Source organism: Corynebacterium sp. HMSC074C05 (genome assembly GCF_001838325.1).
GTDB lineage: Bacteria > Actinomycetota > Actinomycetes > Mycobacteriales > Mycobacteriaceae > Corynebacterium > Corynebacterium amycolatum.
In genome coordinates, this window is sequence record NZ_KV836288.1 from 17,282 (window position 1) to 74,952 (window position 57,671).

48 protein-coding genes, 2 tRNA genes, 1 other RNA gene and 1 pseudogene (1 of these 52 cut by a window edge) are annotated in these 57,671 nt (G+C 58.3%); 25 read left to right on the forward strand and 27 right to left on the reverse strand.

Going from position 1 to position 57,671, the window contains the following annotated elements:
* The first annotated feature begins 630 nt into the window (after positions 1-630).
* From HMPREF3042_RS04740 to HMPREF3042_RS04760, 5 genes are all read left to right on the forward strand, one after another.
* Positions 631-1,803: an ornithine cyclodeaminase family protein gene (locus HMPREF3042_RS04740; protein ID WP_070856261.1), complete on the forward strand. Its 1,173-nt coding sequence runs from the start codon at positions 631-633 to the stop codon at positions 1,801-1,803.
* 162 nt (positions 1,804-1,965) lie between these two features.
* On the forward strand, positions 1,966-3,423 hold the full coding sequence (gene glnA / locus HMPREF3042_RS04745; protein ID WP_070856263.1) for a type I glutamate--ammonia ligase: 1,458 nt from the start codon (positions 1,966-1,968) through the stop codon (positions 3,421-3,423).
* Positions 3,424-3,596: 173 nt separating this feature from the next.
* Positions 3,597-3,791 carry a PspC domain-containing protein gene (locus tag HMPREF3042_RS04750; protein ID WP_038625912.1) on the forward strand — a complete coding sequence of 65 codons (195 nt, stop codon included), beginning with the start codon at positions 3,597-3,599 and terminating at the stop codon, positions 3,789-3,791.
* A 51-nt stretch (positions 3,792-3,842) separates the two neighbouring features.
* Positions 3,843-4,133, forward strand: coding sequence for a PspC domain-containing protein (locus HMPREF3042_RS04755; RefSeq protein ID WP_070856265.1), 291 nt, complete (start codon positions 3,843-3,845; stop codon positions 4,131-4,133).
* A gap of 308 nt (positions 4,134-4,441) precedes the next feature.
* A complete protein-coding gene (locus tag HMPREF3042_RS04760; RefSeq protein WP_070856267.1) occupies positions 4,442-5,068 on the forward strand; it encodes a hypothetical protein in 627 nt (208 codons plus the stop codon).
* A 131-nt stretch (positions 5,069-5,199) separates the two neighbouring features.
* Here the strand turns inward: HMPREF3042_RS04760 and HMPREF3042_RS04765 are convergent, their stop codons facing one another.
* Positions 5,200-5,817 (reverse strand): DNA-3-methyladenine glycosylase I, encoded by a 618-nt coding sequence (locus HMPREF3042_RS04765; RefSeq protein WP_049181595.1) that lies wholly within the window; start codon positions 5,815-5,817, stop codon positions 5,200-5,202.
* A 52-nt stretch (positions 5,818-5,869) separates the two neighbouring features.
* Positions 5,870-6,787 (reverse strand): 2-dehydropantoate 2-reductase, encoded by a 918-nt coding sequence (locus tag HMPREF3042_RS04770; protein ID WP_070856269.1) that lies wholly within the window; start codon positions 6,785-6,787, stop codon positions 5,870-5,872.
* Positions 6,788-7,049: 262 nt separating this feature from the next.
* Between HMPREF3042_RS04770 and HMPREF3042_RS04775 the strand changes: the two genes are divergently transcribed.
* From HMPREF3042_RS04775 to HMPREF3042_RS04810, 9 genes and pseudogenes are all read left to right on the forward strand, one after another.
* Positions 7,050-9,170 (forward strand): glucose PTS transporter subunit IIA, encoded by a 2,121-nt coding sequence (locus HMPREF3042_RS04775; RefSeq protein WP_070856271.1) that lies wholly within the window; start codon positions 7,050-7,052, stop codon positions 9,168-9,170.
* 65 nt (positions 9,171-9,235) lie between these two features.
* Positions 9,236-10,051 (forward strand): annotated as a pseudogene (locus HMPREF3042_RS10980) (PRD domain-containing protein); the annotation flags it as partial.
* Between the two features lie 177 nt (positions 10,052-10,228).
* Positions 10,229-10,495 (forward strand): HPr family phosphocarrier protein, encoded by a 267-nt coding sequence (locus tag HMPREF3042_RS10985; protein ID WP_246816233.1) that lies wholly within the window; start codon positions 10,229-10,231, stop codon positions 10,493-10,495.
* Positions 10,496-10,583: 88 nt separating this feature from the next.
* Positions 10,584-12,275 carry a phosphoenolpyruvate--protein phosphotransferase gene (gene ptsP / locus HMPREF3042_RS04785; RefSeq protein ID WP_070600879.1) on the forward strand — a complete coding sequence of 564 codons (1,692 nt, stop codon included), beginning with the start codon at positions 10,584-10,586 and terminating at the stop codon, positions 12,273-12,275.
* Between the two features lie 465 nt (positions 12,276-12,740).
* Positions 12,741-14,144 (forward strand): branched-chain amino acid transport system II carrier protein, encoded by a 1,404-nt coding sequence (gene brnQ / locus HMPREF3042_RS04790; protein ID WP_070600880.1) that lies wholly within the window; start codon positions 12,741-12,743, stop codon positions 14,142-14,144.
* An 80-nt stretch (positions 14,145-14,224) separates the two neighbouring features.
* Entirely contained in the window at positions 14,225-15,469 is a 1,245-nt protein-coding gene (locus HMPREF3042_RS04795; protein WP_141750499.1) for a dicarboxylate/amino acid:cation symporter, read from the forward strand.
* 123 nt (positions 15,470-15,592) lie between these two features.
* A complete protein-coding gene (thrC, locus tag HMPREF3042_RS04800; protein ID WP_070600882.1) occupies positions 15,593-17,041 on the forward strand; it encodes a threonine synthase in 1,449 nt (482 codons plus the stop codon).
* A gap of 135 nt (positions 17,042-17,176) precedes the next feature.
* The gene (locus HMPREF3042_RS04805) at positions 17,177-18,961 is read left to right on the forward strand and encodes a thiamine pyrophosphate-binding protein (RefSeq protein WP_246822318.1); all 1,785 of its coding nucleotides are present in this window, start codon (positions 17,177-17,179) and stop codon (positions 18,959-18,961) included.
* Positions 18,962-19,038: 77 nt separating this feature from the next.
* On the forward strand, positions 19,039-20,466 hold the full coding sequence (locus HMPREF3042_RS04810) for an MFS transporter (protein WP_070856275.1): 1,428 nt from the start codon (positions 19,039-19,041) through the stop codon (positions 20,464-20,466).
* Positions 20,467-20,495: 29 nt separating this feature from the next.
* Here HMPREF3042_RS04810 and HMPREF3042_RS04815 read toward each other — a convergent pair whose 3' ends face one another.
* The 3 genes from HMPREF3042_RS04815 to HMPREF3042_RS04825 form a co-directional block, all read right to left on the reverse strand.
* On the reverse strand, positions 20,496-22,718 hold the full coding sequence (locus HMPREF3042_RS04815) for a hypothetical protein (RefSeq protein WP_070856277.1): 2,223 nt from the start codon (positions 22,716-22,718) through the stop codon (positions 20,496-20,498).
* Positions 22,719-22,816: 98 nt separating this feature from the next.
* Positions 22,817-25,999, reverse strand: coding sequence for a bifunctional [glutamine synthetase] adenylyltransferase/[glutamine synthetase]-adenylyl-L-tyrosine phosphorylase (locus tag HMPREF3042_RS04820; RefSeq protein WP_070856279.1), 3,183 nt, complete (start codon positions 25,997-25,999; stop codon positions 22,817-22,819).
* Positions 26,000-26,060: 61 nt separating this feature from the next.
* Positions 26,061-27,401 carry a glutamine synthetase family protein gene (locus HMPREF3042_RS04825; protein ID WP_005511085.1) on the reverse strand — a complete coding sequence of 447 codons (1,341 nt, stop codon included), beginning with the start codon at positions 27,399-27,401 and terminating at the stop codon, positions 26,061-26,063.
* A gap of 140 nt (positions 27,402-27,541) precedes the next feature.
* Between HMPREF3042_RS04825 and panB the strand changes: the two genes are divergently transcribed.
* On the forward strand, positions 27,542-28,351 hold the full coding sequence (gene panB, locus HMPREF3042_RS04830) for a 3-methyl-2-oxobutanoate hydroxymethyltransferase (protein WP_246822319.1): 810 nt from the start codon (positions 27,542-27,544) through the stop codon (positions 28,349-28,351).
* Positions 28,352-28,510: 159 nt separating this feature from the next.
* Positions 28,511-30,337: a CYTH and CHAD domain-containing protein gene (locus HMPREF3042_RS04835; protein WP_070856281.1), complete on the forward strand. Its 1,827-nt coding sequence runs from the start codon at positions 28,511-28,513 to the stop codon at positions 30,335-30,337.
* Between the two features lie 12 nt (positions 30,338-30,349).
* Here the strand turns inward: HMPREF3042_RS04835 and HMPREF3042_RS04840 are convergent, their stop codons facing one another.
* A complete protein-coding gene (locus HMPREF3042_RS04840) occupies positions 30,350-30,553 on the reverse strand; it encodes an SPOR domain-containing protein (RefSeq protein WP_016423068.1) in 204 nt (67 codons plus the stop codon).
* 276 nt (positions 30,554-30,829) lie between these two features.
* On the opposite strand from HMPREF3042_RS04840, the gene HMPREF3042_RS04845 reads away from it, so the two are divergent.
* The gene (locus HMPREF3042_RS04845) at positions 30,830-31,993 is read left to right on the forward strand and encodes a galactokinase family protein (protein WP_070600884.1); all 1,164 of its coding nucleotides are present in this window, start codon (positions 30,830-30,832) and stop codon (positions 31,991-31,993) included.
* A 12-nt stretch (positions 31,994-32,005) separates the two neighbouring features.
* Here HMPREF3042_RS04845 and rnpB read toward each other — a convergent pair.
* The 5 genes from rnpB to cobC all read right to left on the reverse strand — a co-directional run bounded on the left by rnpB (position 32,006) and on the right by cobC (position 36,359).
* An RNA gene (gene rnpB / locus HMPREF3042_RS04850) (RNase P RNA component class A) lies at positions 32,006-32,470 on the reverse strand.
* Positions 32,471-32,529: 59 nt separating this feature from the next.
* Positions 32,530-33,219, reverse strand: coding sequence for a histidine phosphatase family protein (locus HMPREF3042_RS04855; RefSeq protein ID WP_070856282.1), 690 nt, complete (start codon positions 33,217-33,219; stop codon positions 32,530-32,532).
* Positions 33,220-33,963 (reverse strand): zinc ribbon domain-containing protein, encoded by a 744-nt coding sequence (locus HMPREF3042_RS04860; protein WP_049189597.1) that lies wholly within the window; start codon positions 33,961-33,963, stop codon positions 33,220-33,222.
* 5 nt (positions 33,964-33,968) lie between these two features.
* Positions 33,969-35,156: a Nif3-like dinuclear metal center hexameric protein gene (locus tag HMPREF3042_RS04865; RefSeq protein ID WP_070856284.1), complete on the reverse strand. Its 1,188-nt coding sequence runs from the start codon at positions 35,154-35,156 to the stop codon at positions 33,969-33,971.
* Between the two features lie 69 nt (positions 35,157-35,225).
* Complete coding sequence (gene cobC / locus HMPREF3042_RS04870) at positions 35,226-36,359, reverse strand: aminotransferase class I/II-fold pyridoxal phosphate-dependent enzyme (protein ID WP_070856285.1); 1,134 nt, start codon at positions 36,357-36,359, stop codon at positions 35,226-35,228.
* Positions 36,360-36,394: 35 nt separating this feature from the next.
* Between cobC and HMPREF3042_RS04875 the strand changes: the two genes are divergently transcribed.
* Together HMPREF3042_RS04875 and HMPREF3042_RS04880 are read left to right on the forward strand one after the other, a co-directional pair.
* Positions 36,395-37,075 (forward strand): HAD hydrolase-like protein, encoded by a 681-nt coding sequence (locus HMPREF3042_RS04875; protein WP_070856287.1) that lies wholly within the window; start codon positions 36,395-36,397, stop codon positions 37,073-37,075.
* Positions 37,076-37,143: 68 nt separating this feature from the next.
* A complete protein-coding gene (locus HMPREF3042_RS04880) occupies positions 37,144-37,647 on the forward strand; it encodes a low molecular weight protein-tyrosine-phosphatase (protein WP_370547223.1) in 504 nt (167 codons plus the stop codon).
* Here the strand turns inward: HMPREF3042_RS04880 and HMPREF3042_RS04885 are convergent.
* Positions 37,644-38,222, reverse strand: a complete 579-nt coding sequence (locus HMPREF3042_RS04885) for a GtrA family protein (RefSeq protein ID WP_246822320.1) — start codon at positions 38,220-38,222, stop codon at positions 37,644-37,646. The two genes, HMPREF3042_RS04880 and HMPREF3042_RS04885, sit on opposite strands and share 4 nt — an antisense overlap.
* 138 nt (positions 38,223-38,360) lie before the next feature.
* Between HMPREF3042_RS04885 and HMPREF3042_RS04890 the strand changes: the two genes are divergently transcribed.
* Positions 38,361-39,347 (forward strand): SURF1 family cytochrome oxidase biogenesis protein, encoded by a 987-nt coding sequence (locus tag HMPREF3042_RS04890; RefSeq protein WP_070856291.1) that lies wholly within the window; start codon positions 38,361-38,363, stop codon positions 39,345-39,347.
* On the opposite strand, the gene HMPREF3042_RS04895 is transcribed toward HMPREF3042_RS04890, so the two are convergent.
* From HMPREF3042_RS04895 to HMPREF3042_RS04910, 4 genes are all read right to left on the reverse strand, one after another.
* On the reverse strand, positions 39,344-40,339 hold the full coding sequence (locus HMPREF3042_RS04895; protein ID WP_371440719.1) for a cobalamin biosynthesis protein: 996 nt from the start codon (positions 40,337-40,339) through the stop codon (positions 39,344-39,346). The genes HMPREF3042_RS04890 and HMPREF3042_RS04895 overlap by 4 nt on opposite strands.
* Positions 40,305-40,910: a zinc metalloprotease gene (locus HMPREF3042_RS04900; protein WP_038625973.1), complete on the reverse strand. Its 606-nt coding sequence runs from the start codon at positions 40,908-40,910 to the stop codon at positions 40,305-40,307. Before HMPREF3042_RS04900 ends, HMPREF3042_RS04895 begins: the two co-directional genes overlap by 35 nt.
* 71 nt (positions 40,911-40,981) lie before the next feature.
* Positions 40,982-41,053, reverse strand: a tRNA-Val gene (locus HMPREF3042_RS04905).
* A 123-nt stretch (positions 41,054-41,176) separates the two neighbouring features.
* Positions 41,177-41,587 carry a DUF3052 domain-containing protein gene (locus HMPREF3042_RS04910; RefSeq protein ID WP_005511050.1) on the reverse strand — a complete coding sequence of 137 codons (411 nt, stop codon included), beginning with the start codon at positions 41,585-41,587 and terminating at the stop codon, positions 41,177-41,179.
* Between the two features lie 276 nt (positions 41,588-41,863).
* Between HMPREF3042_RS04910 and aceE the strand changes: the two genes are divergently transcribed.
* Entirely contained in the window at positions 41,864-44,620 is a 2,757-nt protein-coding gene (gene aceE, locus HMPREF3042_RS04915) for a pyruvate dehydrogenase (acetyl-transferring), homodimeric type (protein WP_070856295.1), read from the forward strand.
* A complete protein-coding gene (locus HMPREF3042_RS10625; RefSeq protein WP_083327423.1) occupies positions 44,620-44,979 on the forward strand; it encodes an acyl carrier protein in 360 nt (119 codons plus the stop codon). Before aceE ends, HMPREF3042_RS10625 begins: the two co-directional genes overlap by 1 nt.
* On the opposite strand, the gene HMPREF3042_RS04925 is transcribed toward HMPREF3042_RS10625, so the two are convergent.
* The 4 genes from HMPREF3042_RS04925 to HMPREF3042_RS04940 all read right to left on the reverse strand — a co-directional run bounded on the left by HMPREF3042_RS04925 (position 44,955) and on the right by HMPREF3042_RS04940 (position 50,039).
* Complete coding sequence (locus tag HMPREF3042_RS04925; protein ID WP_070856297.1) at positions 44,955-45,578, reverse strand: DUF3145 family protein; 624 nt, start codon at positions 45,576-45,578, stop codon at positions 44,955-44,957. The genes HMPREF3042_RS10625 and HMPREF3042_RS04925 overlap by 25 nt on opposite strands.
* A 267-nt stretch (positions 45,579-45,845) precedes the next feature.
* Positions 45,846-46,700 carry a serine hydrolase domain-containing protein gene (locus HMPREF3042_RS04930; RefSeq protein ID WP_070856299.1) on the reverse strand — a complete coding sequence of 285 codons (855 nt, stop codon included), beginning with the start codon at positions 46,698-46,700 and terminating at the stop codon, positions 45,846-45,848.
* Between the two features lie 10 nt (positions 46,701-46,710).
* Positions 46,711-48,075 carry a dicarboxylate/amino acid:cation symporter gene (locus HMPREF3042_RS04935; protein ID WP_070856301.1) on the reverse strand — a complete coding sequence of 455 codons (1,365 nt, stop codon included), beginning with the start codon at positions 48,073-48,075 and terminating at the stop codon, positions 46,711-46,713.
* Positions 48,076-48,395: 320 nt separating this feature from the next.
* Complete coding sequence (locus tag HMPREF3042_RS04940; RefSeq protein WP_083327424.1) at positions 48,396-50,039, reverse strand: DHA2 family efflux MFS transporter permease subunit; 1,644 nt, start codon at positions 50,037-50,039, stop codon at positions 48,396-48,398.
* A gap of 211 nt (positions 50,040-50,250) precedes the next feature.
* Here HMPREF3042_RS04940 and HMPREF3042_RS04945 point away from each other — a divergent pair.
* Positions 50,251-50,324, forward strand: a tRNA-Ile gene (locus HMPREF3042_RS04945).
* Here the strand turns inward: HMPREF3042_RS04945 and HMPREF3042_RS11130 are convergent.
* The 5 genes from HMPREF3042_RS11130 to HMPREF3042_RS04970 form a co-directional block, all read right to left on the reverse strand.
* Positions 50,284-51,216, reverse strand: coding sequence for a tyrosine-type recombinase/integrase (locus tag HMPREF3042_RS11130; RefSeq protein WP_371440720.1), 933 nt, complete (start codon positions 51,214-51,216; stop codon positions 50,284-50,286). The two genes, HMPREF3042_RS04945 and HMPREF3042_RS11130, sit on opposite strands and share 41 nt — an antisense overlap.
* 190 nt (positions 51,217-51,406) lie before the next feature.
* Positions 51,407-51,868 (reverse strand): hypothetical protein, encoded by a 462-nt coding sequence (locus HMPREF3042_RS04955; protein WP_070856304.1) that lies wholly within the window; start codon positions 51,866-51,868, stop codon positions 51,407-51,409.
* Positions 51,861-52,670 carry a hypothetical protein gene (locus tag HMPREF3042_RS10785; RefSeq protein WP_141764782.1) on the reverse strand — a complete coding sequence of 270 codons (810 nt, stop codon included), beginning with the start codon at positions 52,668-52,670 and terminating at the stop codon, positions 51,861-51,863. The genes HMPREF3042_RS04955 and HMPREF3042_RS10785 overlap by 8 nt, the downstream gene beginning before the upstream one ends.
* Entirely contained in the window at positions 52,667-53,158 is a 492-nt protein-coding gene (locus HMPREF3042_RS04965; RefSeq protein ID WP_070856309.1) for a hypothetical protein, read from the reverse strand. The genes HMPREF3042_RS10785 and HMPREF3042_RS04965 overlap by 4 nt, the downstream gene beginning before the upstream one ends.
* A gap of 115 nt (positions 53,159-53,273) precedes the next feature.
* Complete coding sequence (locus HMPREF3042_RS04970) at positions 53,274-53,633, reverse strand: hypothetical protein (RefSeq protein WP_070856311.1); 360 nt, start codon at positions 53,631-53,633, stop codon at positions 53,274-53,276.
* Between the two features lie 192 nt (positions 53,634-53,825).
* Between HMPREF3042_RS04970 and HMPREF3042_RS04975 the strand changes: the two genes are divergently transcribed.
* Complete coding sequence (locus HMPREF3042_RS04975) at positions 53,826-54,149, forward strand: helix-turn-helix domain-containing protein (protein ID WP_141764783.1); 324 nt, start codon at positions 53,826-53,828, stop codon at positions 54,147-54,149.
* 5 nt (positions 54,150-54,154) lie between these two features.
* On the opposite strand, the gene HMPREF3042_RS04980 is transcribed toward HMPREF3042_RS04975, so the two are convergent.
* Complete coding sequence (locus HMPREF3042_RS04980) at positions 54,155-55,255, reverse strand: rolling circle replication-associated protein (RefSeq protein ID WP_141764784.1); 1,101 nt, start codon at positions 55,253-55,255, stop codon at positions 54,155-54,157.
* 1,100 nt (positions 55,256-56,355) lie between these two features.
* Complete coding sequence (locus HMPREF3042_RS04985) at positions 56,356-56,922, reverse strand: thymidine kinase (protein ID WP_038625984.1); 567 nt, start codon at positions 56,920-56,922, stop codon at positions 56,356-56,358.
* Between the two features lie 94 nt (positions 56,923-57,016).
* On the opposite strand from HMPREF3042_RS04985, the gene HMPREF3042_RS04990 reads away from it, so the two are divergent.
* Positions 57,017-57,671, forward strand: partial view of a PfkB family carbohydrate kinase gene (locus tag HMPREF3042_RS04990; RefSeq protein WP_070856315.1) — the 5' portion only. 344 nt of this gene lie beyond the right edge of the window; only the first 655 of its 999 coding nucleotides appear in the window; it begins with the start codon at positions 57,017-57,019; the stop codon falls past the right edge of the window.

Genomic DNA, 57,671 nt, shown 5'->3' on the forward strand with positions numbered 1-57,671 from the left:
GGCCATAAGTGAACAGCGCATCGACAAGTGACAGGGTGGGGGGATACCGTGCGCATAAGAGCCTGACAGCCGTCGATAAGTGACGAAAAATCGTCGACAAGTGAAGGAAAATCATCGATAAGTGCCAGAAAATTGGCCATAAGTGCGAGGGTGGCGCTAGGGAGAACGCGAGGGACGAATGCGGGGGCGGCTACCAAGGGTGGATGGGGCATGCTGCGAAGGTAGGATGCCCGGCAATCACGCCCGTTGAACCAGAAATGTGTCGCAGATTAATAACATGTGACAAAGTTCACAAACATTGATGTGTGGGAGGATAATTCACTCATCGGTAATCGTTCTGAACAATTATCAATTGTGCATGTCGAAGTAGTTATTACGGGCAACTTATTGACGGAAATTGGACTCCATCGCTATGACCGTCGTAAAGCGGAAATGGAGTGCTGAAGACTGCGTAAACGCCCCTACGCTGTGGCTTTTCCGTATGGTGGTAGGACAAACCCCCTCGGAAATGGCGACTCGAGAGCCCACGCCGAGGCATTTGATTGATTCTGGAGAGCATGCATCTGGAATTTCTTAAGCACCGCTGCCGCATATGGTGGCCGATGAACATTAAGAAGGATTTGAGCATTCTTGACTAACGAAAACGCTGCCAACCCAGAAAACTCAACTCGCATTGATTTTCTCTACCTCAGCGAACCTGACATGGTTGAAGCTGGCGTCACGGATTTCGCTAAGTGTGTTGAGACCATGGAAGAAACCCTGATTCTGCTGGCTGACGGCGACTACCGCATGGCTGGCGCTTCCGCTAACTCCCACGGTGCCCAGGTCAACTTCCCGGATAATCCAATCCATGAGGGTATGCCGGCAAATGGCCCTGACCGTCGTTTCATGGCAATGCCCGCCTACCTCGGTGGTCGCTTCAATGGCGCAGGCGTTAAGTGGTACGGCTCCAATGCCGAGAACCGCCAGAACGACCTGCCACGTTCGATCCACCTGTTCATTCTCAACGATGCAATTACGGGTGCGCCGAAGGCTGTCATGTCGGCAAACCTCCTTTCGGCATACCGCACTGGCGCTGTCCCGGGTGTCGGCGTCAAGCACCTGGCCGTCGAAGATGCCGAGGTCGTTGGCATCATTGGCCCGGGTGTTATGAGCCGCACCATTCTCGGCTCTGCTATGTCACAGCGTCCGAGCATCAAGAAGGTTAAGGTCAAGGGCCGCTCCCAGGCCTCGACGCAGAAGGCTGTCGATTGGATTAAGAACGAGTTCCCACAGCTGGAAGAGGTCCGTATCGTCGAGACCGAAGAAGAGGCCATCCGCGACTCCGACATCCTCATCGCCGGCACCTCGACTTCCTCCGATGGCCCGTCCGGTTTCCCGTACTTCAAGAAGGAGTACCTGAAGCCCGGCGCGCTGCTGCTCATGCCGGCCGCTGCACGCCTCGACGACGACTTCGTGCGTTCCGACGACTGCAACCTCGTCGTTGACTACACCGGCCTGTACGAAGAGTGGTTCAACGAGAACGGCCCAGACGTGACCTATGAGCGCTTGCTCGGTATTCCGGGTAACCGCTGGTGGGACATGAAGGAAGAGGGCACTCTTCCCGCCGAGAAGCTTGTCAACATTGGCGATATCGCCTCCGGTAAGGCCCCGGGACGCCAGAACGACGAGGAAATCTTCTGCTACTCCATCGGCGGTATGCCGGTCGAGGACGTTGCTTGGGCTACCGATGTCTACGACAACGCCCTGGCAAAGGGCATCGGCACCAAGCTGAACCTGTGGGATGTTCCGCTGCTGAAGTAGCTGACACGGACTGTGTGGGCTCGATTAACCATGAGTTCGAGCCCCACCTCAACGCTCCGCCCCACGCACAAAACAAGCCGCACAATTTCATAGTGACCAGCAAGTTCGACAAGACGACCAACAAGCTCAACAAGCTAGACGCGAAGTAGGCGAATTTTACCAATGGGTAAGTTCAAACCCAGCAGTGACCAGACAACTCCGGAAGGGATCCAACGATTCATCCGGGACAATGACATTCGCTGGGTAGACGTCCAGTTCACCGACGTTCCCGGCATCGAACAGCACCTGACCGTTCCGGTATCCGAGTTTGATGAGGACTCAGCCTATGAGGGCCTCGCCTTCGACGGATCGTCCATTGCGGGTTACACCTCGGTGGATAACTCCGACATGATGCTGCTGCCCGACCTGGACACGGCTTTCATCGACCCGTTCCGCAAGTCGAAGACGCTGAACATGAAGTTCTTCGTCCACGACCCGCACACCCGCGAGCCGTTTAGCCGAGATCCGCGCAATATTGCCCGCAAGGCCGAGAACTACCTGAACGAGCTGGGCTTCGCCGATACTTGTAACTTCGGCGCCGAAGCAGAGTTCTACATCTTCGACTCTGTCCGCTACGACTCCACCTCGAATAAGTCCTTCCACGAGGTTGACTCGGTTGAGGGCTGGTGGAACTCGGGTGTGAAGGTCAATCCGGACGGATCGCGCAACCTGGGCCACAAGGTGCGTACCAAGGGCGGCTACTTCCCTACTGCTCCGTATGACCACATGCAGGATCTTCGTGACGAAATCGGTGAGCACCTGCAAGATGTTGGCTTCCATGTTGAGCGCTCCCACCACGAGATGGGCTCGGGTGGTCAGCAGGAGATTAACTACCGTTTCAATACCCTGCTGCACGCCGCCGATGACATGCAGACTTTCAAGTACGTGGTGAAGAACACCGCCAAGTTCAACCAGAAGTCCGCTACCTTCATGCCGAAGCCGCTGGCAGGCGATGGCGGCTCTGGCATGCACATCCACCAGTCGCTGTGGAAGGATGGTAAGCCGCTGTTCCACGATGAGAACGGCTACGGTGGCCTGTCGGACATGGCGCGCTACTACATTGGCGGCATCCTGAAGCACGCCGGCGCAGTCCTGGCTTTCACCAACCCGACGATGAACAGCTACCACCGTCTGGTTCCGGGATTCGAGGCCCCCGTCAACTTGGTCTACAGCCAGGAGAACCGCTCGGCCGCCATCCGAATCCCGATTACCGGCGCAAACCCGAAGGCCAAGCGCATCGAGTTCCGCGCTCCGGACCCGTCGGGCAACCCGTACTTGGCTTTCACCGCCGCAATGATGGCTGGTCTCGACGGCATCAAGAACCGCATCGAGCCGGGCAAGCCGATTGACAAGGACCTCTACGAGCTGCCACCAGAGGAACTCAAGCACGTTCCCACCGTCCCGCATTCGCTGGAGGGTGCACTTAATGCACTGGAGGAGGACCACGAGTTCCTGCTCGCCGGTGATGTCTTCACCCAGGATCTCATCGACGCGCACATCCGCTACAAGTTCGAGCAGGAGATCATGCCGGCACGCCTGCGCCCGACGACGCAGGAGTTCGAGCTCTACTACGACTGCTAGCACTCGCCCAGTAAAACTCGCTTGACGACGCCCAACACCGCTACCCCACCTAACCGTCTTGGGGTAGCGGTGTTTTTAGCTGGGGCATGCTGTTTAAGCCGGAACATTTAGTGAACATTTAGTAGAGCTAGCACCACTGCGAACTAAACGGATTAGGGCTACCCTTGATAAGTATGAACAACAAGTCACTGACCCGTTCCACCAATAACAAGATGGTTGCCGGTGTGCTCGGTGGGTTCGCTGAGTATTTCAACTGGGATGCGACTTTGCTGCGCGTTATATTTGTCGCGTCTTTCCTGATGCCAGGCCCGCAGTTTCTTCTCTACATTGCAGCATGGATTATCATGCCGAAGGAAACTTACGTATAAGCGCAATCAACCGGAAATACCTAAATATCCATACCTCGGAGTATTTATCTAATGAGCGACGCCGCTCCCGAAAGATCCACCAAGAAAATTTACCGCTCGCGTAATGACCGCCTCCTCGGTGGCGTCCTCGCAGGAATTGCGGAAAGCCAAGGTTGGGATATCACTTTCACGCGAATGGTCTATATCATCCTCCCCTGCATTGGATCGATGCTTGGCTGGAAGATTGGCGCTGGATTCGTAGCTCTTTACCTTTTGGCATGGTTCGTCCTGCCAGATGGCAAGTACACGCTTGACGACGATGCCCGCGGCTCCAACCCCACGGGGAAAGAAAATAAGCAATAAACGTCAAGCTTAATAAGATTGATACCTTTCCGTTACTCGCAACGCCCTCACCAGCACTATTCCAATTTCGCAATCACGTAAATTCGGTAACAAATAGTGCATAAAGTACACAGATTCACGCAGTTTGACTTGCACAAGCCTCAGAATTACCTAGTGTTCTTTCTGTAGGGCTTTGAAGCCACACCATCTTCCAATGCCTGATATTCGAAAGAACTGTCATTTTCTCTTTGAATTTAATTCGGGCAAATAGTGGAAGATGCCAATAATTGAATAGGTAACTTAGTTAGCTCTCAAGAAAGTGGTTTGAAATGCAGAACAAGAAGATGACCCGTATCGCTACCGCAATCGTCGGCTCCGCCGCTCTTCTCGGCGGTCTGGCTGCATGTTCTTCCGATGATGCACAGGATGCTGCTAACAACGCCAAGGATCAGGCTGGCCAGGTAGCAACCGACGCCACTGATAAGGCTGGCGACGCTATGAACGGCGCTAAGGACAAGGCTGGCGAGGCTGCTGATGGCGCTAAGGACAAGGCTAACGAGGCTATGAACGGTCTGGGTCTGGGCGACGCTGCTGGCGAGGATGTGGCAGAGGCTGACCTGCCTGAGTCCATCACCGAGGCTGCTTCTTCCTTCACCTCCCCATACGGTACTGAAGCTGGCGAGTTCAAGTCCGCTAAGAAGGTCGGCGACGCAGTTGCCGCTGAATACGAGAATGTCACCTTCGTTGAGTCCCCGGAGACCAACGGTGCACAGCCGCTGATTGGTAAGATTCGCGAGACCTGGGTTGCCAACGGTGCACTGGAAAACGAGATTGGTCTGCCGACCGCTCCGGAGTCCGAGATTGAAAACGGCTGGGAGCAGCCGTTCACTAAGGACACCATGAAGTGGACTTCTGAGGACGGCCAGAACTACTCCGACTCCTACGAGAACAAGTAGTTCTACACGAACCGAAAGATTTTGAGCGTGCCGGGTGGCACGCTCTTTTTCTTTCCGCTTAGCTAGTCACATTCCCCACTTACCTAGTTTCCCACTCACCTAGTTTCCCACTCACCTAGTTTCCCCCTCGCCTAGTCAAAAACGCCAGATGCACCGCGCCGATGTGCGCCAACAATGTTGATATCGACAATCCCCACGGCAGCCATTGATGCAAAGACCGTGGTGGGGCCTACGAACTTAAAACCGGCTTTCTTCAATGCCTTGGCAAGCGCCTTGGACTCCTCGGAGAAGCTGGGAACCTCTTCGATTGAACGTGGCTCCGGAGACTTCTCCGGTTTAAACGACCACATCAGCTCGGCTAAGCCGCCGTGCTCACGCAGAGCAATAGTCGCCTCGGCGTTATTGATTACTGCGGTTATCTTCCTGCGATTCCGAATGATCCGTTCATCATTCATCAATCTTTCGACATCTTCGTCATCGAAATCAGCAACCGCATCGGGGTCGAAGTTCGCAAAGGCTTGCTGAAACGCGGGCCGCTTCTTCAAAACTGTCTCCCACGACAGTCCCGCCTGAAATACTTCCAGGCTGAGCCGTTCGAATAGTCCTTGCTCATCACGCACCGGCATCCCCCACTCGGTATCGTAATATTCTCTCAGCAGCTCGCTGTGAGCCGCCCACGCCGGTCGAGCCAATTCATCCTCACCGATGATGAGCCCATTGTTTTCCGTGTAGTCCGATCCAATTTTCATCAGTCTTTCCAATCCCCCAATTCCGGTTTGATTTAACTGCGCGCCGCAGCTGTTAATCCTCGTGGTTCTGTTGACGCCCAACCAGAGCGCCATACACCAGATCGAGTGTCGGTGTTTCCACTGACACCTTCTGCCCCATCCGGCGGATTGCGCCAATCTGGGCATCGAGCTCATTGGCAAGCCCTGCTGTGTAGTCGCGCTGCATCGACGAGGTGTTGTCGTAGCCCTGCGCATCAGCAAAGGCCAAGGTTCGTGGCACGATATCGTCCGGAAGCGCGACACCACAGGCGCGACCAACTGCTTCGGTTTCTTCAAACATCCGAGTCAAGCTGTCACGCATTTCCTCACGCAGGTAGCCAATCGGGCTATCAGCCAGGGCACCCAGGGCACCGAGGTTGGCCACGAACATCGCCTTTGCCCAGATATCGCCCCAGATATCCGGCAGTTGCTCGCCTCCCAGTCCGGCTGCATGCAGCGCCTCGATAACTTCCCCGACTAGGTCATTGGTGGAGCCATCAAATGTGCCGATGTTCAAACTCATCGGCCCAGGACGGAAAGTGACTTCCGCGGGGCCGGTGTGGATAAAGAAACCGCGGATAACGCCCGGGAACACCTTGTCCTCGCCGAAGCGCTGTGCTGCTAAGTACGGGATTTCCACCGAGTTATGGGTGGTGACCACCGCCGCTCCGGCCGGAACTTGCGGGAAGGGATCGTTGCCCGGCAGCGCCTTGGTCGCCGCAAGCACAACATCGACATCGATGCCATCGGCGGTGAGTTTATCCCAGTTATCAGCCGCCTTGACGGGGATAATGCTGCGCTCCCCGTGTTCGTCGATAAGCGTGAGCCCCACCTCACGGAGACGTGTCAGGGTCTCACCGCGGGCGAGAAAGACAACGTCATACCCCGCTTGCACAAGACGACCACCAAACCAGCCGCCCACAGCTCCTACACCTAAAACTCCAATCCTCATAGCTGCCACCTTACGACTTCCGTGTTGAGCGCGAAGGAAGTTGCATGCGGTTGTCCACAGGAAATCTAAGCTATCCCCAAATATGAAATTTGAGCTTGAATTACTCCCTTGCCAAAACTACGTAAAGCGGAGTAGGGTCAAAGTCAATAGATATCAACCCAGGGTTGTTACTCTTTTGAGGCAAGACCTGAGGCCCACAGTTCGTGGTGCCTCGGGTCTTTTTTGCGTTTAACGGCCCTGTCTACCGTGAAAGAAGGTCACGATGGGGTCGTCAAAAGATTCCAACGCGAGGGCAATAGTTGAAAACCTCGGTGGGCCCGGAAACATCACGAGCCTGACGCACTGTGCGACGCGTCTACGCTTTGAACTCGGTGATGTCTCCAAAATTGACGAGGACAAGATTGACAAGGTGCCGGGCGTGCTCGGCGTCGTTCACCAGGGCGATAACCGCTACCAGGTCATCTGTGGCGGTGGTGTCGAGTCGATGTACACGGCAATTAAGCACCTGCCAGAGATGAAGGGGACAGGCGCAGTTGCCACTAAGTCCGATGCAGACGTAAAGGCAGAAGCCCGCTCGAAGGCACGCGGTAAGTACTCGTGGCTCGATAACTTCTTCGAGTACCTCTCCGATTCCTTCCGCCCGATTCTGGGCGTGCTGCTGGGTGCATCGCTGATTATCGCGATTGCCGCAGTTCTCGACGGCCTGAACATCGTCGACTTCCGCGCTGAAGATAAGTCCGCCACCTGGATTTTTGTCGATGCCATGTGGCGCAGTGTCTTCTACTTCCTGCCAATCATGGTCGCCTACAACGCAGCGAAGAAGCTGCGGGTCGATCCGTGGCTGGGCGCAGCTATCATGGCTGCACTAATGACGCCAGAGTTTATGAGTCTGCAGGATACTGAGCGCTTCTCGGACACTATCAAGACAGTCAACGAGGAGCTGGGCACCGAAACTTTCACCGCCAACATCTTCGGCCTGCCAATGCAGCTCAATGATTATGGCGGACAGGTCTTCGTACCACTAATCATGGTGGCCATCCTGGCAGTGGTCTACCACGGTTTGAAGAAGGTCTTCCCGGAGAATGTGCAGATGGTCTTCGTGCCGTTTATCTCCATGTTGATTATGATTCCGCTGACCGCTTTCCTCATCGGGCCACTGGGTATCTGGTTGGGCAACGGCATCGGCTCTGGCCTAGCATGGATGAACTCGAACGCACCGTTTGTGTTCGCAATTCTCATCCCGATGCTCTACCCGTTCCTCGTACCGCTTGGCCTGCACTGGCCACTGAATGCGCTGATGCTGGTCAATATCCAGACTCTCGGCTACGACTTCATCCAAGGCCCGATGGGGGCCTGGAACTTCGCCTGCTTCGGCGCAACTGCCGGTGTGCTGGTTCTTTCCATGCGCGACCACGACACTCAGATGCGCCAAACTGCAACGGGTGCACTCGCTGCCGGTCTTTTCGGCGGTATTTCCGAGCCGTCCCTCTACGGTATTCACCTGCGCTTTAAGAGGATCTACCCGCGTATGCTGCTCGGTTGTTTCGCCGGCGGTCTGACGATCGCCATCCTCTCCGCCCCGTACGGTGGCGTGACAACCAACGCCTTCGTCTTTACCTCTCTGATTACCACTGTCGTGTTCAAGCCGATCTGGGTCTACTTGATCTCCATCGCTGTGGCGTTCTTCGTTGCCATGTTCGCCATCATTCTCACCGACTACCGCACGCCAGAAGAGAAGGCTGAGGCCGAGGCCGCAGGCGCCGCAGAGCTCGACGACGAGCCCAGCGACGACACCCCGGAAACTGCCTCAAGTGACTCCGCTTCCGCTCCCGCTGGAACTTCAGGCGAAAGCGGCTCCGGCGTCGAAACTGCAGCTCCTGCTGCTGCAGCCGCTGGCGCAGGTGGTGTAGCAACCTCCGTTGCTACCAAGCCCGCACAGGTGCAAGCCCCGGTTTCCGGTGAGGTTATCACTCTTGCCGAGGCCGGCGACGCGGTCTTTGCCTCCGGTGCTCTCGGTGACGGGGTCGGCATCAAACCGACCAGCTCCACCGTGGTCGCACCCGTATCCGGCACGCTGATGACCGTGGCCAAGACCGGTCACGCCTTCGGTATCAAGACCGATGACGGTGTGGAGGTTCTCGTCCATGTCGGTATCGACACGGTCAAGATGGCCGGCGAGGGCTTCGATGTCCAGGTTGTCAAGAAGCAGCAAGTCGAGGCCGGCGATGTTCTCGCCGAGGTCGACTTCGACAAGGTCAAGGAAGCTGGATACTCCACCACGACGCTAATGACCATCACCAATACCAAGAAGATGACCAAGGTCACTCCGCTCACCGGCAACTCCGTCCGGGCCGGCGACACGGTCATCGAAGTTCAGCCATAATTGATTTCTAGAAGGCATACCGGCCTGAAATCCCTCAACTTATCGAGGAGTTCACGGTTACCGACATGGAAATCCTGAGAGTATTCAATAACAACGTGGTCCTGGCCAAGGACGCGACCGGCGAGAAAATCATCACCGGCCGTGGCATTGGGTTCAAGGCCCGCCCGGGGCAGCCGGTTGATTCGAGCAAAGTTGTTCGAATCTTTGTCCCAGCGGAAGGCCGCGATCCGGACCATATTGCCACGATGCTCACAGAGATTCCGTTGGCCCACATCACTCTTGTGACCGATGCGGTAACCGCGGCCGGTCTGCCGGAATCAATGACAAAGAACGCTTCCCTTCTTGTGGCGTTGGCCGATCACATTGGTTTCGCCATCATGAGGGCAGCTAACGGGCAGCGAGCTGATTACCCACTGCTCGCGGAAGTCAGCCAACTTTATAGTGAAGAGTACGCGCAAGCGCAGGCCATTTTGTCGCATATCAACCGCGCTCTCAATGACCGTCGTATAGCGCCACTGCCCCGTTCAGAAGCGGTGGCGATTACGTTGCATCTGGTCAATGCCGGTTTTGCCACGGGTGATCTGAGCTTCACCTACACCATGACGGGCGTGCTGCAGCAGCTGCTAACAATCATTGAAAGTGATTTTGGCATCACGCTGGAGCCAGAGACTGTCAATGTGGGGCGCTTCATCACGCACCTGCGCTACCTGTTCGTCCGGATTGCCAAGCATGAGCAGTTGAAAGACCACTCCTCCGCTATTGGCCAGGCCATCCGTGACTCTTCCCCAGAGGCATATCGTTGCGCACAGCGCATCTCCGCAGTCATTGAACTGCGTCTGGGGTCGGGGCTAACGGAAGACGAAATTTCCTACCTCACCCTGCACATTGCACGCATTGTGCAGGCAGCGGCTGTATCTCCCACCGCCTCCAGGGCTTCCCGGAGCGTGCGCGACGTTGATGCTAAGCAAGCACCAGCGGGCGGCGCACCCGCGGTGGGGTGTACAGGCCCTGTGCCTGAGTCAGATAATTCGACACACTCGACCCGAAAGGATTCAACCATGATTACTCGTACCGCTACCATCGGTTCCACCGTAGGCCTGCACGCTCGCCCGGCTTCCCTGTTCACTCAGGCTGCTGCTGAGTACGACTACGACATTGTCATTTCCCTCGATGACGAAGAGGCCGATGCCGCTTCGATCCTGGAGGTCATGACCCTCGGCGCTAAGCACGGTGATGAAGTCACGCTGAGCTGTGAGGACGACTCCGCAACTGCAGCTCTGGACGAGCTCGCTGCCATGCTCGAGCGCGACCTGGATGCCGAGTAAGCCCAGCTACAACACTCCTGGATAACACCACGGCACACCACGACCGACGGGTCTCCCCGCAGAGGTCCCGAAAAGGAGATCGGAAGCAATGAACGAACAGCACACTGTCATCTATGGCATCGGTGTCTCGACCGGTACGGCCAGCGCTGAAGTAGTAAAGGTACTCCCCGCTCCGGGAGTTGATACCCAAGAGCCGTCGTCGACCGACCCTGTCGCCGATGGTGAGCGCGTCCGCGCAGCGATGGCCAACGTCGCAGAGTCGCTGAAGAAGCAGGCTGAGCATTCCAGCCCGCAGGCGCGTCCGATTCTGGAGGCCACTGCGCAACTGGCTTCCGATAGGGCACTCGCCAAGGCTGTGGTGAAGAAACTCAAGGCGGGCTCCGGCGTCACCCAGGCAGTTCACGATGCCGTTGAAGACTACGCGCAGCTCCTCGCAAGCCTCGGCGGCTACATGGCTGAACGTGTCACCGACCTCTACGATGTTCGCGACCGCACGATTTGCGAGCTGCGCGGCCTGCCAAAGCCGGGCGTCCCGGATGTCTCCACCCCCACTATTCTGCTTGCCGACGATCTCGCTCCCGCCGAAACCGTGGGGCTTGATCCCGAGTTGGTCGTAGGCATCGCCACCGCTGGTGGCGGGCCTACCAGCCACACGGCTATCCTCGCAGCTCAGCTGGGCATTCCGGCCGTCGTTAAGGCGAAGGGCGTCATGAAATTTAAGGCCGGTACCTTTGTCGCCATTGACGGTGGCGCCGGTGAGGTGATTGCGAATCCGACCGCCGATGAGGTCGCCGAGTTGGAAGAGCGCGCTCGTCGCCGGGAAGCCGCCCTGGCACAGTCTGTGGGCGCAGGCAAGACCGCTGATGGTTACCCTGTGAATCTGCTGGCCAACATTGGTACGGCGGAAGATGGTGAGTCTGCAGCAGCGCAGGATAATGAGGGCACTGGCCTGTTCCGTACTGAGTTCCTTTTCCTCGACCGCGACAAGGCTCCGAGTTTGGAAGAACAAACGGAAACCTACACTCGTGTGCTGAAGGCATTCGGTGAGCGACGCGTGGTTGTGCGCACACTGGATGCGGGTGCGGATAAGCCGCTGAGCTTTGCCGACCTAGGCGAGGAAGAAAACCCGGCGCTGGGTCGCCGCGGACTGCGCCTGTCACAGGCTCGGGAAGATTTGCTGGATACGCAGCTGGATGCACTCGCCGCTGCGTTTGATGCCACCGGCCGCAAGGCTGACCTGCGGGTTATGGCTCCGATGATAGCAACGGTCGAAGAAACAAAGTGGTTTGCGGACAGGGCGCGTGAGCGTGGCCTGCCGAAGGTCGGCATCATGATTGAGGTCCCCGCAGCAGCAATTCGCGCGAAGCAGCTGCTGTCCATCGTGGACTTTGCCTCCATTGGTACTAACGACTTGTCGCAGTACACTATGGCGGCCGACCGCATGCAGGGGGCTCTGGCGGATCTGCTTTCCCCGTGGCAACCAGCGGTACTGCAAATGATTAAGTCCGCATGCAAGGGCGGCAATGCTACCGGCAAGCCCATTAGCGTCTGCGGTGAAGCCGGCGGTGACCCGCTGCTGGCACTGGTCCTGGTGGGTCTCGGCGTGAGCTCGCTGTCCATGGCTTCCAAGAAGGTACCGGCCGTCCGCGCCGCTCTCCGCCTCCACGACCGCGCTACCTGCCAGCAGATGGCAGCGTACGCTGTCGATGCCGAGACTGCGGCCGATGCGAAGGCCGCAGTGACCGCGCTTGTGAATCCGAAGGTGAAGGATCTGCTGTAGAGCGACGGAATTATTACTGAGCCCGGCGCACACACGGTCAGCGTAAAAGTGTGTGCCAGGCTCTTTCTTTATTGGCGCATCGATCGATCACGAGCAGCAAACTTTCTGGGAATTTTCTTGATTTTCCCTCTCTCGAACGCCCCATTAGGATAAATAGAGTGCCTTCGTCGGCACCACCAACGCCGTCGAAGCCCCTTAATAGTTCAAATAAAGACGGCTCATACAAGCCGCAACTTAATTCACGCATCAGGCTCCACCCAGCCCGTGACAATTCACAATTTCACATTAAAGTGTCAGTTTTCGGCATCGTGGCCTGTCATCTACATGGGCACACGAACTGCAATTGCGCTGCTGTAACGGGCGTTTGCGCCACCGCAGCACCAGCGACAACGGCGTCGCCACAGCAGCATGCAGCATCGCCCTTGACCTTACGGGCGACACTAATTTAGAAAGAACACAATTCTCATGACCAAGTCGAGCGGAGTGGAGTCCCCGAAGTCTTTCGCTTCCATAATCGTTGTTACAGCGCTCATGCTGTTTTCGATGTTCTTCGGCGCGGGCAACCTCATCTTCCCGCCGAAGCTCGGAGTGGATTCCGGTACCAACTTTGGCCCCTCAATCACCGGCTTCCTGCTCACCGGTGTGGCGTTGCCAGTTCTGGCCATCATCGCCATCGCCATTTCAGGCAGCAATTTACGTGACCTAGCGTTCCGCGCGGGCCGCATCTTTTCCCTGAGCTTCCCGGTAATCGCATACCTTTCCATCGGTGCTTTCTACGCTCTGCCGCGTACCGGTGCCGTGTCATACGAAACCGGTGTCCAGCCGGTTTTCGGCAGTGATTCGCTGGCCGCCGCTGCGGCCTTCTACTTTGTTTTCTTCGGTATCGCCTTGGCATTGGCGTGGAATCCGAATGAAATTGTGTCCAAACTGGGCAAGATTCTCACCCCGGCTCTGCTGATTCTCTTGGTTGTATTGGTTGGAATGTCGGCATTCAAATTCGATGCCGCTCCGGCTGCGCCAATTGAAAAGTACTCCTCTACCCCATTTGCCTCCGGCCTAGTCGAGGGCTACCTCACCATGGACTCCATCGCCGGCCTTGCATTCGGCATCATTGTCATTTCTGCCCTCCGCGTCAGCGGTGTCCCAGAGGGCAAGCGTATGGTTCGCGGCACAATGATCTCAGGCCTGTTCGCCGGCATTTTGCTGGCCATCATCTACTTGGGATTGGGCTATGTCGGCCAGGTGCTGCCGAATGCTGCCTCCTTCGATAACGGCTCGGGCATCCTCGCAGAGGCTTCCAAACAGGCCATGGGTCAGGGCGGTCAGATTGTCTTCGGTCTCATCGTTCTGCTGGCATGCATGACCACAGCCGTCGGTCTGATTGCCGCAACCAGTGAGTTCTTCAATCTGCTGCTTCCGGGTATCAGTTACAAGGCCTGGGCGATTGTCTTCACGGTCATGTCCTTCGTAATGGCAACACAGGGGCTGTCTCAGGTACTGGCGATTGCCGCGCCGATTATCACCTTTATTTACCCGCCGGCAATCACGCTGATTGCACTGACGCTTCTCGACCCAGTCATTTCCTACTCCTTCAAGCTGTATTACACCTACCGCCTGGGCGTCTGGGTTGCCACCATCTGGTCGGGTATCTCAGTACTCTCCGGTTTGGGTGTCGGTGGTTCTGCTTTGGCGGACTTCCTTAGTCTCGTGCCTGGTCAGACCATCGAGTTCGGATGGTTCCTGCCGACTCTGGCAGCGGTGGTGATTGGTTACGCAATTGACGTCGTCACGCGAAAGCAGCGCGCAAATCGCCCGGCGAGTGTGCTTGCCGACGATGCCGTTACAGAAGAGGTAGCCGAAAAGGCGTAAAACCACACCCGGTCATTTGCGTTGCTTAACGTAAATACCGCACGCTAGAGAAGTAAATTCCATCCGAACAAGGATTGACTATGAGTACCCGAATGCGTTTTACGCAAACGCTCCTATTCCGCGTTATTGTCGCGATTATTCTGGGCATTGTCTGCAGCTTTTTCTTCCCGGAATGGCTGGCTCGAATTTTTGTCACTTTCAATGGCCTCTTTGGTAACTTTCTGGGCTTCTTTATTCCGGTGCTGATTTTTGCCCTCATCACGCCGGCGATTGCCAGCCTGGGCCGTGGTGCCGGAAAGTGGTTGGGTATTACCACTGCTATTGCCTACGGCTCGACGGTGTTTTCGGGCCTATTGGCCTACGCCGCTACCCAGGGGCTCTACCCTTGGCTGCTCGGCGCTGATCAGGCCGGTGCATCGGTGGATATTGATGAGGGCGCGCTGGGGAGCTTCTTCAATGTAGAGATGCCACCGCCGTTTGACGTCATGACCGCCCTGCTGCTGGCTTTCACGGTCGGCGTGGCGATGACCACCGTGAAGTCGGACTCGCTCTACCGCGGTGCGACACAGCTGCGCGATGTGATTATGAAGATCATCTCGGCGTTTATCATCCCGCTGCTGCCGATTTACATCTTCGGCATGTTCCTGTCTATGGGCATGAACGGCAACCTGACCACGACGCTGTCGATGTTCTTCAAGGTGCTCGTTCTGGCAGTCATCGGCACCGTGCTTCTGTTGGCAATCCAGTTCTCCATCGCGGGTGCCATCGCTGGCCGCAGCCCGTGGCAATCCCTGAAGAACATGCTGCCGGCCTACGCCACCGCGCTCGGCACCTCGTCCTCGGCCGCCACCATTCCGGTGACTTACAAGGCCGCGCTGAAGAATGGTGTCTCGGAGAAGGTCGCTGGCTTTACCGTGCCGCTGTGCGCGACCATTCACCTGGCCGGTTCGATGATGAAGATCATCCTGTTCGCGTTTGCGGTGATGTTCATGGCGGACAAGCCGGTTTCGCCGGGTATGGCCATCGGCTTCATTCTCACTTTGGGTATCACCATGATTGCGGCTCCGGGCGTTCCGGGTGGCGCAATTATGGCCGCGGTCGGTGTGCTGCAGTCCATGCTCGGCTTCGATCAGGAGCAGGTCGCTTTGATGATTGCCGCCTACATCGCCATCGACTCCTTCGGTACCGCATGCAATGTCACTGGTGACGGCGCAATTGCCATGATCGTTAACCGCTTCGCCAAGGATGACGTCGTCGACCGTTCCGAAGAGCTCAGCTTCGACGCGGAAGTGGCCAATTCCGCATCTTCCGCAGCCGAGGCCTGACTGGCTTCAGTGCATATGTAAAAATTAAAGAAAACATCCACCGGTCAACCCCGTCGCAATCTTTCACAAGGCCTTCTTATAGGCCGATGCGGCGGGTGTTGGCATACATGTAAGGGGCCCGCCTTGGACTTCATTTCGACTCGCGACCCAGAGCGCACGCCGCACAAGTTCTCAGACATTCTCCTGGGAGGTCTCGCTAACGACGGCGGCCTCTACCTGCCGGTCGAGTACCCACAGGTTGACGTTGCCACTTTGACGCGTTGGCGCTCCGTGCTTGTCGACGACGGTTACGCAGCCTTGGCTGCAGAGGTCGTCAGCCTTTTTGTGGACGACATTCCGCTGGAGGATTTGCGCGGTATCTGTGCACGGGCGTACACCTACCCGAAGTTTTCCGATCCGGATATTGTGCCGGTGACGAAGCTGGAAGATCAGCTCTACATCGGTCACTTGTCCATGGGCCCCACAGCGGCATTCAAGGATATGGCGATGCAGCTGCTCGGTGAGTTCTTCGAGTATGAGCTGGCTCGTCGTGGCGAGACCCTGAATATCCTCGGCGCCACCTCTGGTGACACGGGTTCCTCGGCCGAGTACGCAATGCGTGGCCGTGAGGGAATCAGCGTGTTCATGCTAACGCCGGCTGGTCGAATGACCGCTTTCCAGCAGGCTCAGATGTTTGGTCTGCAGGATGCCAACATTCACAACGTTGCCCTCGACGGTGTCTTCGATGATTGCCAGGACATCGTTAAGGCTGTCTCCGGTGACTTGGATTACAAGGCCAACCGCCACATTGGCGCAGTTAACTCCATCAACTGGGCTCGCCTGATGGCTCAGATTGTGTACTACGTCTCCTCGTGGATTCGTGTCACTGGCGGCAACAGTGCTGAGGCCGATAACTCGCAGAAGGTCAGCTTCAGTGTGCCGACCGGCAATTTCGGTGATATCTGCGCTGGTCATATTGCACGTCAGATGGGTGTGCCAATTGACCGCCTGATTGTGGCTACCAATGAAAACGATGTCTTGGATGAGTTCTTCCACACGGGCGCCTACCGCGTGCGCAGCGCTGCGGAGACACAGGCGACCTCTTCCCCATCGATGGATATCTCCCGCGCGTCTAACTTCGAGCGTTTCATCTTCGATCTGCTGGGGCGCGATGCTGAGCGGACTGCAGACCTCTTTGGTGTCAAGGTCAAGGAGGGCGGCTTCTCTCTTACTGCTGATCCAATCTTCCCGGAGGCTTCTGCCCAGTACGGGTTCCTCTCCGGTCGTTCCACCCACGCTGACCGCGTCGAGACCATCAAGGACTGCTGGGAGCGCCTGGAGGTCATGGTCGATCCGCACACCGCTGACGGCATCCACGTCGCCCGCGGCCTGGTAGACCAGGTATCCACCCCAATTGTCTGCCTGGAGACCGCCCTGCCGGTGAAATTCTCCGAGACCATCCTGGAAGCCACCGGCCGCGAGCCGGACTGCCCGGAGCGTTTCGCGGACATCATGAATGCCCCACGCCGCGTTACCGAGCTTCCGAACGATGTCGATGTGGTGAAGAAGTTCATCGACGACAACGTGGCTTAAAACCTGGCAAAGCCCAACGTCACCCCCATCCGCGCAGCGGCAATGTGGAATAGTGCCCTCTTTTTTAAGGGCAAACAGCATTATCTTGGGCTATAGGGCTGTTATTACCCCCGTGATTACCTCACAATTGTTCACATGAGTTTCACTCGAGTTAATAGCCGTCCTATGCCCCACGCGCCCGCGTCTTCCCCGCAGGAAGGTTCCCAAAAGACCACAACGGTCTCGCGGGCGCTGGCCGACACACTGGCCCAGCACTGCGACCACTGCTTCGGTCTCGTCGGCAATGCGAACTCCCACTTCACGTCAGCCCTTACTGAATCGGGATTCGGCTACTCCTCCGTCCGACACGAATCGGCTGCTGTCGGGGCCGCCGATGCCTTCCACCGCGCAGGCGGAGGGCTTGCTATCGCGACCGCCACTTGTGGCGCAGGATTCACCAATGCGCTAACCACTCTGGCGGAGGCTCGCGTAGCCCGTATCCCGCTTATTTTTGTCGTCGGCACGCACCCGGAACGCCCCCGCCCCTTTGACCTCAATCAGGCGGCGCTCCTCGACGCCCTCGACGTCTGCCATCGCACTGTTACTCCCGAGTCCGCGCTTGACGACGCAAACTTTGCGGTCCAGCACGCGCTGAGCTCTCGGCAGCCTGTCGTGCTGCTGCTCCCCTATGACCTCCAAGAAGCACCGATAACGGCATCTGCGTCTGAAACACAGTCAGCTAACCAGGAGCATCTACACACCAGCAGACCAGAATGGTTAGAGTCAACTGTCACGTCGCTGGCAGAGGAACTGCAGGCTGCCCGCCGCCCTCTCATTATTGCTGGTAGAGGTGTGCTACTCTCCGATACCGCCGAGCTAGTCCGCCGCATCGGGGACAGTGTAGGGGCACTGTTTATGCACTCAGCGATGGCTCGTCATGTGCTTTCCAGCCCGTGGCAGATTGGTACCGTGGGCGGTTTTGCGCATACGTGGCAGGTAGAACTAGCTCGACAGGCCGATATGGTGCTGTTCCTGGGAGCAAGCTTCAACGCTTTCCAAAACCGTGGCGGCAACATGTTTGCACCGGACGCGAAAATTATCCAGGTTGTAGACGAGCCCCATCCCGCCGCGCAGCCATCGGTGACACCGCTTTTGGCTAAGTTGGAGGAACTTCTGCCCGTCCTGGCCGAGCAGCTGGAGAAGCCCCTGGAATCTCGGGCGCAGACAGCCAAAGATAGCGCAATGGGTGAGCCTCTGGGATCGTCGTCAAGCACATGGCGTGCGGAGTTGAAGGCACTGCCGACGACAGCGCAGGTCGAGTCGCTGACGTGCGCGGATGGCCGGTTGGATCCGCGGGCGTGCCTGCAGTATCTAAATCGTATCCTGCCCCATGAGCGCGCTGTGTGTACTGACGGTGGCCATTTCCTGGGATGGGTTCCGAAGTATCTCGATGTACCTGGTCCGCAGCAGCAAGTGATTGTCGGCACGGCGATTCAGTCAATTGGTTTGGGCATGGGCTCGCTTGTCGGCCTCGCGGCAGCACGGCCCGAGGACTATTGCGTGCTAGTCGCCGGTGACGGTGGCGGCACGATGGGTATTGCGGATCTACCTGCGGCGATCGAGCAGCTGCGGCGTGGTCGTGGCGGTTGTGTGGTGTTCATTAACGATGCTGCCTACGGCGCGGAGCTGCACCAGTTTGGCGATGTCGGGTTGGACACCTCGTCCATGGAGATTGCCGACTACGACTTCGCCGCAGTCGGGCGTGCCTATGGCGCTCACGGTTTCAGTGTCGGCAAACCTGAGGACTTTGCCCAGCTCGACGCCTATTTCCATGACGTTTCCAACTTCGAGGAGGCTTCCGTTGCCGTAATTGACTTCAAGGTCTCACGGCTGGTGGTCGCGGACTTCGTGAAGGAAGTTCTGGCTAAGGCACAAAGGTAGTGTGCCGCGGGCATGATCGGGTCACATAGAACCCCGGTGCGACCCCACTTCAGGCCGGTTAGTTGATGGGGTCTACAATGTGGCGAGTGGTAAAACAGCGTAACGGTAAAGATCAGATTTCATCAACAGATCAGCCCGCCACCGCGGTGGCAAAGGACCCGCGCGAGCACGTCACTGGCCGCGCGATTGCCGTCTGGCTGGCGGCGCTGATTACCTACATCGTTGCCATCGTCGGCCGCACCTCCATGGGTGTCGCTGGCGTCGAGGCGCTCGATCGCTTCCATATCAACGCCTCCCAACTCGCGCTGTTCACCGCCGTGCAGGTTGGTGTCTACGCCCTGGCGCAGATTCCGACGGGCATTATCATCGACCGCGTCGGCGCCAAGAAAACCATGGTCGTGGGCGCACTGATCATGGCGCTGGGCCAGGTCATCATCGCGTTTACGACATCGTATCCGCTGGCTGTCATCGCTCGTGTATTCATCGGCGCCGGCGATGCCACCGCATTCCTCGGTGCTATGCGCCTGCTTCCCGCATGGTTCCCGCTGCGCGTCACTCCGCTGTTCACACAGCTCACGGCTGGTCTTGGCCAGCTCGGTCAGTTCATCTCTGCTGTCCCATTCCTCGCGATTCTGCACGCCGCAGGGTGGGTGCCCGCGTTCCTGTCGCTGAGCACCGCGGGTCTTCTCATCGCTATCATAGGCATGATCGCGCTTGCCGACGTCCCGGAGAACTCCTCCACAGCGAGGATGTCACTTCGTGAACGCCGCGCCGCCAAAAAGGCCGCGAAGACGGCTGCTGATGGCGGAGCCTCTGCCACAGCCGATGAGAAGCTGACAATCGGCCAGACGCTGAAGACTGTGACCACTCACCCGGTGTGCTGGCAGGGTTTCTTCACGCACTGGACTGGTTTGATGCATCAGTGCATCTTCACATTGCTGTGGGGCATGCCTCTGATGATGCTGGGTATGGGGCTTAAGCCCTCCGAGGCCAGTGTGGTGCTGGTCATTAACACGCTGTCAGTAATTATCGCCGGGCCGTTGATGGGCATGGTGTCGGCACGCACCGGCCGCGACCGCATCAAGGTTGTTGTCGCAATCGCGTTTATCAACATGGCCGTCTGGATTGTGTTCCTGGCACCGAGCAACCCACCAGCGTACTGGGCAATTATCGCCGTCAACATCCTCATGGCCGGTCTTGGTGCGATGTCCAACTTCGGCTTCGACTCAGTGCGCGAAGAGGTCGATCGCAAGGTACTCGCCACCGGCACTGGGCTGGCGAATATGGGCGGTTTTGTGGCAACCATGCTCGCCGCACAAGGTGTCGGCTTCCTGCTGGATATTGCAGCTCCCGATGGAAACTACACCTGGGAAACCTTCCGCATTGGCTGGTTGGCTGTCGTCGGTGTGTGGGTGATTGGTTTCGTTGGCCTGCTGGTCGCAAAGCGTGCGGCGGCACGCTTTGTCGCCCAGCAGAGCCGTTTTGAGCTGGAACCTACGGAGTAGGAACTACAGGAAGCCGAGAGACAGAGTGGTTAGAACAGCGAAAGCTGCTCTGGTCCTTCCAGCCCCTCCGAGTCGTCCGAGTCGTCTGAGTCCTCCGCTTGCTCAGAGGTGTCTGCGTGGCCGCTATCCGCCGTGCGTTCGCTGCCATCAGTCTGAGCACCATGGGAAACGCGCTCACCGGTGTCAGTTTCGGGGGCTGCGTTCTCCGGGACGTCGTCAAGCGAAGGCGTTGGTTCTACGGCCTCACGCTCATACATTTCCTGCAACTTCTCGGTCTTAGTAATGCGGACTAGCTCGGCGTAGATGACCAGCTTCATAGAACTATTGACCAGTGGCCCCAGCTGGGAAAACAGGACATCAACGTCACCGTCAACCGCGAGGCATGCGCGACGCAGGCTCTCCTCGGAAATAATCCAGCGGGAGGTTTCCGCGCAGGTTTCGCGGTCACCGATGAAGTCCAACGCGAGGGCAACCTGATTACTGGCGACGCCATCCAGTGTGGCAGCCAGACGCTCGTTAGGCGCGACATCCTTGAACAGGCGGGCAATCTGGACTGCCTCCGCCGTCGGCACCTGGCCAGCGGCATACTCAGCGATAAGTTCAGCGATACGCTGAGCGCCGACGTGCTGATCAGTCAGCCAAATGTCGTGCAAGGCATACATGATGGCCATGGCCTGCCACGAGGCGTGCCCATGGTAGAGAATGCCCAAGATGCCGGCCTGCTCCAGCAGCCAACCGACCATCGCGTCCCCATCGGCGCCGTTGCGAGCGCAGAGGTTGTCGACATTCCAAGCCATATGCCCTTCGACGCAGCAGCCATAGAACTTCTGGTCTTCCTCCAGCTGTGCGGCCAGCGACACTACTTCACGTGCGGCAAACGGGTAGCCGTAAGCAAGGGTGGCATGCGACAAATCATCGACACCCACCGTCACCCACGGAAACTCACCGTGCCACGGACCGCGACCAACGAGGAAGCCCGCCACGAGATACGCCCAACGGGTCGAGGCATCGGCGTTGTACCAGTACTGCAGTGCGCGCGGAGTCGGATGCCCGCTGTCAGCGTGAATTAGTCCCGCGTTGACCAGCATCTCCACAATCCAGGGCGCCGCGAAACCGCTCGCGCCTATTGATGCTGCAAAGTCCTGAATCCACAGCAGGCTCGATTCCTCATACATGTGCAACGGGTCCTTCAGGCGCCCGTCGCCGCTGCCCGCAGCATCCATAAACGCCGAAGCAAACGCCACCGCAGCCACAGAAGCTTCGGTCAACTCCTTTGACTCCAGCGTTGCCGGGAAAGACTCCGTCGGATGCGGCTTACGAATCGACCACATGTCGCCCTTGAGCGCCAACGCGACTGCGCCCACCAGGCGGGCAACCTCTGTCGGCCCGTTGTGTGCTTCCGCCTCTTGCTCGAATACCGGCATTGCCGGTTCTTCAACCACAGTCAGCAGCAGACGCTCTTCGGCCCATCGCACCGCGTCGGCACGCAGTTCGGACCACATGTAGGAGGGCAAGTATTTCTCGTCGGTTGCCATCCAACGCAGCTCATTGCGAATATCCACCGGCGCTGTCATCACCAGCGCCCGCACCTTCACCGGATCGCAGAGGAAGCCTGCAATTTGCTCCACCTGGCGAGCCTGCAAATTGCGCACCGTCAAATCGCTGGCGTTCAGAGCTCGCGGTGCGCCCTCTCCCCGCGCGCTATCCGGCTCCAGCCCCATGCGCTCCATACGGCGACTCAGCACATCCGCTGGCATATTCGCCACCAAGTCGGCGACGCGGAAGCTGAGACTCGGTTCCGCCGGGAACACCTCCGAAATATGTGGCGGCACATGCCACACGCCCGCCGGTTCCTCCCACACGAGCCCCTGGCGCTGGCCACGGCGTAGCACATGCTCAAGCTGTTGCTTGCCGACGCGACGACGTTTGCGGTCAACACCCTTCGGCGTATCGTGCGCCATCACGTCCGCATCCGATGCCCAATAGGCCACTTCTGCGAGGGTATCCAGCGATGCGGAATCCTCCAGAATATGAACTAAGTGAGCCACATCGAGAACATCGGGATCACAAAAAGACAGCGCCGTATGCGCTGAATCCTGTGACATCAGCAATTCCACCGCCTCTTGTCCAGCAGCTGAGGTGTCAGCTGCTGGACACGTGCGGCTCAATAAAAAACGCAGGTCAGTGCCATCGAGGTTGAGAATGAAATCCTCATACCTAGGGCGTACCGAGTAATCGACGTTGCGTTCCATAGCCCACCATTATGCCCGGTCGCCGTGCTAAGACAAAGGCTGCACCCCGCTGCCGCATAATGAGCCTCGCGGCAAGGTTCGGCAGACCTCTGCCCGGGCTACTCGTGGTCGGGGTTCTCCTCACCCCAAAACACGCGATTGACGACACGGCTGGAGTGGCGAGTCAGACGCAAATAGTGCTCAATAAAACCGTTGGAATCCGATGCATCCCATCCTGCCGCACCTGCGACCTGAGTCAGCTGACGTCCCGGCTGTGGCAGCTGGTCCGTGCGCTTACCACGCGTGAGCACCAGCGCATTACGAGCATTCGTCGCCATCAGCCAGGCATCCCGAAGTGCGTCGGTATCCTCCGCATCTAGAATCTCGCGATCTTTCAGCACTTCCAGACACTCCAGCGTCGAAGTGTTGTGCAACTCCGGCACTTCGTGGGCATGCAGCATGATTAGCAGCTGCACAGTCCATTCAATATCGGTCAGTGCGCCGGAACCGAGTTTGGTGTGGGTACGCCGATCAGCGCCGCGCGGCAGTCGCTCCGAATCAACACGCGCCTTCATACGGCGGACATCGCGAACCATCTTGGCATCAGCTCCGCCCTGTGGGTACCTCAGCGAATCGATGGCCTTGAGGAAGCGGGTGCCGAGGTCTTTATCGCCGGCTATCCAGGTAGCACGTAGCAGTGCCTGAATCTCCCAGGTTTCACCCCAGCGCTCGTAGTAGGTCACATAGGAATCCAGGGTCCTGACAATCGGGCCCGAGCGTCCTTCTGGACGCAGGTCCACATCGACCTCCAGTGGCGGATCTTGGCTTGGCTTTGCCAGCCGACGACGCAACGAGTCACAAATCCTGGTTGCCCACTTGACCACCTCGGAATCGTCGACAAGCGGCGTTCCTTCGGCATCCTTGCGAGGTTCACAGATAAACATCACGTCGGCATCGGAGCCGTAGCCCAGTTCAGCACCGCCAAGTCGCCCCATACCAATCACGGAGATAACGCCTGGGACCTCCGAGTCCGGATGCTCCAGCGACCACGCACGGATTTCGGCGGCGAGGGCAGCTTCAAGCACGTTGTCCCACACCATCGACAGAGAGTGACAGACCTCTTGCACATCCATCAGCCCGAAGAGATCCGCGGAGGCAATGCGCGCGAGCTCTGCACGGCGCAACGCACGTGCCACACCAATGGCCTTAGCTGGACTGTTGTGACGGGCAGCCGCTGCGACCAGCGCACGCCCGACGGCATCGGAGTCGGTATTCAGTAGCTTCGGCCCGGACGCACCGTCGCCGAACCGTTTAATTACGTCCGGCGCACTCATAATCAAATCAGACGCGTAGGGGGAAGAACCGAGCACGCGCATCAGCCGCTGACCGACGACGCCCTCATCGCGCAGCGTTCGCAGAAACCAGGTTTCGTCGTGGAGCTTCTCAGAGAGCTTGCGATAATTGAGCAGACCCGCATCGGGGTCTGGCGTCGACGATAGCCACTCCATCAGCGTCGGTAGGAGCATCGCCTGAATACGCGACTTGCGCGAGGTGCCTGCCGCCAGCGCAGAAAGATGCTCGTAGGCGCGATCCGGGTACTGATAGCCCAGCGCGGCCAGCTGGCGCTTTGCCGCATCGGCCGATAGCTGCAGGGTTCCAATGTCCTGCTCCACCACGGAGTTCAGCAGTGGACGGTAGAAAAGCTTGTTGTGCAGGGAGCGGATCTGCGAGCTGGCCAGTCGAACCTGCTTGGCCAGCGGTTTGCTGGCATCGGTGCCGCCCTCACCGACGAGGCCAGAGGCTCGACCGAGCCACTGAAGAGCTTCGGTGTCGTCCTCGGCGGGCAACAAATGCGTCCGTCGCATCTTCTGCATCTGCAGGCGGTGCTCTAACAGACGGATGAATTCGTAGGCGTTAATCAGCGCGGCACCGTCTTCGCGACCGATGTAGCCAGCCTCGACAAGTGCATCGAGTGCCATCACAGTTGGCAGCACGCGGAGGCTATCGTCATAGCGACCGTGGACCAACTGCAACAGCTGCACCGCGAACTCGACATCACGCAGACCACCGCGTCCAAGCTTGAGCTCTCGGTAGCGAAGCTCTTCGGGGACGTTTTGTACCACGCGGGCGCGCATGCGTTGAACGTCGTCGACGAAAGATTCTCGCTGAGAGGCCGTCCACACCATCGGGGCCAGAGCATCGATGTATTCGCGGCCCAGCTCGACATCGCCTGTCATCGGCCGCGCCTTCAATAATGCCTGGAACTCCCAGGTTTCAGCCCAACGCTTGTAGTAGGCGACGTGGGAATCCACGGTGCGTACGAGTGCACCCGACTTGCCCTCCGGGCGGAGATTCGCGTCGACCTCAAAGAAGCAGTGGCAAGAAATCCGGATAAATTCGCTGGCCAAGCGAGTAGCTCGCGCATCCGCCGGCTCTGCGACGAAAATGACATCCACATCGGAGATGTAGTTCAGCTCTTCCGCACCACACTTACCCATGGCGATTACGGCCAGGCGTGTTGAGACCGGTGCGGAAGGAAAGACCTGTTGAACAGCCACAGACAGTGCAGCCGTCAACGCTGCATCCGCCAAGTCACTGAGTGCCTCCGAAACCTGACGGAATGGGACTTGTGGCTGTCCAGGGCGGCGGGGACCCCGTGGGTACGTACCAGCCAAGTCGTGGCACGCAATACGCATAATCAAGTCGCGGTAGGCGCACTGCATCGCAACTTCGGCCTCACGACCGGTGAGCTTCGCACGGTACAAACCGGGGCCTTCAAGCGTGGCGGGCGCAACGACCGGCTTGCGGTACTCCGGATCCTCCTGCTTTTCCAGACTGGCCTCATCAGTGAGTTCGATGACCTCGGGCACAGCCCCAACGCTGGAGAGCATCTCGCGGAACATGTCTGCCTCAGTGGGAAGCTCAGCTTGGAGCAGAATCCACTTTTCTGGGTGCGCAACCAGGTGATCGCCCAGTGCACTCGATCCTCCGAGCAGCGCAAACATACGCGTACGCAGCGGAACCTGCTCACGCATGGCCTCATCGAGGCCAGACCAGGTGGCCCAGTTCTCCAGCTTTCCATCCTGCTCCAGCTCGTCGAGAGCGCCTTTAAGCCGCACTAGTGCCACGAGCGCCAGCTTGGGGTCGCTGGCTCCGGCAAGCCCCCACAACAGCTGTAGGGACTCCTCGTTGTACCACCCCAAATCTTCCAGGTCAGCGCGCGTCCGATCGTCGTTACGCAAGCCCAGCGCTGCGGGCCGCGGCACTGACTGGCGAGATGTGCGAGGTCGATTCATCACCATTGAAACTGGTCACCCAAAAAACAAAATAAAGACGAAAAAGGAAAGCAGCGATGCGGGGAAACTAATAATCCAGGGTTGTGCGCAGCTCCCACTGCGTCACCTGACGCTGGAACTCGCGCCACTCGCGCCACTTATTGAGCAGGAAGAACTCGTAGACATGGTCACCGAGAGCATCGGCCACCAAATCGGAGCGTTCCATCTCCTGCAGCGCCACCTCCAGGGACGTCGGCAAATCGCGGTAGCCCATCGCACGTCGTTCCCGCTTGGTCAACTCGGAGATGTTGTCCTCTGCCTGCTCCGGAAGCTGGTAGCCCTCCTTAATTCCCTTCAGGCCGGCGGCCAAAATCACCGAGTAAGCAAGATACGGGTTACAGGCCGAGTCCAAGGAACGAATTTCCACCCGGCGCGAATGTGCCTTACCCGGCGAGTACATGGGCACACGCACGAGAGCCGAGCGGTTGGCCATTCCCCAGGTCGCGGACGTCGGAGCCTCATCACCAAATGCGGTGCGCTTGTAGGAGTTGACCCACTGATTGGTCACAGCGGAAATCTCGCTGGCATGAGTCAGAATGCCGGCAATGAAACCCTTTGCGGTGTCGGAGAGCTGATTTTCATCATCCGGATCGTGGAATGCATTTGTGTCCCCTTCGAAGAGGGAAATATGCGTGTGCATGCCATTGCCCGGCAAGTCCTGGAAAGGTTTCGGCATGAATGTCGCCTGCACACCATTTTTCATTGCAATCTGCTTAATGATGTAGCGGAAAGACATCACGTTATCCGCCATAGTCAACGGATCGGCGTAGCGCAGATCGATTTCCTGCTGGCCCGGCGCGTTTTCGTGATGGGAGAACTCCACAGGGATTCCCATGTCTTCCAACACCGTGATCGCCTCTTGGCGAAAGCGGGGTGCGCGGTCGTAGACCGCCTGGTCAAAGTAACCGCCATTGTCCGTTGGCACCGGCGGCTTTCCATCAGTAGCCAGGCTCTCTACCAGGAAAAACTCAATCTCCGGGTGGATGAACGCGTGGAAGCCCTCGTCGGCAAGCGCCTTAATTTGGCGGCGCAGCACCTGGCGTGGATCTGCCCACGACGGCTGACCATCGGGCATGACGATGTCGCAGAACATGCGTGCGGACGTGATTGTGTCTTCTTTGTGCAGGCGTGGCATGACCTGGAACGTCGAGGGATCCGGTTGCGCGATAGTGTCGGCCTCGGAGACGCGGGAAAAGCCCTCTACCGCGGAGCCATCGAAACCGATGCCCTCTTCGAAGGAACCCTCGAGCTCAGCCGGTGCGACGGCAACGGACTTCAGGTACCCCAAAATGTCGGTAAACCACAGACGGATATAGCGGATATCTTGCTCTTCGATTGCGCGGAGGACGAATTCCTGCTGACTGTTCATACTTTCCAACGTTACCCAGGTGCCCGGATTCGCGGTACGCATTTTGACCATCCGGCGTGGCTAGCCAACTGCCACACCCGCGTCATAACTGCTGCCCTCGTGGTCTCGAATTGCGTGTGACTATGGCATGCTCTATTAGCATGAGCGGAAAAAAGATTCGTCTGAATAATCTGGCCGAATGGAAGGCTGAGTCTCGCCCCTGGGCAATGCTGACTTGCTACGACTACTCCCCCGCGCGCGCTTTTTCCGCCGCTGGTGTCGAGCTGCTACTGGTCGGCGACTCTGCAGCAAACGTCGTCTACGGCTACGACACCACCACCGAGATCACGCTGGAAGAAATGATTCCGCTTGCTCGCGGTGTCGTCCGAGGCGCTGGCAACGCACTTGTGGTTGCCGATTTACCCTTCGGCACTTACGAGGCCTCCGATGAGCAGGCCGTGCTGTCGGCCGCGAAGATGATGCGCGAAACCGGCGCACACATGATCAAGATCGAAGGTGGCGTGCGCATCGCTCCGCGCATCCGTGCGCTGGTCAACGCCGGCATTCCGGTCATGGCGCACATCGGTTTCACTCCGCAGTCCGTCAACGCGCTGTCCGGCTTCAAGGTACAGGGACGCGGTGCGGGGGCGGAACAGCTGCGTGCCGACGCCCACGCGGTAGCCGATGCTGGTGCCTCGGCCGTGGTCCTGGAAATGGTGCCTGCAGATTTGGCCACTGAGATTACCCGTGAGCTATCCATCCCAACCTGTGGCATTGGCGCTGGTAACCAGTGCGATGGCCAGGTTCTCGTCTGGCAAGATGCCTTTGCAGTTCCGGCCGATGGCCGCAGGCCGTCGTTTAGTTCGGTGTTCGAAGAGGTCGGCGAGATGCTGACCAAGGGAGCTAAGCAGTATGTCGACCAGGTGCACTCCCGCGAGTTCCCAACTGAGGCGCAGAACTTCTCGGGTTAACCGCCCTGGGGTGAGCCGTTTTTGGACTGGGCTTTCGCTTAAAGGCCCCGCCCAGCCCCCGTCTACGTCTAAGGGCACCGCCCAGTCCAGGCAATCAAATACGAAAACCAAACATCCGTAACTTAAGGGTTCTTCGATTCGGGGGTAGAATTGGTGCTTATGGCATCTAAGTCTGGTTCTAAGTCCAAAACTCCAACTGCGGCGTTGGAGGTGGAATCTAAGTTCTCAGCTACCCCAGAGGTGGTAGCCCCATCGTTCGATTTCGTTCCACAGGTTGGCTCCACCACCACTGAGGTGCGAAATCTCTCCGCGATTTATCTGGACACGGCGGACCTGCGTCTGACCCGGTCCAAGCACACCCTGCGTCGCCGCACCGGCGGCCCCGATGAGGGTTGGCATCTGAAGGCGCCGGGCAACGGCGGTCGCCTCGAATATGGCGTTGACCTGGAAGAGGGCTCTGTTAACGGTGAAGGCCGCGACGCCGACTACGTCGTGCCCACTGAGTTGCTTGCCCCTGTCCGCGCAATTGTTCGCAATCACCCGCTGCAACCAATCGCGCAGGTAGACAATGAGCGCCACGTCACCACGGTGTTTGCCCTCGATGGCACTCCCATGGCGGAGTTCGCGGATGACCACGTCACGGCGACTTCCTTCCTCGACGGCGGCGAAACCACCACCTGGCGCGAGTGGGAGATTGAGCTTCTGGGGGATTGGGCAGATCACCCGGACGGCAAGGCTGTAATGGCAGCGATGTCCAAGGTCGCTGAGGTAGCTGGCGCCGTGCCGTCGGAAAGCCCGTCGAAGTTGGCGACGGCGTTGGGTGCCTCCATCGACTCTGCTCCTCTACCGCCTGTTCCGGCGAAGCTGCCGAAGGGCACGCCGGGGCGCACCGTGGTCGATGCGCTGGCCGCTAACGTGGCCAAGATGGTCGAGTACGACCCGAAGGTACGCCGCGATGAGTTCGACTCGGTGCATCAGATGCGCGTCGCCACTCGTGAGCTGCGCAGTCACATGCAGACCTTCCACGGCATTGTCGTGGGCGATAAGGTCGCTGAGCTGGAGAGCAACCTCAAGCAGCTGGCGGGTGTTCTCGGTGTGGCCCGTGACGCAGAGGTCGTTGCTATGCGCTGGGAGGAGCTGCTGGCCAATCGCGAAAGCGCCACTATCGGCGAGGAGCTGCGTGCGAATCTCGTCGAGGATGTCCAGAAGGACTACGGCCGCGCTCATCAGCGAGTCATTTTCGCACTCAATTCCAGCGAGTACCTGCAACTTCTCGACGATCTCGATGAGTTCCTCGCCAACCCGCCAATCGCCGCAAACTCGGAAGAGGCCGAGGCTGGGGAAAAGAAGTCCAAGAAGAAGGATGCTTCGCTTGTCGACGACGCGGAAGCCGCAGTCTCCGAGGATGCTTCGGCAGCTGACTCCGAGGTCGCGGCTGAGACTGATACTGCTGCTGCCGCCGATGCAGCTGCTTCCACGACCTCAGACAAGGCCGAGCCGGAGAAGGTAAAGGCACCGAAGGAACTCGACACCACTGCGGTGCTGCTCGATCACTTGCGCAGCGCGTTTTCGAAGTTCCGTCGTCGCCACAACCTGGTACTCGATGGCCGAGAGGATGCTGACCTGCCAGAGGCAGATTTGGACGAGCGCTACCACGATGTCCGCAAGGCTGCGAAGAAGCTCCGCTACAGCGCGGAAGCTGCTCAGAACGCGGACCTGCCGACCGAGAAGCTCTACGCTGCCTGCAAGAACCTGCAGTCGGTTCTCGGTGACTTCCAGGACACCTGCACTGCGCGTGACTTCGTGTTGGCTCGTGCTAAGCGTGCCTCCCGTGCGGGCAGGGACACCTTCGGCTACGGCGTGCTTTACCAGATGGAGTACTACGACGGCCTGAAGGCCCTGGCTGAGTACGACGATGCCGTGGCAAAGGTTTTTAAGGCCTTCCGCAAGATGGAAAAGAAGATTAAGAAGGGCAAGAAGGCCTAAACGCGTAGAGCCTTATTTCTCAGCTACGCCCCAGTCATCATCTTCTTCATCCCAGTCGTCGGCCGCCTTGTTGCGCTCGGCGACTTTTTCCATGGCAGCGCGGGCTTCCTCTTCGGAATCATAAGGGCCCATTCGGTCGTCCCAACCGGTTTTCTTCCCCTGAAACACCGTGCCTGTCGACGGCTGGTAGTACCACTTACTGCTGTTGTCGCTCACGATTCTTCTCCTCTTCCACATCGAGAACATGTCCAGTTTTCAAGCGGTTGTGCCACCGCTAACTCCGCCCATAAGCAAGCTTGCAGAAAGGCAATCCTTTGCCTGCCATGTGCGCTGCGGCGACATAAAATCCCAGTATATAGGTTTGTCACTGTCCCCCGAGCCGGGTATTATCGACGGAATTGTTCACCTTAGAACACAAGCGCTGAATCCGAGCGCTGAATACAAACACTGCACACAAGCACTATGAGTCCAATCTCTGGAGAGGTTTCACCCATGCCCGCCGCACCCGCTGTCGTAAACGACGTCTTCGATGCCGTCGGTTCTAATGCTTCAGTTGCATACGCCCCGGGTTCCATCAACCTGTTGGGTGAGGACTGCGCCTCCTCCGGCGGCATGCTCCTAACCACCGCCATTCCAGCTTATGCCGCGGTCGGTATTGAAGAGATCGACGAACAGCAGCTCATTGTCGTGTACAAGCGCGAAACTACCAAGATGGACTTCCCGGACAGCGTCCCCGCCGCTTTTTCGCAGGTGCCGACCGCTGTCGCGGCTACCATCGTCGCATTGCAGCACTCGCTGCACCTCGTTCCGCGCAACAGCAATGGCCTGAAGGTCACCATTGCCTCCACTATCGCGCCAGGTCGCGGTTTTGGAGAGATTCCGGCAATTCAGTGTGCCCTCGCGCTGGCTCTCAATGCGCGTTTTGGCGACCGTGATGATGTACCTACCCGCACGCGTATTGCCACCGCTATCCACGAGACCATGGTGCAGGTAAAGGGCCAGTCGTGGCCGCTGTACCCCTACACCACGGCACTGCGCAGCCGCCCGGACAGTCTGCTGTGCATCAACCACTCCGACGAGGCAGTCACGCAGACGGCGTTGCCACAGTCGTTGGCGCTGACTATCGCTTACTCCCCGGATGTCACCGGCGGTTCGCCAGACGAAGAGCGCTACGAGTTCTTCCAGCAAGCCTGCGCTGCTTTCGGCGTGCCGACCCTCGCTAGCCTCCCCGACGCACAGGAGCGGGTCGCGGACTGGGTACGCGCTCGTCACGAGGTGCACCCGGACGACGAAGACATCCCCACCATCGGCCGCGCCATCCAGTGGCTTGACGACGCCGACGCATCCTCCGACCGCGCCCGCGCAGTCATCGGTCACATCCGGCACAGCGATATTCAAGCAGCCATCGCAGGGGTTTCGCGCGATGTCAGTGAGCGTGGCTCCGCGCCGTCGGCAAGCTCTGTACTGGGGCAGATTGCCGAGCTGACCGACACCATCGACTGTGAGAAGAGTGCCCGTTGCGCGCCGTGCCCGGGCGCGTCGCTGGTGATGTGGTCCCACGTCGACGACGCCAATCGGATTGCCTCCGCGCTTAACGACGGCGGTTCCGAGACCATCCGCGTGGAGAACACTTCTGCCGGCGCGGTGGTCGAGTAAAAAAAGCTTGTGTGAACGAGTCGGCCTATGAGCCGGATTCTGTCCCTCGGCGCCCCTTTCGGAAAGCGCCGGGTGGCGATCATCCATCTCGGTCTGCCATTGCTGACAGCCTGAAGCAGCACACCCGCGAGTATCGGACGGGCAGCCCTCAAACACTCGCGCACACGCACGACGAAGCATGCGCGATTTTGCCTTGCTCCTGGTGGGGTTTACCTAGCCGGTGCAATCACTTGCCCCGCTGGTGCGCTCTTACCGCACCTTTTCACCCTCACCGGATCTCCACAGCTTTACGTCAAAGACATCGGCTGTGCGCCCGGCGGTCTATTTTCTGTGGCACTATTCCCGCAGGTCACCCTGGGTTGCTGTTAGCAACCACCATGCCCAGTGGAGTCCGGACTTTCCTCGACAGCGGCCTGGACACACTCTGTAAAAGAGGCGTCCGGTTCCGTTAACTGCCGCGATCACCCGGCCGGCTCGCTCGAATGGTTAGTGTACCCGCCACAACCGCAATTCAAATAACCCGCCGTGCCCGGCTGCTAACCACGCAGGTAGCTGGTGTCGTTAATCAGCCGCACTGATGTCGGCCCATCTGCGTAGAACTCCGCGATGGAGAGGCTGGCCAGGTCCAGGTGCAGGCGGGTGAAGATTTCAAAGCCACACCCGAGCCCCTGGCGCAGCAACGACTTGATTGGCGTGACATGGCTGACTACCAGCACATCAGAGGCGCCGAATTGTCGAGCGATGCGCTCGCGTGCGGCGCCCACTCGGCTATCGACCGAGCGGAAATCCTCCCCCTCCGGCGGAGCCACGGTCGGATCCGCAAGCCAGGAACTGTGCAGCTCAGGGGTGGAGTTGTGCGCCTCGGAGAAAGTCATGCCCTCCCACTGCCCGAAGTCGGTCTCGCGCAGATCCTCTTCGATGTGGATGTCCAGGCCGAGCGCATTTGCTGCCGCCTCTGCCGTCTGCTGTGCACGACGCTGTGGAGAGGCCACAATGGCCGAGAAATTCATGTTGCCGCTATCAACCAGCTCTACGAGGTGCCGTGCCGCCGCTGCCGCTTGCTGCTTGCCGACCTCCGTCAGATCGGGGTTCGAACGACTTCCCGAGTACTCCCGGCGAATCGACATCGGCGACTGCCCATGGCGCAGCAGCACCAGCCGCGTGGGGTCCGTGGTCGCACCCGTCCAGCCCGGCGCGCTATCGCGCTTGTCTGCAGCCTGGCTCATTTACTTGCCTTTCACCGCTCCCAACGTTTCCGCACGCACGATCATCGCGCCACATTCAGGACAGAACGTCACTTCTTCCGGCGCGAGCGTGGTGAATTCATGTACGGTTCCGACATCGAGCTCCATGAAGCAGGAACCGCAGGTGCGCCCGTTCAGGCGTGCGACAGGGATGCCGTTAGCAAGCGCTAGACGACGGTAAAGCTTGGCTGCCGAACCATCAATGAGTTTGTCAGCCTCTTCGATTCGGGTCTCAGCGATGGAAATGCGCGCAATGAGGTCAACCTCGGCGTCGTTAAGCCTTTGCTTGGCGGCGACGATGTCATCGTGTGCCTCGTCGGCGTCGTATTCGTGCTCAGCGTCGACCTGATAGGCCTCCTGCATGCGCTCGTACTGTTGGAGTTCCTGTTCAGCGCGTTCGCGGCGGCGCTTGGTGGAGCGCAGGTCGTGCTCGAGGTCACGGCGCGTGGATGCGTCTTCTGCGGCACCGAGCGACAGACGGTCAGCCTTTTCGCGGGCCTTCAGTTTGTTGATGTCCGATTCCAGCTTGGCAATATCGCGGCCAATATCGGAGGCGCTGAGCTTGGAGCGCGCAGCCTCACTGGCCTGACGGCTGTGCTTTTTGCGCAGCTCCTGCAACTCGGCACGCTCGGGCAGAACATTCTGGCGGGCGGTGAGCCCATCCAACAGAGTTTGGTTTTCCGCCTTTTCCAACATCGCCACTTGGATTTGTGGACTAAGCCTCATGGTCTTCACTTCCTTGCCTGTGTCGACGATTCTGCCACTGTCCAGGGATCGGTGCGCACCTCAAGGACCTCGGTCGCTACTCCGAGCCTCTCGGCCAGCATGTCTGCGGCCTGGTAGCACCAGGGGAACTCGCTGGCCCAGTGGGCCGTATCCACGACGCAGAAGTCCGCGGTCCGCAGTGTCTCATCAACGGGGTGGTGACGCAGGTCCGAGGTAACAAACGCATCGACGCCCATCTTCGCCACAGTGTCCAGGAAAGAGTCGCCCGAACCAGATGCAACGGCAACCGTACGAATCATCCGCTCCGGATCGCCTGCGCCGCGCACTCCCCATGCCGTTGCAGGCAGACGCTCAGCCACACGAACAACGAAGTCCTTAAATGGCATCGGCGTATCTAGCGTGCCCACGCGACCAATGCCCACAGCCTGCTGTGGGTCCAGACCGGTGGCCTGATTGTCCACGATGTCGAAGGCCGGTTCCTCGTACGGATGCACTGCAACGAGTGCCTTAACAATCGCCGCGCGCATGGACCGTGGTGCGACCATCTCCAGGCGCACTTCCTCGACATACTCGACCTGCCCCTCGGCACCGATGAAGGGATTTGCCCCGCTCAACGGGCGGAACTGGCCGCGGCCGTTAATGCGAAACGCACAGCTGTCGTAGTCGCCGATAGTGCCCGCGCCCGCCTCAAACATGGCTTGCGCAACCTTATCGACGTGATCTGCCGGAACCTTCACCGTCCAGGTATCCAAGCCGGGAGCCGGCTGCGGAGCTAGCGGCGCACCCGGTTCGACTCCGAGCACCGTGGCCAACTGGTCGTTGACACCCGGCCGTGCGCTGTCAGCGTTAGTGTGCGCTGCAAAGAGAGCTACACCTGCCCGAATCAGCTTATGTATAATCCGACCCTTCGGTGTATCCGCCGCCACGGAATTCACACCGCGCAGAAGCAGCGGATGGTGCACAACGAGCATCTGAGCACCGGAGGCAATCGCGCGATCTGCGACCTCGTCAGTGCAGTCCAGCGCCAACGCGATGCGACGAACCTCATCCTGCGGGTCACCGCAAATCAGGCCAACTTTATCCCAGCTCTCCGCCAGTGCCGGTGGGTAGGCCGCGTCCATCGCCGTACGCACGTCGGCAACGGTCACCACCGTGTTATTGCCCTCGGCACGGGTCTGCGCAGAGTCCGTCATACATCCATCCCTTCACCATGCATTTCTCTCCAGCCTCTCCTCCAGCGTAGTGAACTCTGCCCCACCGCATCAGTTCTGCGACAGTAATTCCGCCACCTCCGCAATTAGTCGCCGCACACTCGCTTCATCCCGCACGGCCAGCCGCCACCACGAACCGTCCAGGCCGGCAAAGGTGTCACAACGTCGCACGGCTATTCCACGCTCTGCAAGATCCTGCCGCAAACGCTCATGCTTGACGACGTCAACCTCCGCAGCACCCTGCCCATTGTGAGAACTCCGGTCACCTCTCGGACGTGCCAGCACAAAGGGAGCCTCGGAATCCAACACTTGCCAGCCGGCGGCCCTTAGCAGCTGTGTCATAGACTCGCGCTGCTGACGAATCTCGGCACGAATTTCTGATAGCAGCTCTTCCTCACGCTGAGCGATTGCCGCCATAGCGGTAAGTTGCAGCGTGCCCAGAGGCCAGTGCGGACGCCGTCGCGCCAGCTGTGCCAGGAGCTCCGGGTGACCGAGTGCGTAACCGCAGCGCAGGCCAGCGATTGCCCAGGTCTTAGTCATGCTGCGGAAAACGATGACATTATCGGGGATTCTGTTCGCTTCCCCCGGCCTGCAATCGGCTAGCGAGCACCGCCGAATAATCTCGCCATCGGCGACGTCCATAAACGCCTCATCCACGACCAGGATCCCACAACGGCTGGCGAGCCCCCGCAGATCATCCGCTGAATGAGCAACGCCGGTGGGGTTGGTCGGATTGCCGATGATGACCATCCGGCCTTCAAGCTGCTGGGAATGCGGGAGGGATGCGTTCTCGTGGACGTCGACAAGCGTAGGCATGAGTGTGTACGGCGACGGCAGTACCAGCGAATCCACCTCGACTCCTGCGGCGAGGAAGGCGGCTTCGGGTTCGGTGAACTGCGGCTGGACGATTGTGGCGGGCAAGCCCAAGTGAGGCAAGAGCGAGAAGCCCTCGGCGACGCCGTGGAGAAGCAGTACCTCGTCGGCGCTGCGATTGTGGTTGGCGGCGATGGCGGCGCGGACGTCGGCATCGAGCTGCGCCGACGGATACGCGGCAAGTTCTCCGAGGGACGTGGCCAGCGAGTTCTGTAGCCACTGCGGTGTGGCGCCGTGGACATTGACGGCAAAGTCCAGGTCAGCGCCATGGGCGGCCTGGTCGCCGTGATAGCGCAGCGGGTCGTCTAACATGCCATCCAGCCTAATGACCTTTTAGGATGAACAATATGTCCACTGGCCATCGCCCCACTGTCCTTATTGATGTCGACGGCACCATCGCCGATTCTCTCCCCGCAATCGCACATGGATTTCGCCTTGCATTGGAGGAAATTGACCACCCACTTCCGCCTGAGAGCTTTATCAACACGATTCCCGGGCCGCCCATGGTGGAAACACTCGCATCTCTCGGGCTTTCCGACGAACAAGTCGACCGAGCCTTCGCCGTGTACATGGAGCATCAACACGCCGGTGCTTGGCAGCGTGCCGAGATGTTCCCCGGCTGGCCGGAGCTCCTGCGCGATTGGCGGGAAGCTGGTGTTCAACTAGCCACCGCGACTTCCAAGGGTGAGTACTTCGCCCGCAAGACCCTGGATAATTTCGGGCTTCTCGACGCCTTTGATTTCATCGGCGCCGCCAGCGACGACGGCTCACGGCAGACAAAGACTGAGGTCATTGAGTACACACTCAAGGAGTTGGGCATTGAAACCGATGAAGCAGTGCGCCCGTGTGGTTCGGTTGTAATGGTCGGCGATCGCATCCATGATTTTGAGGGCGCCGCACAGTTCGGTATCCCAGCCATCGCTGTTAAATGGGGCTACGGCTCGGAATCTGAGTGGGCATCGGCTGCGGCGGTGGCGTCATCGCCTGGGAACCTGAATCGTGTTGTGCGGGAAATGTTGTATCTTTAAGACTCGTCAACGATTAGTGACAATCCTATTTTTATTTTCCGAGAAGTTTGGTTTTGCCTATTATGCTTATGAACTCGTCGCATCGTACTGAGTCCGTGTACGTCGTGTTTGTCTGCTCCGGAAATATCTGCCGCTCCCCCATGGCTGAAATCATCGTCCGTGACGCAGTTGAAGCCAATGCGCTTGCCGACGATGTCCTGCTCGCCTCCTGCGGAATCGGCGGCTGGCATGTTGGCGAACCCGCCGACGAGCGGGCTCAGGCCGAGCTAGAAAATGCTGGATACGACCCAAATCACACCGCAGCACAGCTGGGCGATGAGCACATGGATGCAACGCTTTTCATCGCCATGGATGAATCGCACATCAATGGTCTACTCCGCGCTGGCGTGCCAAAAGAAAAGATTCGCCTGCTGCGTTCCTTCGACCCGGCGTCCCCGAAGGGTGCCGTCGTGGCCGATCCCTACTACGGCGGCCCGGAGGGGTTCGTCCGCACTCGAAACGAAATTGAGGCCGCGACGCCGGGCATCATCGCATGGTTGCGTGAGACTCTGGCGCTGGCCTCTGAACGTTAAGGTTTCAAAACAACCTTTTCTTTTGTTTTATTGGCATTGCCTCGGTTTCGGAACGCCCAAATCTTATTCAAGATGAAGTTAGCGGGCGTGCCCAAGATGACACCGATGAGGTTTGCCCAGTAGAGGCGGTTCCTAAAACCGGTGGAGTCGTCGAAAATGTCCGTTGGCAGTGCCAGCGGCGAGGTGGGGTTAGTCAGCAGCGTGATGACAACCAGGTTCACAATCAGTGCTGAGATACCTGCAAATAAAAACGGGAAGAACTGTCTAAACCAGTTCGGGCGATTGTCAGTTCGGAAAGTCCAGGACCGGTTGAGCTGGAAGTTCCAGACATTAGCCACGACAAACGCCAGAGTTGCATAGACGTGGGAGTAACGGATATTCCACCGTGTTCCGAACAGGTTCAAAAACACGTCGTGTTCATTGGTGCCCAGACTGAGACCCAACTTGCGGGCAATAATCACGACAATCAGGTTGACAACCACACCTGTGCCGCCGACCAGACCGAACTTGATGAACTGGCGCGAGACTGTGCTGAAGCGACGTGAAGGCGAAGATTTCGCTGTTTGCGTGCCCACCACGACACCTCTCTTTCCATCTATCCCGGGTAGATTCCCCGTCAAATACGCTCAAACAACTTTACCCGAAGTTCACTCAATCCCCGCACCGCCAACCACCAGCCGCTCTAGTGCCAGCCACAGCACCGGGTAAGCTCAATGAATGTGTTTAAGAATGTGCGCCAGTTTCTGACCCCTGGATGGGTTCTCACTGCGATTGTCGCCATTGCGTTTTCCTATCTCGCATTTACTGTTCTGGCTCCGTGGCAGTTGGGTAAGAACACCGCGACGCAGCATCGCAATCAGCAGCTTGAGCACTCATTCGAGCTCGACCCCGTAGATGTCAATGAGCTAATGCCCAAGGGCAAAGGCTTCGTCGAGGGCAACGAATGGCGTCGCGTTACCGCCACCGGGTCCTTCCTGCCGGATACCCGCGTACTATTGCGTAACCGCCCAGTAAATGGCGCACCCGCTGTCCAGGTACTCGATGTCTTCGTCGCTAACAATGGCGAAAACTACCTGGTCAACCGTGGCTTTGTACGCCCTACAGACTCCAGCACCCCCAATGTTGAGCCAGCCCCGAAGGGCACCTTGACTATCTCGGCCTTTACCCGCCGAAACGAGATTCCCGCCGAGACCGCTCCGATCGCCGGCACCCCGCCGCAGGTCTACGGAATCAATACCAAGGAAGTGTCCGAGCTAGTCGACACCGAACTCAACCCCGATTGGCTTCAGCTCTCGGACAAATCCGATGCCGTCATCGAGGCCATTCCGCTGCCCACTCTGGAGTCCGGCCCCTACCTCTCCTACGGCATTCAATGGATTTTCTTCGGCGCTCTCGTGCCGCTTGCCGTCGTCTGGTTCATTCGCGCTGAAATCGTCGAGCGCAGACGAGACCGCGCGGAGCAGGAGGAGATGGCCAAGAACCTCCGCGACGCCGAAGCCGCGGAACCAGTAGATGACACTGATGTCACCGAGGACGCGGCACCCGAATCGGACGACGACGCCACTCCCACCTCTCCGCCGGCTAAGCCCGAAGAGGATCGCGCCGCCGAGCTGCACCGTCAGCGCATGGCGCAACGCTACGGCAACACTGGCCACCGCGCCGCAGGTTATCGCGATAACCGATACGACGAGCGTTTCTAACTCTCAGCTCGCGCTTTCACGCGTCGGATACATCCGGCGATTACTGCTGCTCCGGCGCAGCTGAGCGCAACAATGTTTTGCACTCGCTTGCTCAGCCCTGCGGCACGCCGCACATCGGCCACCGCAGGCCTCCGACCACTGCCAAGCACCGGGCGCATCTCCACTCCGCTGGGATACACCGTCGCGCCGCCCAGCTGCAGCCCCAGCGCGCCTGCAGCGCTTGCCTCCACGACGCCCGCGTTTGGACTTGGGTGGTTGCCGGCGTCTCGTCGCCACGCTACCAATGCTTGACGACGGTCCGGACCTGCAACCACAGTTGCGACAGCTGTAAGTCTCGCGGGGAAGAACCCGGCGGCGTCGTCAAGCCGTGCACTGGCCCACCCGAACTGCCGATAGCGAGTGTTGCGGTACCCCACCATCGCGTCGAGGGTATTAGCCGCTCGATGAGCGACCACACCAGGAGCGCCTGCAATGGCACCCCACATGAGAGTGCCGGTGACTGCGTCGGAGGTATTTTCAGCGAGCGATTCGACGGTCGCTCGGGCGATGCCATCAGCGTCGAGAGCTTCCGGATCACGCGAACACAACCACGGCACAAGTTCGCGGGCGGCATCGATGTCGCCGGAGGTGAGTCGGTCAGTCATGCGCTCGCCAGTACGGCGGAGAGTGGTGCCGCCGAGCGAAGCCCACGTGGCGGCAGCCAGCGTGAGACTCGGTGCGACTGTGCTGACTGCGGCGGTAAGCGCTACCGGTGTGGCCACGGCGATTGCGGTGAACGCCACTCCGCGCGCTTTGGAGTCGGCGTAGATTCGGCGCTCAAGTTTGCTGACGGCCTGCCCGTAGAGGGCCACCGGATGGTGATTGGTGGGGTCTGCGAAAATGCGGTCAAGTGCATACCCCACTGCGATAGCCGCACCACGCCGCCAGAGGTGTCGACTTCTGGCATGTGTACGCAATCTAATCAAACTGTCCCTGCAGAACGGCTGCGACATCGAGCGGAGTGACATGCGCTGCCGGATGGCGGTGCTGCGATGCGGCCATCAAGGTGTAATCACAAGTGTGCCGGATACCGAGCAAGTGCCCAAACTCGTGGGCAAGAGTGCTGCGAATTGCATCGGGATAGAGAGTGGAAGTAACGAAAACCGTCATCTCCTTACTAATTTCCGATGCAGAAGCCAAGACTCGCGAGTCCGGCCTTGGCACATAGCGAACGTTCACAGTATCCGAATCAGCCTTGTCCTTGGTCACTTCCCGAAGCACAACCTTGCCACCGAGCTTTTCATTCCACTCTTGAGTAGCAGCATCTAGCTGTGCGCGGTACGGAAAATCTGGGGCAACAACGTAATCCAAAGTGCCGTCGGCAATGTAGGAAGGCATCTGATCCGAGAGATGGAGAATCGACGGATTATCCACCGGCTCGCCCGCATTTGCAGCCTTGACCATTGCTTTACAGGTGGCCGAATCGATTATCGGTTTACCATCCCCGCCGATTGCGTAGGCGGGAGCGCCCGCGAGCAGAGATCCGACAAAAACAATGGTGGCAAGCGATTTTGTAAAACGCACAGACCGGAAGTTTAGCACAAACAAAATCCGCCCGGATTCTCCATTACAAGAATCCGGGCGGATTATGTCTGTGCGGCGAGAGGGTTTCGAACCCCCGACCGCTGGTGTGTAAAACCAGAGCTCTACCGCTGAGCTATCGCCGCGCTGCTGCGAAACTCTAACACACGGCAAACATAGATTGCCAATTGCGCACTACAAACAGCGTTTATGTAGATTGTTTCAACAGCTCAGCTAGTAGCCGATTCAAACGAGACAGCTAAAGCCGGCTAACTAGAGCGCTGCACCAGGCAATTGCCCTGCCAATCCCCCAGCCGGAGCGCCGAGGTGTTGGAGAAACCTGCCAGCTGTGCGGACTCGTCAATCACGCCAGGATCAATGGCACCCGGCTGACCAGCGCCCGGCGTGAGTAGCCAAACGCGACCTTCATCCTCCAAAGGGCGGGAAGCATCCACAAGACCATCGACCAAGTCGCCGTCTTCTTCACGCCACCACAGCAATACGACGTCGACAACTTCATCCGTGTCTTCGTCGAGCAGGTCTGCATCCAGGAAATTCTCGACCGACTCACTGATTGCTGAGTCACAGTCTGTATCCCAGCCAACCTCCTGGACTAGCTGACCTTCCTTGATGCCGAGCCTGCTCGCATATTCATGAGCAGCGCCTGTGGCGTTGACCACTTCCCTTTTCCTCCTCTAGAAAAAATATTCAGCTCGATTTTTCGAACTATGTGCAGGAATTTTACCGCTCAAATACATTTTTCACAGCTGCAAAATAAGAATTTCCCCAAAAAGGTGCAGTTTTCGCAGTGTTCTTCGCAATGTTCGTCGTAAAGCCAAGCGGATTATTCGGTGAAAGCGTGTGTAAGAAACGGCCGGGGGCACAACAAACGATTCAGAAGTAGAGTGGAGAAAAATAACCTTTGCCTTTCCTTCAGGGACTGAAAGGAGCTCACAATGTCCGATACATCGTCAGGTACGCCACAAGCCCACTCTGATGAGTCAAACTTTGCCCTTATCCGTGATGGGGTCGCCTCCTATCTCACGGATGCAGATCCTGAAGAGACCAAGGAGTGGCTTGAGTCTCTCGACGGCCTGTTGGAAGAGGCAGGTCCGGAACGCGCACGCTTCCTCATGCTGCGACTGCTGGAACGTGCCACGGCAAAGCGCGTGGCCCTACCGCCGCTGACCTCGACAGACCTCGTCAACACCATCCCGACTGAGATGGAGCCAGAATTCCCAGGCGATGAGGACATTGAGCGCCGCTACCGCAAGTGGATCCGCTGGAATGCGGCAATTATGGTCCATCGCGCACAGCGTCCAGGTATCGGCGTGGGCGGACATATCTCCACCTATGCGGGTGCCGCACCGCTTTACGAGGTCGGCTTTAACCACTTCTTCCGCGGCAAGGACCACCCAGGCGGCGGTGACCACGTCTTCTTCCAGGGCCACGCTTCGCCGGGCATGTACGCCCGTGCATTCCTAGAGGGGCGCCTGACCGAAGAGGACCTCGACGGTTTCCGCCAGGAAGTCTCCCTCGGTGAGGGCAATGGCCTTCCCTCCTACCCGCACCCGCATGGCATGCCGGAGTTCTGGGAGTTCCCGACGGTGTCTATGGGGCTGGGACCAATTAACGCTATCTACCAGGCCCGTTTTAACCGCTATCTCCATGACCGCGGCATCAAGGACACTTCCCAGCAGCACGTTTGGGCCTTCCTCGGTGACGGCGAAATGGACGAGCCGGAATCCCGTGGTGCCATTCAGCATGCGGCGCTGAACAACCTGGACAACCTGACATTCGTCATTAACTGCAACCTGCAACGTCTCGACGGTCCGGTGCGCGGTAACACCAGCATCATCCAAGAGTTGGAGTCGTTCTTCCGCGGCGCTGGTTGGAATGTCATCAAGGTCGTTTGGGGCCGCGAATGGGACGAGCTCTTCGCCAAGGACAAGGACGGCGCACTAGTCGACCTGATGAATAAGTTCTGCGATGGCGATTACCAGACGCTGAAGGCTAACAACGGCGCTTGGGTGCGAGAGCACTTCTTCGGCCGTGACCCGCGCACTGCCAAGCTGGTCGAGGACATGACCGACGAGGAGATTTGGAACCTCCGTCGCGGTGGCCACGACTACCGTAAGATTTACGCTGCCTACAAGAAGGCCTTGGAGACCAAGGACCAGCCGACTGTCATCCTGGCGCACACGGTTAAGGGCTATGGCCTCGGCCACAACTTCGAGGGCCGCAACGCGACCCACCAGATGAAGAAGCTGACGCTCGACGACCTGAAGCTTTTCCGCGATAACCAGCGCATTCCAATCTCCGACGAGGAGCTGGAGAAGGATCCCTACCTGCCGCCGTACTACAACCCGGGCCCGGAGTCCGAGGAAGTGCAGTACATGCTGGAGCGCCGCAAGGAACTCGGCGGTTTCGTGCCCGAACGGAGGACTAGTTACGAACCACTGACAACGCCAAAGCCGGAAAGCCTGAAAAACCTCCTCAAGGGATCAGGTAAGCAGAAGGTTGCCACCACTATGGCGACGGTGCGTGTTTTCAGGGACCTGATGCGCGATAAAGACCTCAAGGACCGCTTCGTACCTATCATCCCTGATGAGGCCCGTACTTTCGGCATGGACTCCTGGTTCCCGACACTGAAGATCTACAACCCGCACGGCCAGAACTACACCCCGGTCGACCATGAGCTGATGCTGTCCTACAAGGAAGCGAAGGACGGTCAGATTCTGCACGAGGGCATTTCCGAGGCCGGATCCGTTAGCTCGTTTACCGCTGTCGGCTCGGCGTACGCCACCCATGGCGTGGCCATGATTCCGCTCTACATCTTCTACTCGATGTTCGGTTTCCAGCGCACGGCTGACTCCATTTGGGCCGCTGGTGACCAAATGTCCCGTGGCTTCCTGCTCGGGGCGACAGCTGGTCGCACGACGCTGACAGGTGAAGGTCTGCAGCACATGGACGGTCACTCCCAGCTGCTGGCGGCTACGAACCCGTCTGTGGTCTCCTACGACCCGGCGTTCGCCTACGAGATTGCCTACATCGTCTGCGACGGCATTGACCGCATGTACGGCCCGGAGCGCGGCGAAGATGTCATCTACTACCTGACTATCTACAATGAGCCGACTTCGCAGCCGGCTGTCCCAGAAGATCTCGATGTCGAGGGGCTGCTTGGCGGTATCTACCGCTTCCGCAAGGCTGAGGGCGACAAGCATGTCAACCTGCTGGCTTCCGGCATTGGTATGCAGGAGGCGCTACGCGCCGCAGACATCCTGGAAGACTACGGTGTAGCTTCCTCGATTTACTCGGTGACCTCGTGGAATGAGCTGGCCCGCGATGGGCACCAGCGCGACACCGAGCGTCTACACAACCCTGCTGAAGAGGTCGACGACGCCTTCGTTACCCGCCAGCTGTCCGACACCGATGGGCCGTTCATCGCAGTGACCGACTTCCAGCGTGCGGTACCGGAGCAGATTCGCAAGTGGGTTCCGGGTGACTACACCGTCCTCGGCACCGACGGCTACGGCTTCTCGGATACCCGTCCGGCCGCTCGCCGCTACTTCAACTCCGACGGCGAGTCAGTCGCTGTTGCGGCTCTGGCCGCACTGGCACGCGCTGGCAAGCTCGACAAGAGTGTCGCCCAGGAAGCAGCCGAAGAGCTGCAGATTACCGATCCAACCGCAACCACTCAGGACGCTGAATAATGACCTCTAGTCTTGGAGATCAGCTCAGCGCCCTACTGGGCACACAGGTCACCGGTGACGCTGACGATGCCTCACCCAATGCAGCGAACGCGGGCTCGAAGAAGGGTTCCGCCGACACTGACCTGCCCGCAGGTCTTCACGGCGAGGTCGCGGCAATCGTCAAAAAGATGGCTAACGACGAGGTGGAGTCCCTAGAGCTCTCCACTCCGCTGACCGACTACGGCTTTGACCGCCTAAGCGTCGTAGAGTTGGCCGTCCGCTGCGAGGAAGAGCTGGGAGCCCGCGTTGAGGACGAGGACATTTCCTCGTTTAAGACCCTCGGCGATGTAGTTGACTACATCGCCGCCCGGCGCGGGTAGAGCTGCAGCACGTTAGCTGCCTCTACCCCACCGAGGTCTGCGTTGCCAGCGGTCGAGTTGCCGCTGGCACTGTCGGGCCCGGCAGGGGCGGACGTCGTAAAGCATTCTTCGGGGGCGTAGCCCGCCGTCATCATGCGCATCGGCTCTAACACGCGGTCCCACGGCCCGCCGACGGCCGCGTCAAGGGCGCCTGCGATGTCGCCGCCGCACGCCATGATGGAACGCAGTGCATCTTCGTTGACCACGATGTTTCCGGCGGCATCGGTCTGTCCGGCGAAAGTCCCCAGCTGCGGGGTATGGCAGTAGCGCATACCGTCGATGGCGTAGCCGTCATCATCCACGGCTGGGTCTTGCGCCAGCTCGAAATAGAGGCGCGGCCACCTAGCCAGGTTGTCCACCAGTGTGGCGATGGTGTCAGCACTTGCAGTGAAAGGCACCTCGGCGCACAAAGTGGCATCCTGGTCGGTCGCACGCCAAATATCCCGGCCTGGCTTAGTGCCATCGGGCATGCTGAGTCGAGCCAGCGCCCACGTGATGTGTGGTTGCAGCGGCCCTGGCATGCTGTGAATCCACAGAACGCCTGAAAGTTGGGTGCGCATAGACGAAGGTCCTCGGAAAAGTTGCGGTCAATTGGTGTAAGACGAGATTCGTCTTCCCCTACGAACTCATCCAACGACACTTGCCACACTGCAGAAAAAGCACTGCGGTAAAACAACACTTCTGAGGTTTACGTTGCACGTGTTTATGATTGTTATTTCCGAGACGGCTGCTGGCAACCCTCAAGTTGTCCTTAATCCCCCAGATGTGATTTAGCGCTGAGACGAAAAATCGGCGCCGCAAGCGACGCCGACTTAGCTCATATCCCCTTAATCTTTAGCGTGTTCTTCCAGCTCACGCCAGAGTTCATCATTGAAATCCGTCCACAGCGGCTTTGCCCACTCACCGAATGCTCGATCGGTTAAAGCGATTGCCGCCCGGCCGGTTGGACGATGCAGCCACAGGAATGTGCCCGCCTGCCCAAAATGGCCTGCGACATCCTTGGGCATCGAGGCACCAAACCACAGCCCCTGCTTGGAATCGGGGCGTCCGAAGATCTCAAATCCCAGGCCCCAATCGGCCGGACGTTGCATACCATAGCCCGGCACCACACCATTCAGGCCTGGGAACTGCACGGTCAACGCTTCGGTCACGGTATCGGGATGCAGCAGAGTCGGGGCGAGAACCTCATCGACGAAGGCCATCAAATTAGCGACGCTGCTACGCGCGCCATGTCCTGCCGAGCCATCCAGCACGGAATCTTCCATCCCCAGCGGCTCAAACACGGCCTGGCGCAGGTATTCACTAAACGGCATCTCTGCCTCCGCAGCGATGGCATCGGCGATGATGTCAAAGCCCGCGGAGGAGTAAATGCGTCGCTCCCCCGGTTCCTTTTCCAGCTCACGGCTGGCAAACCCCACCCCGCCGGCGTGCGCTAAGAGGTGACGCACAGTCGCGCCGTGACCCGGTGGCGTGAGCTCTTGGTCGAGCTCCACCGCACCTTCTTCGACGGCCACAAGCATTCCCACGGCCGCCAACAGCTTGGTCACACTGGCCAGTTCAAAAACGCGACCGCTATCACCGTGGGTGTGCCAACTGCCATCGTCGGCACGCACGGCAGCCGCGACCGTATTGACTGGCCACTGGTCGATTGGCGCAAGAACAGAGGGCTTCCAAGAAGTCATGTCCTCAAGACTACGCAAGCGCGGCAGACGTGGACTTCCCAGCAGGCGCGTCCGCAGACTCGTCGGCTGGATCGTCGGCTGGCGACAGGTCGGCGTTGGCGCTTGCGTCCCACTCGCCCTGGTCCCAAATTCCTGCACGCTTTGCGACGACCAATGGGACCACGGCCTGGCCGGTGACGTTCACCGCGGTGCGTCCCATATCCACAATCGGCTCAACAGCCAGCAGGAGGCCGACGCCGGCAAGTGGCAAGCCGAGAGTCGACAGAGTCAGGGTCAGCATGACGGTAGCGCCGGTGGTGCCAGCAGTTGCAGCCGAACCGATAACGGAGACGAAGATGATGAGCAGGTAGTCCGTGAAGTCCAGCGGTACCCCGTAGAACTGCGACACGAAGATAGCTGCGATAGCCGGGTAAATGGCAGCGCAACCATCCATCTTCGTGGTAGCACCCAGCGGCACTGCGAAAGAGGCGTACTCATCCGGCACTGCCAGACGACGCGAGACAACGCGCTCAGTGACCGGCATGACGCCCATCGACGAACGAGTAAAGAAGCCGAGCGAGGTCACTGGCCAGACGCGACGGAAGAAGTCGATTGGGCTAATGCCATGAATCTTCAGCACAACTGGGTACACAACTGCGATAACCAGGAACAGGCCAATGTAGATGGCAATGGCGAACTTGCCCAGGCTGCCAAGTGCTTCCCAACCGTACTCAGCGACAGCATGACCGATCAGAGCCGCAGTACCGATTGGTGCCAGACGGATAACCCACCACAGCACCTTCTGCACGATGGTCAAAAGAGAGCCGGAGAACTCGATGAACGGTTCAGCCTTCGGGCCGACCTTTACTGCGGCAATACCGAAGACAATCGCGATGACCAGCAGCTGCAGGACGTTGAAGTTCAGCGAGCCGGATACAGCACCGTCAGATTCGCTGATCTTCACACCAAGGCCGAGGAAGTTCTGCGGGACAATGCTCTGCAGGAATCCCCACCACGACCCCACAGAATCCGGTTCCTGTGCAGCCGAGGCATCGACGCCGGAGTTAACGCCCGGCTTGATAAGCAAGCCCAGGCCAATGGCAATAACCACCGATACAAAGGATGTTATGGCGAACCAAATAAGCGTCGAAACAGCCAGCTTGGCTGCACCTGCGACCTGACGCAGGTTGGCAATCGACACCACCACCGCGGTGACAACTAGTGGCGGGATGAGCAGCTTCAACAGCGTGACGTAGGTACTGCCGACCTCGTCGAGCGCTGTGCGCAGCGAGGAGTCATCGCCAGTACTGCGGGCCATGAAGCCCAAAATGAGACCAATAATCAGGCCATAGACAACTTGGGCACCGAAGCCGGTCGCCCATTTAAATTTATTCACTTTTCCTCCTGGAGTTTTATTTCTCTGAAAACACTTGTGCCGCGCCTTAAGCCCGTCTGGCACATACGCGTGATGGGGCATCCGGGACCGCTGGGCTCAGCCTCGAAGTGATAGGCGCAACGACGGCGGAAGCCCGAAGTGTTTAGCGACAGGAGGAAGTGGAAATTCGGCCGTAATCGAGCCAACGCCGCTTTGTGAGCATTTTCATGTTGGTCATTTCTACCTAGCAAGTCCGGTTAAGAGACAAACGATAAGACTGCCACGATTGATGTTGTGACACCAATTTCCAACACTGTCCCTCACCCGAATATTCCACATCGCTAATTCGATTTCTCAGCCTGCTTGCGCAGCTGCAGCACCTTTAGCGAGCAGAGGAAACCGATAGTCAGCGCACCGACGGCGGAATACAGCGCGAACTGTGTGGCATGTGCAAACGCATTTGTCAGCGGGATCAATACACCGTCTGGAGCACCCTGCGCCCGCAGACCAATCAGCATAGAGCCGGCAGAATCTTTCAGCCCCTGCCCCATCTGCTCCAGACCCGGTGCCAGCTTCGCAATCTCACGATCCAGTCCAATCGTCAGCGCCATGCCACCGAGCGCTGCACCGAGGGCGGAACCAATCTGCCGAATTGTCGACTGCGTCGCCGACGCCTGCCCCGACAGACGCACCGGAATATCGCCGAGCACCAGCGAGGTCAGCTGCGCCGATGCCAGACCAAGCCCCAGACCATAGATAATCAGCGCAAACACAACGAGCCACAGTGGCAGATCAACACGCTCTTCCGCCGCCAACTGCAGCGAGCCGAAGACCTCGAGGCCAAGCCCCACAATCACCACACCGGCCGGGGTGATTCGGGCCGCTAGATGACGTGCCATGGCACCTGCGAAAAACGCGCCGAGAGCCATCGCTGCCAGGACCAGGCCAGTTGCGATCGTCGACAAGCCAATCGCCGACACCAAGTAAAGCGGCAGCACGAAGACCAGCGCGAACTCACCCACCGCGACGAGCATCGCCGTGGTATTACCCCAGCTGAACGTGGCGTAAGAGAACATCGACACATCCAACAGCGCAGGATCCGCGTTCTTTCGACGACGATTCTCCCACAGCACGAAGGCGACGAGCACCACCGCACCAACTAAGAGCGTGACGACGGGCGCGGAGGGAAAAGCAAACCCAATCTTGGCACCCTGAATGATGCCGAAGACCACGGCACCAAAGCCGATTCCAGATAGCAGCAGGCCGAGAACGTCGAAACCACCAGCGCCATTGGTATCGCCCGCGGTGTTCGGTACCCAACGCAGCGCAAGGATAAAGAGCACCACGGCGATGGGAACATTGACCCAGAAGATGGCTTCCCAACCAGCGAATTGAGTAAGGACGCCACCCAAGAGCGGGCCGACTGCTGCGGCACCGGACATGACCGCACCCCAGATGCCGAATGCGGTGGCGCGATCTTTGTCACGGAACAGTGCGTTAACGCTGGACAGTGTCGACGGTAGAATGCACGCGCCACCAATGCCCTGGATAACGCGGGCCATGACCAACGGGGCCAAGGATGTGGAAAGCGCGGCCACAACGGAGCCGACCGTGAAGATGACCAGACCGACGAGAAAAAGGGTTCGGCGGCCGAAGCGATCACCAGCACGGCCAGAGGTTAGCAGCAGCGCGGCGAAGACGACGGAGTAAATAGTGGTAATCCACTGCGCACCGACGATGTCGAGGCCCAGCTCCGAAATGATAGTCGGCAGTGAAACACCAACGATGGTTCCGTCCAGGACGATCATGCCGAGACCAACCGCGAGCACGAGCAGGCCCCACCAGCGCTGTGGCGAGGCCGAGAACTCAGCGATTTGCTCATCGCTAGCGATCGCCGTGGCGGTGGTGCCCTCCGCTTTCGCTGTGGCACCGGGTTGTGCGTCGGCTGAGACGTCGGCGCTGCTCAAGGAAGGTTTCGTACTCATAGGATTAATGCTAGAAGTGTCCAAGCACTGATTCATCAACCGAAAGTCGTAACTTTGCGGAAGACTCAGCTTCATTGAATCCGCGCAATGGCAACAGAACCTGCTGGCTATAGGGCTTTTATCACCACGCAGTGGCAGATTGCTATGATGCTATGAGGCCTCGGGCGCTAATTAATAGCGCTTAATTGCCGCTTCACAGCGCTCGAGCCTTGCCCCTATAGCTCAGTCGGTTAGAGCAGAGGACTCATAATCCTTTTGTCGCAGGTTCGAGCCCTGCTGGGGGCACTACACCGGAAATTTCACGTTGCAGTGTCATAGACAGCGAGGACAGGTCGCCAGTGACTACCCCCGCGTAATGCCGCAGCGTTGTAGCCGAATCGCTATGCCCGAGGTGAGCCGCAACCACCTGAGGGGCAATACCAGCACGCAAACACAAACTCGCACAGGTATCCCGGAGGGCATGAGGTGTGACCCGTCGAACACCAGCGCGGTCACAGGCAGGAGCCAGACTGCGCATATGCCAGTTAGTGCGATGTACCGGAGTTCCAACAGTGGAAGTAAACAAAAGGTCGGTACCTACCGAGTCCGCATAATCGCGCAGGTCAGACACCAAAAAACCGGGAAGATACACGCGTCTCTTTTGGTGAGTTTTCCCGTCGGAGTGAATCCAGCCGCCACCGCGAGCGGGCATGATACCGCCAGACACCACGATGTAACCATCTTTGATCGAGGCGGGAGTCAGAGCCGCGAGTTCAGAAAAACGAAGCCCGCCAAAAACCAGTGTGAGGAACATCAGTCGGTCGCGACCAGTAAGTTCGGCTGCAATTTTTTGAACGCCAGACGGACTAAGAGGGTCGGGCACCGGACGCGGTGCGGGTGGCAGTTTTACGAGGTCAACTGGGGATTTGCTAACCAGGTCTTCCACCTGGGCGAGATGGTACACCTGGCGCAAAATCGAAAGACTCTGGCGTACCTGGTGGTATGCGCGGGGTGCGGTCTCAATAACCCATGACTGAATATCGCGGTAACTGATATCACCGATGGGGACATCACCGAACGCGGGGATAAGGTATGTCCGCAGAAGCCAGGAGTAGTCCTCATAAGTCTTGGGTGCGACAGGGTGGAGAGCCAGCCAACCACGAGAATAATCAGAGAACAAGGGGGTTGAGGAAGTCATAAAAATCACCGTTTATCAGGGGAAAGGTAAAGAGCGCCCGCCGTCGCGGGCGCGAATCAAAGAAGAGACACAAAGAGGGTGCAGGGTCACCCAGGGCAGGCGACGCAGAACGAAACTAGGGGGTCACCGTGGGCGACGAGTCAAGGACAAAGAGGGGGCTAGCGCCCCCCTCTGTACTCCCCCACCGGGGCTAGGTAGACACCAACCGCACAACACAGCGAGACGGCAGCGTCTCACCAGTGGAACGCACCGTGTCCTCGTAGGTCATACAGACACGTTCTGTGTTGGCAGCATAGGGAGCCGTAACCGGCGAAATCTGCAGGTCAGACGGATTTTCCGGCATACCATACAGTCGCTCCACCTCCACCGAACGATCCTGGGCGCTTTCACACTGACGTGCCCTCACATCAGCAAAAAACTCATCAGTCGGGTCGAAATCGCATGCTTCCTCCGCAGCCTGCCGAGCCTTCGCGATTTGACACTCGCCATGGTCTACAAACATGCCCTCGCAGACTTCCGCCACACTATCCGCAGGGGTGGGTGACGGAGCCGAAGAACCCGAGCCACCAGCCAGAGCGCCAGTGAGCACCAGGGCACCAACTCCAACGACGGCAGTCGCAGCGACAGCAACCGTAGCAGCGTTTTTACTCATGATTTTCCTCCAAAAGTGGTGTGTGACCTGTATAAATGCGCTCCTCTACGGTGCGCACATAGTCCGCATAAGCAGGATTAGGGGTTTGGAACCATCGAAGCGCTTGCCCGTTGTCAGAGAGCACACCCCGACCAGGAGACAAAGCCACAATCCGAGACACATCAGACTGTTCCGGCTGGTCAAACAACATTTTTATTGAATCGAGGTTGTCCTGTCGGTAGGAAATCCGCAGACTGTACTGGCTTCGGTCATGGAGCACAGCTGCCTCGGCGCGCTGCAAGATCGTGAGCACAGTCACGCCAACCTTTGCACCCTCACGCAGCAGAGTGCCAACCAGCGAAACAATTTTTGCGCGGATTTTCTTGCCGTCTTTGCCATGATTTTCAGCCGCAACCAGCAGGTTCGCGTATTCCTCAAGGACAACAACAACTACGGGAACCTCGGTGGAAAAATCATTAATTTTTTCCGCCCAACCAAGAGAACCAATGCGGTCACGCATGACCTCTACACACCGCTCCAAGAGTATGACCGCGTTATCTATCCAGTCGGGGTCAGACCCCAAAACAAAATCAGACGGGCGACCAGAAAAATGTTTCAAAGGTTTGAGCAAACCCGCGCTTGGGTCGACCCCCACATACTGAACCCAAGGACACAAAGTCCCAACAATCAGAGATTGCGAACCTTTAGACTTACCTGTGCGGGTAATGCCCGAGATGACCACGTGACCCACATCGGTAGGCTCCCAGACCACAGAACGACCGTCCTCATCAACAGCCCACGGACGCGTATCTGTCAACATCACAGGAAATCACTACCCAAGTCTCGCTCGAACGCCGCACGAGTGACCGCACGAACAACCACACGACCAGGGCTTTTACGCTCTACCACGGTGTCCGAAATGCCGTCGATAGACACCCATTCACCGCCGCGACGAATAGCCCTTTCGATATCTTCCGCGTCGATACCAATGGGCAGCTGCAAAACCACCTCGACGCCTCGGGAGGTTTTTTCCGCCCGAATCGGGCGCGGATACTGCCGATTTTCGGGTTCAAGCCCAGTTTCATCACCGGAAAAAACCTGGGTTGCTTCGAAAAAATCTTTACAAGCTTCCACATCACCCCAGCGCAACATAAACTCTTCCTCGTGAGAACGAAGATCAGAACGCTCTGATTCGGTGAGCATTTTCAGACCAGCGGGCACCGGCGGGTGACGATGTTCATAGACGCTCGCCACGACATAGACCGCGATGAAACACACCGCACACAGAACAACAATGGAAGTGAAATCCATCTAGGGACTCCTTATATATAGGTGGAACAGAAATAGAGGGGTTCCTCGTCGGTTCTCCCCTGGCGAACCGCACCAACACACAGACGGTGCGGAACCCACAGGTGACGAGAGACTTTTACTTACCCTCGACCAGTTCCGCGTAGGAACCCGCAGCCTTTACCTCGGAGGTGTACAGGCTGTAGCGGTTGGACGCGAAGCGTTCAGTCTCGGCGCGAGCGCCGATTTCGACAAATCCATCGCCACCGGCTGCATACACGGTGTACGGGGACAGCGTGAACGCGGTCGGGAGTACGACGGAGACCTCAATGGCTTCGCCCTGCCAGACTGCGGACAGTCCAGCGACGCGATGCATCTCGCGACCCTTTTCGTCCTTTTTCACAACGTCGGAACGCTTTCCGTCGATGTACTCATAGACCGGGCGCGACTCGGTGGCAGCGGTAGTAATGACGCGGAGACCATTTGCGGGAAAACGCACGATTTACCTCTTTCTTGAGTGGTTTTCCACTCACTTAGTGATGAAAAAAGGAGGCGACTTGCCGAGTGCCGAATCACTGATTTTATCCGATACTCTTTTTCCTTCTGACAACAGTATAGCACAAAACCTTTCATGCGCGCGGTCAACCTCTCAACCTGGTGATTTCCTGCTATAGCCGCTACCCTAATGCTCATGGAAGACATGGGAAATCTCACCGCTCGCGAGGGTCGCAGACTTGCAGAAGAACTCGGAAAAAGCATAAAAACCCAAGGGAATATCGACGCTAGCGTTCAAGCGAACATCACCGCGGTAAAACGCCTGCTTGAGCAGGAAGAAAAAGGGCGAAAATTGATCTACATGTTTACTGCCTTGACCGCTGCCTACCCCGGAGTCACCCAAAGACAGCTCGCCGGAGAATTTGGAATCTCACAAGCCTCAATTAGGGACTGGATAAAAAAGGGAAATGTTCACATCGCCGAGGAAATGACGGAAGAAAACCAATCAACAGAGCGGTAAACCACTCAACGAAGCCTAGAAAAAACACTTCCCCGCATACCAACAGGTGGAGAATCGAGCACGCTACCGCCGAGCGCTTGCCAACTTCGCGCCAAGTCCTGCACGAGTGCTACCGTGCCGTGTCCATCATCAGTGAGCATCCAACCGGCATGAGAATTCCCACGAAACCGCCTTTTACCAGGAAATTTTGACCGGCACCAACGTTGCAGGAGACGACCCCAAGCCGCAAACTCCTGCGCAGTGACGAGTACGGTGCGGATACATTTTTTCAATCCGATTGCACCCCAGAAGCGCCCTACTGATTGCCCCGCGTCAGTCCATGCGCGGGGAGGAAAATTCTGATACTCTTTTTCGCCTTTACCTGCGTACTTGAGAAAATAGCCCGCAATATTTTTTGCACTGGAAAATTCCTCGATCGCGTCAACACCCGTACCTGCTGCAAGGTGTCGATAGAAGTCGAGACCGTCTGCGCCAACGATTTCAGCCCATGCCACTGAAACCCACTCGCGAAAAAACATCTTCTTTGTCTCTTCGATGTACTCAGATTTGCGGTCACGAGTAATGCCCCAGGTCGGAATGAGCATGAGAATGTGCAGGTGAGGAGCACCGCGACGCTGAAACTCCCTTTTCCAGATTCCCGAAATCCTTTCACCCCATGCGCGGTAAAAACGTTCCTGGAATGCCGCAAAATGCTTCTGAGCAACCTCGGCAGACGGGACATAATCCAACCACTTTTGCCCAGCGCCAGGGTAGGTCAGAGTGACCATCGCCATGCTGTACTGGTCGGTCATAGACTTTTCGATAATGGGCGCCCAATCCAACTCGGAGCAAGTTTTGAGCATGCGCCGGCGACTCTTCGCCGACCAATGCTTAATCTTTCGCGGGAATTTCTTCTCACCCAAAATGTCATCAAAAAGGGGCATGAGTCGCCAGAACATCCATTGCGGACAAGAACCGCGAACCAACTCGTCGTAATGCCACTGAAGCACCTCGTAGTCAAAATCTCTCTTACGCAACGACTCATCGGCAACGAACTCCATCACAGCTAGGTCATGTCCAATCGCAGGCACCTCCTCCAATAGGCGTTTCGCCTGCTTACTCCCCACAACCCCAGGCTCCTCACCTCGCAGTCCCCTTTCCCGCCTACTGTCTACTAGCCACCCGGCTTGATCCTCTAGCTGACACAAAATACTCTCCATTGCGTCGTAAAGATCGGTGACCTTTCGACGAAACGCGATTTCCTCACTAACGCGAGCGCGTTCGCGTTCCTCTTTTTCCTGGGCAGCGATTCGCCTATCGAGTGCCTGGAGGTCACGACATGACAGTTGGATAGTCCCTGGGGAAACGTGGATTAGGTAGGACTCCTGACGTTCATCGTCCTCACGCGGCTCAAGGGCACTAGGGAGTTTTTCACGGAGCTCCCGAATGAGCGACCCATCGCCTGTTGAACTGTCAAGTACCACAGGCGATAGCCACGGCATCACCTTGTCCAACTCATCGGTAGTAGTCAACATTTCCTAATCCGTTCCACTTGATACGATGTTTTGTTTTCCCCTTTTTCCACTTCCGTGGAGTTGTGGCACACAAGACAAGCCCTGTGCCACTGCACCTCACGCGCCTGTCGGCGCTGTTCGGTGCGCCCCCTGCTCCCGGTCACTCCGCCTGCGCTCACACTCGCTCGCACTCCCGCGTCCGCGTCGCTCCGTTTCGGACTCGGTCAGCGTCGGGGGCTTGCGCGTGCGACCTTGCGGTCGTTCGCGCCCCCTCCTCGACCTCACCTCGCACTGCGCTTGCTCCCGCTCCCGTTTCGCTCGGTATCGCTTGGACGTCGCTAGTCGCGGGGGGCTAGATGTAGATGAGTAGCAAAGTTCGGGATTGAGTGGAAAACCACTCAATCGGGGGTGGGAAAATTTATTTGGTTTGCATTCAGTATAACATCGTGCTAGCCCGCACGGTGCGCCGGTTTTCAGCGATAAACACGAAATCTGTAAAACCGCAGGTCAGCCCCGCTACTCAAAAATGAGTAGCCGAGCGGTTGACTCATAATCCTTTTGTCCCAGGTTCGAGCCCTGGTGGGGGCACTAAATGCCCTGGTGGGCGAACTTCCACAGTTCAACTGCCAGGGCTGTTCCCTTTTTGTTCCCTATTTTTCGTCGTGCGTTTTCTTGTCGCACTCTAGTCCCGGAACTGCCCAACACGTCCCCGCTCACGCCCATTTACCCGACATCCGGTTGTAACAGCTGGCGCACAGGGAGATGTACTTCGGCGCTTCGAGCGCCTCAATTTCCACGGTCTCACCGTCGAGAATAATGCTGCCGTCCGGGTTCAACCGCGCCGTAAAGATGGCCTTCTGCCCACAGGTACAAATTGTCTTAATTTCCTCAATGGTGTGGGCGACTTCAAGCAATCGCTGGGAGCCCGGGAAGGCATGCGTGCGAAAGTCGGTACGCAGGCCATAGCAGAGCACCGGAGTACCGCGAAGGGTAATGCCCAGCAACTGGTCAACCTGGTCAGGGGTGAGAAACTGTGCTTCATCGATGATTAGGCAATCGTGGCCGTCGGCAAGCGAGGAAAGGTCATCGCCGTCGTGGATGAGGTGCGCGCGTTCCGCGATTCCGATGCGGGAGTGCACGTCGCCGTCAGCCAAAGTATCCACGGCCGGTTTGGCGATCAACGGCCGCATATCGCGCTCGCGGTAGTTGTGGGCGACGCGAAGGACCTCGATGGATTTTCCGCTGTTCATGGTTCCGTAGCGGAAGTACAGTTTTGCCATAGCCATCGATTGTAGGGCATGGATTCGCGAGCTCTGACGGGCGTGGAACCGGGCGGCCAACGCGGATTTCAATTCGCGACTATCCTATATTTTTATGCAGCCGAATCCTGACCTGAATGAGAATCCAACCGTCGTTGTATGCGGATCGATCCACCTAGATACCCTGGTCCAGGTCGATAGCGTCCCCGCCGAAGGTGGCACGCTCATCGTTGATGACGGCACTAATTCGCTAGGCGGTAAGGGCGCTAACCAGGCCGTTGCCATTGCTTACGACGGTGTCCGTGCTGTCATGGCCGGTACGGTTGGTGAGGATCGCGCTGCGGACGTCGTGGTCGAGGAACTCAACGCACACGGCGTAGATGTCCACTCCATTAAGACTTCCTGGGATTTGCCGACCGGCAGCGCTTTCGTTGCAACGAACCGCAAGGGCCGCCCGGTCATTTTTGTCCAGCGCGGTGCCGACGCACTGACGGACCCCACCGATTTCGTCGATGAGTTCGCATCAGCGGATGTCGTGCTCGCACAGGGCGAGCTCCTCCCGGAAGCAACTGAGGCCATCGCGTCCGTCGCATCCATGTACAGCGCGCGACTGGTACTGAACCTCAATCCGGTCGTAACCGTTACACCTGCGCTGATTGACCATGCAGATCCGCTGATTGTCAATATGAAGGGCGCCTGGGAAACAATCCGTCGCCTGGACATCGCCGAGGGTATCCGCGCTACCGACTACCGCGCACAGCTCGAGGCAC

Excerpts from the sequence above, each read along its gene's own strand:
- aceE (WP_070856295.1), top strand. The coding sequence starts at position 41,864 with ATGTCCGATACATCGTCAGGTACGCCACAAGCCCACTCTGATGAGTCA.
- HMPREF3042_RS04875 (WP_070856287.1), top strand. The coding sequence starts at position 36,395 with ATGTCCACTGGCCATCGCCCCACTGTCCTTATTGATGTCGACGGCACC.
- HMPREF3042_RS04865 (WP_070856284.1), bottom strand. The coding sequence starts at position 35,156 with ATGACGGACTCTGCGCAGACCCGTGCCGAGGGCAATAACACGGTGGTG.
- HMPREF3042_RS04750 (WP_038625912.1), top strand. The coding sequence starts at position 3,597 with ATGAACAACAAGTCACTGACCCGTTCCACCAATAACAAGATGGTTGCC.
- HMPREF3042_RS11130 (WP_371440720.1), bottom strand. The coding sequence starts at position 51,216 with ATGACTTCCTCAACCCCCTTGTTCTCTGATTATTCTCGTGGTTGGCTG.
- HMPREF3042_RS04975 (WP_141764783.1), top strand. The coding sequence starts at position 53,826 with ATGGAAGACATGGGAAATCTCACCGCTCGCGAGGGTCGCAGACTTGCA.
- HMPREF3042_RS04755 (WP_070856265.1), top strand. The coding sequence starts at position 3,843 with ATGAGCGACGCCGCTCCCGAAAGATCCACCAAGAAAATTTACCGCTCG.
- HMPREF3042_RS04765 (WP_049181595.1), bottom strand. The coding sequence starts at position 5,817 with ATGAAAATTGGATCGGACTACACGGAAAACAATGGGCTCATCATCGGT.
- glnA (WP_070856263.1), top strand. The coding sequence starts at position 1,966 with ATGGGTAAGTTCAAACCCAGCAGTGACCAGACAACTCCGGAAGGGATC.
- HMPREF3042_RS04820 (WP_070856279.1), bottom strand. The coding sequence starts at position 25,999 with ATGGTGATGAATCGACCTCGCACATCTCGCCAGTCAGTGCCGCGGCCC.
- HMPREF3042_RS04940 (WP_083327424.1), bottom strand. The coding sequence starts at position 50,039 with ATGAGTACGAAACCTTCCTTGAGCAGCGCCGACGTCTCAGCCGACGCA.
- HMPREF3042_RS04815 (WP_070856277.1), bottom strand. The coding sequence starts at position 22,718 with ATGGAACGCAACGTCGATTACTCGGTACGCCCTAGGTATGAGGATTTC.
- HMPREF3042_RS04810 (WP_070856275.1), top strand. The coding sequence starts at position 19,039 with ATGTGGCGAGTGGTAAAACAGCGTAACGGTAAAGATCAGATTTCATCA.
- HMPREF3042_RS04955 (WP_070856304.1), bottom strand. The coding sequence starts at position 51,868 with ATGAGTAAAAACGCTGCTACGGTTGCTGTCGCTGCGACTGCCGTCGTT.
- HMPREF3042_RS04760 (WP_070856267.1), top strand. The coding sequence starts at position 4,442 with ATGCAGAACAAGAAGATGACCCGTATCGCTACCGCAATCGTCGGCTCC.
- HMPREF3042_RS04770 (WP_070856269.1), bottom strand. The coding sequence starts at position 6,787 with ATGAGGATTGGAGTTTTAGGTGTAGGAGCTGTGGGCGGCTGGTTTGGT.
- panB (WP_246822319.1), top strand. The coding sequence starts at position 27,542 with ATGAGCGGAAAAAAGATTCGTCTGAATAATCTGGCCGAATGGAAGGCT.
- HMPREF3042_RS04835 (WP_070856281.1), top strand. The coding sequence starts at position 28,511 with ATGGCATCTAAGTCTGGTTCTAAGTCCAAAACTCCAACTGCGGCGTTG.
- HMPREF3042_RS04795 (WP_141750499.1), top strand. The coding sequence starts at position 14,225 with ATGAGTACCCGAATGCGTTTTACGCAAACGCTCCTATTCCGCGTTATT.
- HMPREF3042_RS04890 (WP_070856291.1), top strand. The coding sequence starts at position 38,361 with ATGAATGTGTTTAAGAATGTGCGCCAGTTTCTGACCCCTGGATGGGTT.
- HMPREF3042_RS04805 (WP_246822318.1), top strand. The coding sequence starts at position 17,177 with ATGAGTTTCACTCGAGTTAATAGCCGTCCTATGCCCCACGCGCCCGCG.
- HMPREF3042_RS10985 (WP_246816233.1), top strand. The coding sequence starts at position 10,229 with ATGATTACTCGTACCGCTACCATCGGTTCCACCGTAGGCCTGCACGCT.
- HMPREF3042_RS10625 (WP_083327423.1), top strand. The coding sequence starts at position 44,620 with ATGACCTCTAGTCTTGGAGATCAGCTCAGCGCCCTACTGGGCACACAG.
- HMPREF3042_RS04880 (WP_370547223.1), top strand. The coding sequence starts at position 37,144 with ATGAACTCGTCGCATCGTACTGAGTCCGTGTACGTCGTGTTTGTCTGC.
- cobC (WP_070856285.1), bottom strand. The coding sequence starts at position 36,359 with ATGTTAGACGACCCGCTGCGCTATCACGGCGACCAGGCCGCCCATGGC.
- ptsP (WP_070600879.1), top strand. The coding sequence starts at position 10,584 with ATGAACGAACAGCACACTGTCATCTATGGCATCGGTGTCTCGACCGGT.
- HMPREF3042_RS04845 (WP_070600884.1), top strand. The coding sequence starts at position 30,830 with ATGCCCGCCGCACCCGCTGTCGTAAACGACGTCTTCGATGCCGTCGGT.
- HMPREF3042_RS04860 (WP_049189597.1), bottom strand. The coding sequence starts at position 33,963 with ATGAGGCTTAGTCCACAAATCCAAGTGGCGATGTTGGAAAAGGCGGAA.
- HMPREF3042_RS04775 (WP_070856271.1), top strand. The coding sequence starts at position 7,050 with ATGGGGTCGTCAAAAGATTCCAACGCGAGGGCAATAGTTGAAAACCTC.
- HMPREF3042_RS04985 (WP_038625984.1), bottom strand. The coding sequence starts at position 56,922 with ATGGCAAAACTGTACTTCCGCTACGGAACCATGAACAGCGGAAAATCC.
- HMPREF3042_RS04965 (WP_070856309.1), bottom strand. The coding sequence starts at position 53,158 with ATGGATTTCACTTCCATTGTTGTTCTGTGTGCGGTGTGTTTCATCGCG.
- HMPREF3042_RS04895 (WP_371440719.1), bottom strand. The coding sequence starts at position 40,339 with ATGTCGCAGCCGTTCTGCAGGGACAGTTTGATTAGATTGCGTACACAT.
- HMPREF3042_RS04855 (WP_070856282.1), bottom strand. The coding sequence starts at position 33,219 with ATGAGCCAGGCTGCAGACAAGCGCGATAGCGCGCCGGGCTGGACGGGT.
- HMPREF3042_RS04930 (WP_070856299.1), bottom strand. The coding sequence starts at position 46,700 with ATGACTTCTTGGAAGCCCTCTGTTCTTGCGCCAATCGACCAGTGGCCA.
- brnQ (WP_070600880.1), top strand. The coding sequence starts at position 12,741 with ATGACCAAGTCGAGCGGAGTGGAGTCCCCGAAGTCTTTCGCTTCCATA.
- HMPREF3042_RS04925 (WP_070856297.1), bottom strand. The coding sequence starts at position 45,578 with ATGCGCACCCAACTTTCAGGCGTTCTGTGGATTCACAGCATGCCAGGG.
- HMPREF3042_RS04825 (WP_005511085.1), bottom strand. The coding sequence starts at position 27,401 with ATGAACAGTCAGCAGGAATTCGTCCTCCGCGCAATCGAAGAGCAAGAT.